At 38.5% G+C, this 57,671-nt stretch carries 58 protein-coding genes, 3 tRNA genes, 2 rRNA genes, 2 pseudogenes and 1 other annotated feature (2 of these 66 cut by a window edge); of the genes and pseudogenes, 46 read left to right on the top strand and 19 right to left on the bottom strand.

Annotation, left to right across the window (positions count from 1 at the left end):
- The 7 genes from DV428_RS08755 to rnd all read left to right on the top strand — a co-directional run.
- Positions 1-232, top strand: a 23S ribosomal RNA gene (locus tag DV428_RS08755) (it extends 2,778 nt beyond the left edge of the window).
- Positions 233-415: 183 nt separating this feature from the next.
- Positions 416-531 (top strand): 5S ribosomal RNA (gene rrf / locus DV428_RS08750).
- A 198-nt stretch (positions 532-729) separates the two neighbouring features.
- Positions 730-2,652, top strand: coding sequence for a DNA repair helicase YoaA (gene yoaA / locus DV428_RS08745; protein WP_114909440.1), 1,923 nt, complete (start codon positions 730-732; stop codon positions 2,650-2,652).
- A gap of 12 nt (positions 2,653-2,664) precedes the next feature.
- A complete protein-coding gene (tsaB, locus tag DV428_RS08740) occupies positions 2,665-3,375 on the top strand; it encodes a tRNA (adenosine(37)-N6)-threonylcarbamoyltransferase complex dimerization subunit type 1 TsaB (protein WP_114909439.1) in 711 nt (236 codons plus the stop codon).
- A gap of 24 nt (positions 3,376-3,399) precedes the next feature.
- A complete protein-coding gene (locus tag DV428_RS08735) occupies positions 3,400-3,951 on the top strand; it encodes a Slp family lipoprotein (RefSeq protein ID WP_114909438.1) in 552 nt (183 codons plus the stop codon).
- 42 nt (positions 3,952-3,993) lie between these two features.
- The gene (gene fadD / locus DV428_RS08730; RefSeq protein WP_114909437.1) at positions 3,994-5,682 is read left to right on the top strand and encodes a long-chain-fatty-acid--CoA ligase FadD; all 1,689 of its coding nucleotides are present in this window, start codon (positions 3,994-3,996) and stop codon (positions 5,680-5,682) included.
- A 55-nt stretch (positions 5,683-5,737) separates the two neighbouring features.
- Positions 5,738-6,880, top strand: coding sequence for a ribonuclease D (gene rnd, locus DV428_RS08725; RefSeq protein WP_114909436.1), 1,143 nt, complete (start codon positions 5,738-5,740; stop codon positions 6,878-6,880).
- Between the two features lie 50 nt (positions 6,881-6,930).
- Here the strand turns inward: rnd and ychF are convergent, their stop codons facing one another.
- Both ychF and pth read right to left on the bottom strand, forming a co-directional pair.
- On the bottom strand, positions 6,931-8,022 hold the full coding sequence (gene ychF, locus DV428_RS08720; RefSeq protein ID WP_009766680.1) for a redox-regulated ATPase YchF: 1,092 nt from the start codon (positions 8,020-8,022) through the stop codon (positions 6,931-6,933).
- A gap of 47 nt (positions 8,023-8,069) precedes the next feature.
- Positions 8,070-8,654, bottom strand: coding sequence for an aminoacyl-tRNA hydrolase (pth, locus tag DV428_RS08715; protein WP_114909435.1), 585 nt, complete (start codon positions 8,652-8,654; stop codon positions 8,070-8,072).
- A gap of 177 nt (positions 8,655-8,831) precedes the next feature.
- Here pth and DV428_RS08710 point away from each other — a divergent pair, with 177 nt between their 5' ends.
- From DV428_RS08710 to cpdA, 5 genes are all read left to right on the top strand, one after another.
- Positions 8,832-9,140 (top strand): RnfH family protein, encoded by a 309-nt coding sequence (locus DV428_RS08710; protein ID WP_114909434.1) that lies wholly within the window; start codon positions 8,832-8,834, stop codon positions 9,138-9,140.
- 2 nt (positions 9,141-9,142) lie between these two features.
- On the top strand, positions 9,143-10,357 hold the full coding sequence (locus tag DV428_RS08705; protein WP_114909433.1) for a ribosomal protein uL16 3-hydroxylase: 1,215 nt from the start codon (positions 9,143-9,145) through the stop codon (positions 10,355-10,357).
- 1 nt (position 10,358) lies between these two features.
- Positions 10,359-11,678 (top strand): exodeoxyribonuclease VII large subunit, encoded by a 1,320-nt coding sequence (gene xseA / locus DV428_RS08700; protein ID WP_114909432.1) that lies wholly within the window; start codon positions 10,359-10,361, stop codon positions 11,676-11,678.
- 192 nt (positions 11,679-11,870) lie between these two features.
- The gene (nudF, locus tag DV428_RS08695; RefSeq protein WP_114909431.1) at positions 11,871-12,503 is read left to right on the top strand and encodes an ADP-ribose diphosphatase; all 633 of its coding nucleotides are present in this window, start codon (positions 11,871-11,873) and stop codon (positions 12,501-12,503) included.
- Between the two features lie 9 nt (positions 12,504-12,512).
- Positions 12,513-13,337: a 3',5'-cyclic-AMP phosphodiesterase gene (cpdA, locus tag DV428_RS08690; RefSeq protein ID WP_114909430.1), complete on the top strand. Its 825-nt coding sequence runs from the start codon at positions 12,513-12,515 to the stop codon at positions 13,335-13,337.
- 91 nt (positions 13,338-13,428) lie between these two features.
- On the opposite strand, the gene purM is transcribed toward cpdA, so the two are convergent.
- Positions 13,429-14,466 (bottom strand): phosphoribosylformylglycinamidine cyclo-ligase, encoded by a 1,038-nt coding sequence (gene purM, locus DV428_RS08685; protein ID WP_114909429.1) that lies wholly within the window; start codon positions 14,464-14,466, stop codon positions 13,429-13,431.
- Positions 14,467-14,604: 138 nt separating this feature from the next.
- The gene (locus DV428_RS08680; protein WP_114909428.1) at positions 14,605-14,892 is read right to left on the bottom strand and encodes a YfcZ/YiiS family protein; all 288 of its coding nucleotides are present in this window, start codon (positions 14,890-14,892) and stop codon (positions 14,605-14,607) included.
- Between the two features lie 207 nt (positions 14,893-15,099).
- On the opposite strand from DV428_RS08680, the gene DV428_RS08675 reads away from it, so the two are divergent.
- The 3 genes from DV428_RS08675 (at position 15,100) to mutH (ending at position 17,746) form a co-directional block, all read left to right on the top strand.
- A complete protein-coding gene (locus tag DV428_RS08675) occupies positions 15,100-16,461 on the top strand; it encodes an outer membrane protein transport protein (protein WP_114909427.1) in 1,362 nt (453 codons plus the stop codon).
- Between the two features lie 77 nt (positions 16,462-16,538).
- Positions 16,539-17,078 carry a methylated-DNA--[protein]-cysteine S-methyltransferase gene (locus DV428_RS08670; RefSeq protein ID WP_114909426.1) on the top strand — a complete coding sequence of 180 codons (540 nt, stop codon included), beginning with the start codon at positions 16,539-16,541 and terminating at the stop codon, positions 17,076-17,078.
- Positions 17,075-17,746, top strand: coding sequence for a DNA mismatch repair endonuclease MutH (mutH, locus tag DV428_RS08665; RefSeq protein WP_114909425.1), 672 nt, complete (start codon positions 17,075-17,077; stop codon positions 17,744-17,746). The genes DV428_RS08670 and mutH overlap by 4 nt, the downstream gene beginning before the upstream one ends.
- Here mutH and tilS read toward each other — a convergent pair.
- From tilS to znuC, 5 genes are all read right to left on the bottom strand, one after another.
- A complete protein-coding gene (gene tilS / locus DV428_RS08660) occupies positions 17,743-19,035 on the bottom strand; it encodes a tRNA lysidine(34) synthetase TilS (protein ID WP_114909424.1) in 1,293 nt (430 codons plus the stop codon). The two genes, mutH and tilS, sit on opposite strands and share 4 nt — an antisense overlap.
- Positions 19,035-19,901 carry a pyridoxal kinase gene (gene pdxY, locus DV428_RS08655; protein ID WP_042593327.1) on the bottom strand — a complete coding sequence of 289 codons (867 nt, stop codon included), beginning with the start codon at positions 19,899-19,901 and terminating at the stop codon, positions 19,035-19,037. The genes tilS and pdxY overlap by 1 nt, the downstream gene beginning before the upstream one ends.
- Before the next feature lie 72 nt (positions 19,902-19,973).
- Entirely contained in the window at positions 19,974-20,921 is a 948-nt protein-coding gene (gene accA, locus DV428_RS08650; protein ID WP_114909423.1) for an acetyl-CoA carboxylase carboxyl transferase subunit alpha, read from the bottom strand.
- Positions 20,922-21,009: 88 nt separating this feature from the next.
- Positions 21,010-21,795: a zinc ABC transporter permease subunit ZnuB gene (gene znuB / locus DV428_RS08645; RefSeq protein WP_114909422.1), complete on the bottom strand. Its 786-nt coding sequence runs from the start codon at positions 21,793-21,795 to the stop codon at positions 21,010-21,012.
- Entirely contained in the window at positions 21,795-22,601 is an 807-nt protein-coding gene (znuC, locus tag DV428_RS08640) for a zinc ABC transporter ATP-binding protein ZnuC (protein ID WP_114909600.1), read from the bottom strand. Before znuC ends, znuB begins: the two co-directional genes overlap by 1 nt.
- A 176-nt stretch (positions 22,602-22,777) precedes the next feature.
- Here znuC and mepM point away from each other — a divergent pair, with 176 nt between their 5' ends.
- Together mepM and DV428_RS08630 are read left to right on the top strand one after the other, a co-directional pair.
- Positions 22,778-24,208: a murein DD-endopeptidase MepM gene (gene mepM / locus DV428_RS08635; protein WP_167403162.1), complete on the top strand. Its 1,431-nt coding sequence runs from the start codon at positions 22,778-22,780 to the stop codon at positions 24,206-24,208.
- Between the two features lie 115 nt (positions 24,209-24,323).
- Positions 24,324-25,280: a sigma 54-interacting transcriptional regulator gene (locus tag DV428_RS08630; protein WP_114909420.1), complete on the top strand. Its 957-nt coding sequence runs from the start codon at positions 24,324-24,326 to the stop codon at positions 25,278-25,280.
- An 11-nt stretch (positions 25,281-25,291) separates the two neighbouring features.
- Here DV428_RS08630 and hflX read toward each other — a convergent pair whose 3' ends face one another.
- The 3 genes from hflX to rluC form a co-directional block, all read right to left on the bottom strand.
- Entirely contained in the window at positions 25,292-26,653 is a 1,362-nt protein-coding gene (gene hflX / locus DV428_RS08625) for a ribosome rescue GTPase HflX (RefSeq protein ID WP_114909419.1), read from the bottom strand.
- 14 nt (positions 26,654-26,667) lie between these two features.
- Entirely contained in the window at positions 26,668-26,943 is a 276-nt protein-coding gene (gene hfq / locus DV428_RS08620; RefSeq protein WP_114909418.1) for an RNA chaperone Hfq, read from the bottom strand.
- 91 nt (positions 26,944-27,034) lie between these two features.
- Positions 27,035-28,003 carry a 23S rRNA pseudouridine(955/2504/2580) synthase RluC gene (gene rluC / locus DV428_RS08615; protein ID WP_114909417.1) on the bottom strand — a complete coding sequence of 323 codons (969 nt, stop codon included), beginning with the start codon at positions 28,001-28,003 and terminating at the stop codon, positions 27,035-27,037.
- 409 nt (positions 28,004-28,412) lie between these two features.
- On the opposite strand from rluC, the gene rne reads away from it, so the two are divergent.
- Positions 28,413-31,229: a ribonuclease E gene (gene rne / locus DV428_RS08610; RefSeq protein WP_114909416.1), complete on the top strand. Its 2,817-nt coding sequence runs from the start codon at positions 28,413-28,415 to the stop codon at positions 31,227-31,229.
- Between the two features lie 152 nt (positions 31,230-31,381).
- Positions 31,382-31,471: transfer RNA gene (locus DV428_RS08605), tRNA-Ser, on the top strand.
- A 51-nt stretch (positions 31,472-31,522) separates the two neighbouring features.
- Here the strand turns inward: DV428_RS08605 and priC are convergent.
- The 5 genes from priC to cmoA form a co-directional block, all read right to left on the bottom strand.
- A complete protein-coding gene (gene priC, locus DV428_RS08600; protein WP_114909415.1) occupies positions 31,523-32,110 on the bottom strand; it encodes a primosomal replication protein PriC in 588 nt (195 codons plus the stop codon).
- 33 nt (positions 32,111-32,143) lie between these two features.
- Positions 32,144-33,496, bottom strand: coding sequence for a Na+/H+ antiporter family protein (locus DV428_RS08595; RefSeq protein WP_114909414.1), 1,353 nt, complete (start codon positions 33,494-33,496; stop codon positions 32,144-32,146).
- 109 nt (positions 33,497-33,605) lie between these two features.
- Positions 33,606-33,727: a sequence feature (His leader region), on the bottom strand.
- Between the two features lie 93 nt (positions 33,728-33,820).
- Positions 33,821-34,510 (bottom strand): ribonuclease T, encoded by a 690-nt coding sequence (gene rnt, locus DV428_RS08590; protein WP_105875818.1) that lies wholly within the window; start codon positions 34,508-34,510, stop codon positions 33,821-33,823.
- Positions 34,511-34,583: 73 nt separating this feature from the next.
- Entirely contained in the window at positions 34,584-34,991 is a 408-nt protein-coding gene (gloA, locus tag DV428_RS08585; RefSeq protein WP_005628548.1) for a lactoylglutathione lyase, read from the bottom strand.
- 75 nt (positions 34,992-35,066) lie between these two features.
- Positions 35,067-35,789 carry a carboxy-S-adenosyl-L-methionine synthase CmoA gene (cmoA, locus tag DV428_RS08580; protein WP_114909413.1) on the bottom strand — a complete coding sequence of 241 codons (723 nt, stop codon included), beginning with the start codon at positions 35,787-35,789 and terminating at the stop codon, positions 35,067-35,069.
- Positions 35,790-35,986: 197 nt separating this feature from the next.
- On the opposite strand from cmoA, the gene aspS reads away from it, so the two are divergent.
- Entirely contained in the window at positions 35,987-37,753 is a 1,767-nt protein-coding gene (gene aspS, locus DV428_RS08575) for an aspartate--tRNA ligase (protein WP_114909412.1), read from the top strand.
- A gap of 58 nt (positions 37,754-37,811) precedes the next feature.
- Positions 37,812-38,684, top strand: a complete 873-nt coding sequence (locus DV428_RS08570) for a hypothetical protein (RefSeq protein ID WP_114909411.1) — start codon at positions 37,812-37,814, stop codon at positions 38,682-38,684.
- A gap of 202 nt (positions 38,685-38,886) precedes the next feature.
- Here the strand turns inward: DV428_RS08570 and DV428_RS09755 are convergent.
- Positions 38,887-39,168: pseudogene (locus tag DV428_RS09755) on the bottom strand (hypothetical protein); the annotation flags it as partial.
- Here DV428_RS09755 and DV428_RS08560 point away from each other — a divergent pair.
- The 7 genes and pseudogenes from DV428_RS08560 to ruvB form a co-directional block, all read left to right on the top strand.
- Positions 39,161-39,445, top strand: a pseudogene (locus tag DV428_RS08560) (S24 family peptidase); the annotation flags it as partial. The pseudogenes DV428_RS09755 and DV428_RS08560 overlap by 8 nt on opposite strands.
- A gap of 267 nt (positions 39,446-39,712) precedes the next feature.
- Positions 39,713-40,981 (top strand): NRAMP family divalent metal transporter, encoded by a 1,269-nt coding sequence (locus tag DV428_RS08555; protein WP_114909409.1) that lies wholly within the window; start codon positions 39,713-39,715, stop codon positions 40,979-40,981.
- A 101-nt stretch (positions 40,982-41,082) separates the two neighbouring features.
- Positions 41,083-41,535 (top strand): dihydroneopterin triphosphate diphosphatase, encoded by a 453-nt coding sequence (gene nudB, locus DV428_RS08550; RefSeq protein WP_114909408.1) that lies wholly within the window; start codon positions 41,083-41,085, stop codon positions 41,533-41,535.
- Between the two features lie 12 nt (positions 41,536-41,547).
- The gene (locus tag DV428_RS08545; RefSeq protein WP_005637404.1) at positions 41,548-42,288 is read left to right on the top strand and encodes a YebC/PmpR family DNA-binding transcriptional regulator; all 741 of its coding nucleotides are present in this window, start codon (positions 41,548-41,550) and stop codon (positions 42,286-42,288) included.
- A gap of 46 nt (positions 42,289-42,334) precedes the next feature.
- Positions 42,335-42,907, top strand: coding sequence for a crossover junction endodeoxyribonuclease RuvC (gene ruvC, locus DV428_RS08540; RefSeq protein ID WP_114909407.1), 573 nt, complete (start codon positions 42,335-42,337; stop codon positions 42,905-42,907).
- A 62-nt stretch (positions 42,908-42,969) separates the two neighbouring features.
- Positions 42,970-43,584, top strand: a complete 615-nt coding sequence (gene ruvA, locus DV428_RS08535; RefSeq protein ID WP_114909406.1) for a Holliday junction branch migration protein RuvA — start codon at positions 42,970-42,972, stop codon at positions 43,582-43,584.
- 7 nt (positions 43,585-43,591) lie between these two features.
- Complete coding sequence (ruvB, locus tag DV428_RS08530; protein ID WP_114909405.1) at positions 43,592-44,599, top strand: Holliday junction branch migration DNA helicase RuvB; 1,008 nt, start codon at positions 43,592-43,594, stop codon at positions 44,597-44,599.
- Positions 44,600-44,650: 51 nt separating this feature from the next.
- On the opposite strand, the gene DV428_RS08525 is transcribed toward ruvB, so the two are convergent.
- A complete protein-coding gene (locus DV428_RS08525) occupies positions 44,651-44,935 on the bottom strand; it encodes a DUF5339 domain-containing protein (RefSeq protein ID WP_005630076.1) in 285 nt (94 codons plus the stop codon).
- Positions 44,936-45,387: 452 nt separating this feature from the next.
- Between DV428_RS08525 and DV428_RS08520 the strand changes: the two genes are divergently transcribed.
- From DV428_RS08520 to DV428_RS08435, 18 genes are all read left to right on the top strand, one after another.
- On the top strand, positions 45,388-46,953 hold the full coding sequence (locus DV428_RS08520) for a cytochrome ubiquinol oxidase subunit I (protein WP_114909404.1): 1,566 nt from the start codon (positions 45,388-45,390) through the stop codon (positions 46,951-46,953).
- Positions 46,954-46,967: 14 nt separating this feature from the next.
- Entirely contained in the window at positions 46,968-48,104 is a 1,137-nt protein-coding gene (gene cydB, locus DV428_RS08515; protein ID WP_114909403.1) for a cytochrome d ubiquinol oxidase subunit II, read from the top strand.
- A gap of 110 nt (positions 48,105-48,214) precedes the next feature.
- Positions 48,215-48,508 (top strand): cyd operon protein YbgE, encoded by a 294-nt coding sequence (ybgE, locus tag DV428_RS08510; RefSeq protein WP_114909402.1) that lies wholly within the window; start codon positions 48,215-48,217, stop codon positions 48,506-48,508.
- A 78-nt stretch (positions 48,509-48,586) separates the two neighbouring features.
- Positions 48,587-48,997, top strand: coding sequence for a tol-pal system-associated acyl-CoA thioesterase (gene ybgC, locus DV428_RS08505; RefSeq protein WP_114909401.1), 411 nt, complete (start codon positions 48,587-48,589; stop codon positions 48,995-48,997).
- Positions 48,998-49,014: 17 nt separating this feature from the next.
- On the top strand, positions 49,015-49,701 hold the full coding sequence (gene tolQ / locus DV428_RS08500; protein ID WP_005626973.1) for a protein TolQ: 687 nt from the start codon (positions 49,015-49,017) through the stop codon (positions 49,699-49,701).
- Positions 49,702-49,765: 64 nt separating this feature from the next.
- Positions 49,766-50,185 carry a colicin uptake protein TolR gene (gene tolR, locus DV428_RS08495; RefSeq protein WP_005634116.1) on the top strand — a complete coding sequence of 140 codons (420 nt, stop codon included), beginning with the start codon at positions 49,766-49,768 and terminating at the stop codon, positions 50,183-50,185.
- A 14-nt stretch (positions 50,186-50,199) separates the two neighbouring features.
- Positions 50,200-51,357, top strand: coding sequence for a cell envelope integrity protein TolA (gene tolA / locus DV428_RS08490; RefSeq protein ID WP_114909400.1), 1,158 nt, complete (start codon positions 50,200-50,202; stop codon positions 51,355-51,357).
- Positions 51,358-51,398: 41 nt separating this feature from the next.
- Positions 51,399-52,682: a Tol-Pal system beta propeller repeat protein TolB gene (gene tolB / locus DV428_RS08485; RefSeq protein ID WP_114909399.1), complete on the top strand. Its 1,284-nt coding sequence runs from the start codon at positions 51,399-51,401 to the stop codon at positions 52,680-52,682.
- Between the two features lie 25 nt (positions 52,683-52,707).
- Positions 52,708-53,169, top strand: a complete 462-nt coding sequence (gene pal / locus DV428_RS08480; RefSeq protein WP_005626966.1) for a peptidoglycan-associated lipoprotein Pal — start codon at positions 52,708-52,710, stop codon at positions 53,167-53,169.
- 152 nt (positions 53,170-53,321) lie between these two features.
- Positions 53,322-53,397: transfer RNA gene (locus DV428_RS08475), tRNA-Lys, on the top strand.
- 23 nt (positions 53,398-53,420) lie between these two features.
- Positions 53,421-53,496: transfer RNA gene (locus DV428_RS08470), tRNA-Lys, on the top strand.
- A gap of 116 nt (positions 53,497-53,612) precedes the next feature.
- Positions 53,613-54,332 carry a tRNA (cytosine(32)/uridine(32)-2'-O)-methyltransferase TrmJ gene (gene trmJ / locus DV428_RS08465; protein WP_114909398.1) on the top strand — a complete coding sequence of 240 codons (720 nt, stop codon included), beginning with the start codon at positions 53,613-53,615 and terminating at the stop codon, positions 54,330-54,332.
- 56 nt (positions 54,333-54,388) lie between these two features.
- Positions 54,389-54,844 carry a Fe-S cluster assembly transcriptional regulator IscR gene (gene iscR, locus DV428_RS08460; protein ID WP_005630093.1) on the top strand — a complete coding sequence of 152 codons (456 nt, stop codon included), beginning with the start codon at positions 54,389-54,391 and terminating at the stop codon, positions 54,842-54,844.
- A gap of 70 nt (positions 54,845-54,914) precedes the next feature.
- Entirely contained in the window at positions 54,915-56,129 is a 1,215-nt protein-coding gene (locus DV428_RS08455; protein ID WP_005634106.1) for an IscS subfamily cysteine desulfurase, read from the top strand.
- Between the two features lie 57 nt (positions 56,130-56,186).
- Positions 56,187-56,570, top strand: a complete 384-nt coding sequence (iscU, locus tag DV428_RS08450) for a Fe-S cluster assembly scaffold IscU (protein ID WP_005626962.1) — start codon at positions 56,187-56,189, stop codon at positions 56,568-56,570.
- Positions 56,571-56,623: 53 nt separating this feature from the next.
- On the top strand, positions 56,624-56,947 hold the full coding sequence (gene iscA / locus DV428_RS08445; protein ID WP_005626961.1) for an iron-sulfur cluster assembly protein IscA: 324 nt from the start codon (positions 56,624-56,626) through the stop codon (positions 56,945-56,947).
- Between the two features lie 12 nt (positions 56,948-56,959).
- A complete protein-coding gene (gene hscB / locus DV428_RS08440; RefSeq protein ID WP_114909397.1) occupies positions 56,960-57,481 on the top strand; it encodes a Fe-S protein assembly co-chaperone HscB in 522 nt (173 codons plus the stop codon).
- A 30-nt stretch (positions 57,482-57,511) separates the two neighbouring features.
- A protein-coding gene (locus DV428_RS08435) for a DUF2625 domain-containing protein (protein WP_114909396.1) crosses the window boundary here: on the top strand, positions 57,512-57,671 show its 5' portion. Its footprint extends 527 nt past the window's final position; the window shows 160 of its 687 coding nt (coding positions 1-160); the start codon lies at positions 57,512-57,514; its stop codon lies beyond the right edge, outside the window.

The following is a 57,671-nucleotide window of genomic DNA, read 5'->3' as shown; positions in this document are numbered from 1 at the left end:
GAGTGGACGCACCACTGGTGTTCCGGTTGTGTCGCCAGACGCATTGCCGGGTAGCTAAGTGCGGAAGAGATAAGTGCTGAAAGCATCTAAGCACGAAACTTGCCAAGAGATGAGTTCTCCCACACATCAAGTGTGTAAGGGTTGTTTAAGACTAAGACGTAGATAGGCAGGGTGTGTAAGTGATGTGAGTCATTGAGCTAACCTGTACTAATTGCCCGAGAGGCTTAACTATACAACGCTCAAGTGTTTTTGGAAAAGAGCGTAAGAGAAGACTAGACAAACAAATCAAATAAGAAGACTCAATAGAACGAAAATCGAGCTTAGCTTGTAGCCAATAAGAACGAGTGAAAGGTCGAGTAAGAGCTGACTGAGTAGCGAGAGATAGAAGAGAAAAGACAAGTTATCAAAGAATTATCCTGGCGGCGATAGTGCGGTGGAACCACCTGACACCATACCGAACTCAGAAGTGAAACGCTGTAATGCCGATGGTAGTGTGGGGCATCCCCATGTGAGAGTAGGGCACCGCCAGGTTACCAAATACTTATCTAAGTTAAATTAAATAAAAACAGAAGAACCCCGTGTCGAAAGATATGGGGTTTTTGTTTTTTGGAATTTGCTCATTATTTAATCAAATAAGAGTCTAATTTTAGTTTTAATAAAACTGCTATCTTCATATACGATTTTTTATAAGTTTGTTAAACTAATAAAAATTTATATTTTTCTAATTTAATGAATTATCAAGATCGCATTTCTAATATTTTCTCTGTTAATGGCGAATTAAGTCAGAGTATCAAAGGTTTTAGACCTCGAACTGAGCAGACTGAAATGGCGCATGCTGTTGGCGAGTCAATCCAAAATAAATCTTCCCTTATCATTGAAGCTGGAACGGGTACAGGAAAGACCTTCGCATATCTAGCTCCAGCTTTAGTATTTGCTAAAAAAACAATTATTTCAACGGGTTCTAAAAATCTTCAAGATCAGCTTTTTAATAGAGATCTTCCTGCTATTAAAAAAGCCCTTAATTTCACGGGAAAAATTGCGTTGCTAAAAGGTCGGGCAAACTATCTTTGTTTAGAGCGTTTAGATCAAGTTATTGCTCAAGGTGTGCTTGGAGATAAGTCTGTTTTAGCCGAATTAAGTAAAGTACGTACATGGAACAATAGTACTAAAACAGGCGATTTCACAGAATGTATTGAGCTTGCAGAAGATAGCCCAATTATTCCTCAACTGACGAGTACAGCGGAAAGCTGTTTAGGTACAGATTGCCCTAATTATTCAGAATGTTATGTAGCAAGTGCGCGTAAAAAAGCATTAAATGCTGATTTGGTTGTAGTTAATCATCATTTATTTTTTGCTGATATGGCTGTAAAAGAAAGTGGTTTTGGCGAACTTATTCCGAATGCAGAAGTGATTATTTTTGACGAAGCTCATCAGTTACCAGATATTGCTAGTCAATATTTTGGTCAATCTTTAACATCACGCCAGCTTTTTGATTTGTGTAAGGATATTAATATTGTCTATCGCACAGAACTTAAAGATATGCAGCAGCTTGGCACAACATCTGATACCTTACTGAAGGTTGTACAAGATTTTCGTTTATTACTGGGTAATGGGAGTAATGTTCGAGGAAATTGGCGTGAGCTTTACACGCAAAGTGCGGTGAAAAAATCCTTTGAATTATTACAGGAGAAAATAGATTTTTTAGCTGAGGTAATTAAATTAGTGCTTGGTCGCTCCCAAACTTTGGATAGTATTTTTGAGCGTGTTGAATCCATTAAGATTAAGCTCAAGCGTTTATCTGAAACAAATATTGTGGGTTATTGTTATTGGTATGAAGGAAATAGTCGCCAGTTTGGTTTACATATTACACCATTGACGGTGGCCGATAAATTTGGTGCTCAGCTCGAAGCTAAAGAAGCTGCTTGGATATTCACATCAGCGACATTAGAAGTGGGGGGAACTTTTAATCATTTCTGCCAACGTTTAGGCATTGAAGATGCTACACAAAAAATTTTACCGAGTCCCTTTAATTATTCTGAACAATCTATGCTTTGTGTGCCTCGATATTTGCCGAATACGAATCAGGAGAATACATTAAGTTCACTAGGCGAAATGTTATTGCCTGTGATTGAAGCAAATAAGGGGCGTTGTTTTGTTCTGTGTACCTCTTATTCAATGATGCGCGGTTTAGCAGAATACTTCCGTGAAAAAAGTAACCTTTCTATTTTATTACAAGGTGAAACCTCAAAAGGAAAATTACTCGAGCAATTTATAAAAGAAACCCACAGCGTTTTGGTGGCAACCTCTAGCTTTTGGGAAGGTGTAGATGTGCGCGGAGATGCACTTTCTTTAGTCATTATTGATAAACTTCCTTTTACTGCGCCAGATGAGCCTTTGTTAAAAGCCCGTATTGAGGATTGTCGCTTGCAAGGTGGCGATCCATTCAATGACATTCAAATTCCTGAAGCGGTGATTACGTTGAAACAAGGCGTAGGACGTTTAATTCGTGATATTACAGATTGTGGCGTTGTGATTATTTGTGATAATCGATTGGTGATGCGCAATTATGGTGAAACATTTTTGAAAAGTTTACCTAACTCAAGTCGTACCCGTGATCTCAACAAAGTGATACAATTCTTACAAAATAAATAAACGAGAATAATAATGCAAAATTTAACTTTATTGGCGCTAGATACTTCAACTGAAGCTTGTTCTGTCGCTTTATTGTATCGTGGTGAGAAAACTCATATTAATGAACTTGCTCAACGCACTCACACCAAACGAATTTTACCCATGATTGATGAAATTTTGGCAAATTCTGGTTTACGTTTAAACGAAGTTGATGCCCTTGCCTTTGGGCGTGGTCCGGGGAGTTTTACTGGCGTTCGTGTTGGTGCTGGGATTGCACAAGGTTTGGCGTTTGGTGCGGATTTGCCTGTCATTCCTATTTCAAATTTAACCGCAATGGCACAGGCGGCATTTGAATTACATCAAGCAGAAAATGTCGTTGCAGCGATTGATGCGAGAATGAACGAAGTTTATTTTTCTCAATTAGTGAGAGAAAAAGTGCGGTCTGATTTTGGAGAGTTTTTTCAATGGCGAGAAATCATAACTGAACAAGTTTGTTCCCCTGAACAAGCAATTAAACAGCTTCGAGATGATAATGCATTTAGAGTCGGGACTGGTTGGGTTGCGTATTCTCAATTTACTGAAAAAAATCTAACAAGCTCAGATATTGTGTTACCTAATGCCTTATATATGCTGGAGCTCGCACGAGTAGAATACTTGCAAAAACGCACAATTTCAGCTTTAGAGATTGAACCGATTTATTTGCGAAACGAGGTTACTTGGAAAAAATTACCAGGACGCGAATAAGTTTAAATAACTGGAGGATAGAAAATGAAAGGCAAAATCACCTTATTTTTTACCGCACTTTGCTTGGGATTGACTGGCTGTATGGCACCGCCGAAAGGGTTAGAAGAAGAGCGATTCTCTATTAATTCCTATCGCGAGATTTCCCCTCAAGATTTAACCTGTCATTGTAAAACTGTTCGGCTTGGCGGGAAAATTGTTCAGGCGACTGTTTTACCAAATCAAACAAAAATTGAAGTATTAAGTTTACCGGTGTCATCAATTTCAGGTAAACCATTTGTTGAATTTCAATCAGATGGCCGCTTTATCGTCTATTTTAATGGCTTTGTGGACCCTGAAAATTTAAAAGAACGTTATATTACTGTGGGCGGGCAATTAGTTGGAACAGAAAAAGGCAAGATCGAACAAGCTGATTATACTTATCCTGTTATTCAACCTGACAAATACCGTATTTGGACACTCAGTACTACTTATGAGTATCCAACAGATGATTGGGATGAAGATGATGATTGGGGATTTTTTAGATGGAGACATCACCCTTGGTATGTCCAGCCTGAAATTCGCTATTATTTGAATTAAATGATAGAATCTTAAAGATTTTCCAACAAATTAGGATAAAAAATGGAAAAAATTTGGTTTCAAAATTATCCAGAAGGTTCTGAAAAATTTCTGGATACCTCAAAATATGAATCTATTTTGGATATGTTCGACAAAGCTGTGCGCGAACATCCAGATCGTCCCGCTTACATTAATATGGGTCAAGTACTTACTTTTCGTAAATTAGAAGAGCGCAGTCGTGCATTTGCCGCGTATTTGCAAAATGAATTTAAACTTCAGCGTGGTGATCGCGTGGCATTAATGATGCCCAATTTATTGCAATATCCCATCGCACTTTTTGGTATTTTGCGTGCTGGCTTAATTGCAGTAAATGTCAATCCTCTTTACACACCGAGAGAATTAGAACATCAGTTGCAAGATAGTGGTGCGGTAGCGATTGTCGTGGTATCAAATTTTGCTTCTACCTTGGAAAAAGTCGTTTTCAATACCAATGTTAAACACGTTATTCTTACCCGAATGGGCGATCAACTTTCATTTGGTAAACGTACTTTAGTCAATTTTGTCGTGAAATATGTGAAAAAACTCGTGCCGAAATATAAATTACCGCACGCAGTGACGTTCCGCGAAGTATTGAGTATTGGTAAATATCGCCAATATGTTCGCCCTGAAATGGAACGCGAAGATTTAGCCTTTTTACAATATACCGGCGGCACAACAGGTGTAGCGAAAGGTGCGATGCTGACGCACGGAAATATTATAACCAATGTCTTCCAAGCAAAATGGATTGCAGAGCCATTTATCGGTGATCATTCTCGCACTCGCTCAGCTATTTTAGCTTTGCCTCTTTATCACGTATTTGCCTTAACGGTAAACTGCTTATTATTTTTAGAGTTAGGTGTAACTGCGATCTTAATCACCAATCCGAGGGATATTGAAGGATTTGTGAAAGAGTTGAAAAAATACCGTTTTGAAGCAATCACTGGTGTGAATACCTTATTTAATGCGTTGTTAAATAATGAAAATTTCAAAGAAGTTGATTTTTCAGCTTTAAAACTTTCTGTTGGTGGTGGTATGGCTATTCAACAGTCTGTAGCAACACGTTGGCACGAATTGACGGGCTGTAACATCATTGAAGGTTATGGAATGACGGAATGTTCGCCATTAATCGCCGCTTGTCCGATTAATGTTGTGAAACATAATGGTACTATTGGTGTACCAGTGCCAAATACAGATATAAAAATCATTAAAGATGATGGCTCTGATGCAAAAATTGGCGAAGCTGGCGAATTATGGGTAAAAGGCGATCAAGTAATGCGAGGTTATTGGCAACGACCTGAAGCAACGAGTGAAGTGTTAAAAGACGGTTGGATGGCAACAGGCGATATTGTCATTATGGATGAATCATATAGCTTACGCATTGTGGATCGTAAAAAAGATATGATTTTGGTTTCTGGCTTTAATGTCTATCCAAATGAAATTGAAGATGTCGTTATGCTGAATTACAAAGTGTCTGAGGCTGTGGCAATTGGCGTTCCTCACGCAGTTTCTGGCGAAACGATAAAAATCTTTGTCGTGAAAAAAGACGATAGTTTAACTCGTGATGAACTTCGAAATCATTGTCGCCAATATCTCACTGGCTATAAAGTACCAAAAGAAATTGAGTTTCGAGACGAACTGCCAAAAACCAATGTAGGTAAGATTTTACGTCGGGTTTTACGCGATGAAGAGATCGCAAAACGTTCAAAACATTAATGTCAAAATGGGATAGCAATATCCCATTTTTGTTCTTTTTAAATAAAAAATTACTATGATAAAAGAATGTCAAAATCCACCGCACTTTAGAGTCATTTCGGATAATACTGCGCTATTGGAAATTTGCAATTTGGCTCAGCAGCAAAGTGCAGTTGCCCTAGATACAGAATTTATGCGTGTTTCCACTTATTTTCCTAAGCTGGGATTAATCCAACTTTATGATGGTGAGCGCGTTTCTTTAATTGATCCTTTAGCGATTACGGATTTTTCGCCTTTTGTTGCATTGTTATCCAATCCTAAAGTATTAAAAGTCTTACATTCTTGTAGTGAGGATTTATTGGTTTTCTTACAAGAATTTGATCAGCTTCCACGCCCAATGATTGATACGCAAATTATGGCTCGCTTTCTTGGGCTTGGCACATCAGCAGGATTGGCAAAATTAGCACAACAATACTTAAATGTAGAAATCGATAAAGGTGCAACACGAACGAATTGGATCAAACGCCCCCTTTCTGATATTCAACTTCAATATGCAGCAGGTGATGTTTGGTATTTATTACCGCTTTATCATATTCTTGAAAAAGAGTTAGCTAAAACACCTTGGGAACAAACTGTAAGAGATGATTGCGAACTTGCTCTTTCTAAGACACATAAATTACAAGAACGAGATTCAGAAAAAGCTTATTTAGATATTCCAAATGCTTGGAAATTAAATCCATTAGAATTGTCTCGTTTAAGAATTTTGGCGCAGTGGCGACAAAACGTCGCAATAGAGCGTGATTTAGCACTTTCTTATATTGTGAAATCAGATAATCTTTGGAAAGTGGCAAAGAATAATCCACGTAATACATCTGAAATGTTAGAAATGGGATTAACTGAAAATGAAGTGCGTGTGCGTGGTAAAAAGATTTTGCAATTACTTGCTCAAGCTAGACGTGTTTCTTCTAATGACTATCCAAAACCTATTGAACGTATTTCTGAAGATCCTCGTTATAAAAAAACAATTCGATTGTTACAAGAAAAAGTGAATAGCTTAACACCAGAAGGTTTAACCCCTGAAATCGTTGCAAGTAAACGCACTTTGGAAGAATTGATTAAATGGGTTTGGAAATATAATTGTTCTCAAGACAAGCTACCAGAGTTGCTGATTGGATGGCGCAAATCTATTGGTGAAAAGTTAGTTGATGTCATCAAGTAAACATAACAAATAACCGCACTTAAAAAGTGCGGTTATTTTTTTGTATGTTTTTATACGTTGAATCGGAAGTGCATTACATCGCCATCTTGTACGATGTAATCTTTGCCTTCTAAACGCCATTTACCCGCTTCTTTTGCACCATTTTCACCGTTGAATTGGATAAAGTCTTCGTAAGCGATAACTTCTGCTCGGATAAAGCCTTTTTCAAAGTCGGTGTGGATTACAGCTGCTGCTTTTGGTGCGGTTGCGCCGACTGAAACTGTCCAAGCTCGTACTTCTTTTACGCCTGCGGTAAAGTAAGTTTGAAGGTTTAAAAGTGCGTAGCCCGCACGAATTACGCGATTCAATCCCGGTTCTTCAATACCTAAATCTTGTAAAAACTCGACTTTTTCTTCATCATCAAGTTCCGCAATTTCAGATTCAATTGCCGCACATACAGGAACAACAACTGCTCCTTCTTTTGCTGCAATTTCACGAACGCGATCTAAATATGGGTTATTTTCAAAACCATCTTCATTCACGTTTGCGATATACATTGTTGGTTTTAAAGTTAAGAAGTTGTAACTCTTAATTGCTTGTAATTCTTCTTTATCTAACCCAACAGAGCGAATCATTCCCGCATTTTCAAGTACAGGAAGAATTTTTTCCATAACGGAAAGTTCAAATTTAGCCTCTTTGTCGTCACCTTTGGCACGTTTTTGTAAACGTTGGATCGCTCGTTCACAGCTGTCTAAGTCTGCTAAGGCTAATTCGGTATTGATGGTGTCAATGTCATCTTGTGGGTCAATTTTCCCCGCAACGTGCACGATATCGTCATTTTCAAAGCACCGAACGACGTGACCGATCGCATCCGTTTCACGAATATTAGCGAGGAATTTGTTACCTAAGCCTTCACCTTTACTTGCTCCCGCAACTAAGCCTGCGATGTCCACGAATTCCATCGTGGTAGGTAATACGCGTTCAGGTTTAACGATTTCTGCCAATGCATCTAAACGCGGATCTGGCATTGGTACGACACCCGTATTTGGTTCTATAGTACAGAATGGATAGTTTGCGGCTTCAATACCAGCTTTAGTTAGCGCGTTAAAAAGAGTAGATTTGCCTACATTTGGCAATCCCACAATACCACATTTGAATCCCATAATTTTTCCTTATTTTGAGTAAAACGGTTGTAAAGCTAACCGCACTTTTAAATTTTGAAACTGTTTAAACGGTTGGTCGCTTTGACCATTCCATCTTTGAAAATCATTTCTACACAATCAGTTGCCTCATCTAGCACTTTTTCAAGTGCATCGCGATCTGTTGGTGAGGGTTTATTTAAGACGTAACCCGCAACTAAATCACGATGGCCAGGATGCCCAATGCCAATACGTAAACGATAGAAATTATTGTTATTGCCTAGTTGAGCCACAATATCTTTTAAGCCGTTATGTCCGCCATGCCCGCCGCCTTGTTTGAGTTTCGCTGTGCCTGGCGGTAAATCTAATTCATCATGAATCACTAAAATTTCTTCAGGTTTAATACGATAAAAACTTGCCAATGCCCCAACCGCTTTACCGCTTAAATTCATAAAAGTTGTCGGTACTAAAAGGCGCACTTCTTTTCCATTCACTAAACTGCGGGCAGTTTTTCCGAAGAATTTACTTTCTGGATTTAGCGAAACGTTAAAACGACGTGCTAAGCGTTCAATAAGCCATTGGCCTGCATTGTGGCGTGTATCGGTATATTTATCGCCAGGATTACCTAAACCAACAATGAGTTTTATTTCTGACATTTTTATTTGATGATGTAAAAAATAGTGGCGTATTGTAGCGAAAAAGCCTTAAATTCTCAATCTATAACGCTAAAACAAGCGGCTATAATTGAGTGACGTTATTGCTCGTGATTTATCATTAAAAGTCACCGCACTTTTCCGTTATAATGGTTAAAATTTTTTAACAAAGAAGTAAAAATGAATCAGATTAACATTGAAATCGCTTATGCTTTGCCAGAACGTTATTATTTGAAATCTTTTCAAGTTGATGAAGGCATTTCCGTGCAAACTGCGATTACGCAATCAGGGATTTTAAGCCAATTTCCAGAGATTGATTTGAGCACAAATAAAATTGGGATTTTCAGTCGTCCAATAAAATTGACTGATGTATTAAAAGAGGGCGATCGTATTGAAATTTATCGTCTATTACTTGCTGATCCGAAAGAAATTCGCCGTAAACGTGCAGCAGAGCAAGCTGCAGCCAAAGACAAAGAAAAAGGAGCTTAAAAATGACCGCACTTTCATCTGTTGATTTTTGTTTACCTGAACATATCACGCCAGAAATTTTTCTACGTGATTATTGGCAGAAAAAGCCACTAGTGATTCGTAACGGTTTACCTGAAATCATTGGACAGTTTGAGCCACAAGATATTATTGAACTCGCTCAAAATGAAGATGTCACCGCTCGTTTAGTGAAGACATTTTCTGATGATGATTGGAAAGTTTTTTTTAGTCCTTTGAGCGAAAAGGATTTCCAAAAATTGCCAGAAAAATGGTCGGTGTTGGTTCAAAATTTGGAGCAATGGTCGCCTGAATTAGGACAACTTTGGAATAAATTTGGCTTTATTCCTCAATGGCAACGAGACGATATTATGGTGTCTTACGCGCCGAAAGGTGGTTCTGTTGGTAAGCATTATGATGAGTATGATGTATTCTTGGTGCAAGGATATGGTCATCGTCGTTGGCAGTTAGGAAAATGGTGTGATCCAAGTACCGAATTTAAACCCAATCAGCCAATCCGAATTTTTGACGATATGGGCGAATTAGTGATTGATGACGTGATGAATCCAGGCGACATCCTATATATTCCAGCGCGTATGGCACATTATGGCGTAGCTGAAGATGATTGTTTAACCTTTTCTTTTGGCTTGCGTTATCCAAATTTAAGCAATTTGATTGATGGGATAAGCAAAGGTTTTTGTCATCAAGATCCTGATTTGAATTTAAGTGAGTTTGATTTGCCGCTACGTTTAAGCCAGTCTGAACAATGTACAGGTAAACTTGCGGATGAAAATATTCAAGCGATGAAACAGCTTTTATTGGATAAATTGGCTCATTCAGAAGCTTTTGATGCGTTGTTTAAGCAAGCCGTAGCAAGTGCGGTGAGTTCTCGTCGTTACGAGTTATTAGTCTCTGATGAAATGTGTGATCCTGATGAAGTGCGGTCAATTTTAGAAGAAGATGGCGCATTCCTTTCTCAAGACAACAATTGTAAATTGCTTTACACCGAAAATCCGTTGCGAATTTATGCGAACGGCGAATGGTTAGATGAACTTAATGTCATTGAGAGCGAAGTATTAAAACGCTTGTCTGACGGCGAAAGTTTGGATTGGGCATTTCTATCTAATTTAGTGAATGAAACTGAAGATCCTGAAACCTCAATGGATTTGCTGTTGGATTCCATTTGTAACTGGGTTGATGATGGTTGGGCGTTAATTGAATAATATGTCAGACAATATTTATTCCGTCTCTCAACTGAATTCTGCCGCACGTCAGATGCTTGAGGGTAATTTTTCCCAAATTTGGCTAACGGGTGAAATTTCCAATTTTACCCAACCTGTGTCTGGGCATTGGTATTTAACGCTGAAAGATGAAAATGCGCAGGTGCGTTGCGCGATGTTTCGCATGAAAAATTTGCGTGTAGCTTTTCGTCCACAAAATGGAATGCAAGTGCTTGTGCGTGCCAATGTGAGTTTATATGAGCCTCGCGGTGATTATCAGCTTATTATTGATTCGATGCACCCAGCTGGCGAGGGATTATTGCAACAGCAATTTGAAGCGTTAAAAATGAAGTTGGCTGCGGAAGGATTGTTTGCTCAAAATCTTAAGAAAAATCTACCGCACTTTAGTAAAGCAGTGGGGATTATTACGTCTTCTACAGGTGCGGCATTACAGGATATTTTGCATATTTTGGCACGTCGTGATCCAAGTTTAAAAGTCGTCATTTATCCCACTGCGGTTCAAGGCAAAGAGGCGACAGCAGAAATTGTGCAGATGATTGAACTTGCCAATCTGCGACAAGAAGTGGATGTATTAATTGTGGGGCGTGGTGGAGGTTCATTAGAAGATCTTTGGTGCTTTAATGAAGAAGAAGTGGTGCGAGCGATTTTTCGTTCAACCTTACCTATTATCAGTGCGGTAGGTCATGAAACAGATGTGACGATTGCCGATTTTGTTGCAGATCTTCGTGCGCCGACCCCTTCTGCTGCGGCTGAGCTAGTTAGTCGTAATCAAGATGAATTATTGCAACAACTGCGCCATCAACAGCAACGTTTAGATATGGCATTTGATCGCTTATTTACGCGAAAAAGCCAGCGTTTGAAACAGCTAATTTTACGATTGCAAAATCAACATCCACAAAATCAGTTACGCGCTCAACAGGCGAAAAATGAACAGCTTACGCATCGCTTGCAACTTGCTATGTGGCGTCAGTTTGAAAATACACAACAAAAATTCACCGCACTTTCTTCTCGCTTGAAACAAAATCCATTGCCATATCGAGTGCAACGTCACCAACAACGCTTAGAGCAGTTACAAGTGCGGTTAAATTTCAGCATAAATCGCCAAGTGACGGAACGTCAACATAAACTGGCAACGTTATGCGGAAAATTGGATGGCTTAAGTCCCTTGAAGGTATTGGCAAGAGGTTATTCGATTGCAGAGAACCCGCAAGGTAAAGCCATTGTTAGCGTGAAAGATGTCAATCAAGGGGACTTCATTACAACTCAAGTGGCTGATGGAAAAATTGTGAGTAAGGTTTTGTAGGATGCTTATTTTGTAAAATGGAGTAAAATATTATCTTACATACTTCTGAAAAAGAATACCGTGATTATTGATAAATTATCACGGTATTTTATTTTGTGACTCACTTCAAACTTTCAACAAAAAGTGGAAACCTTCTATTTTTTTTGTAGTCTTTTAAGCGTATGATTTTGCGCGCAGTTTTGGAGAAAACAGATGTCAGAAATTCAACATTTTAGCCAACAAGATATAGAAATATTGGGTGAACAAACTTTATATCAAGGTTTTTTCACACTCAAACGAATTCAATTTAAACATAAGCTTTTTGCAGGTGGTGAAAGCGGTGTGGTAACGCGTGAATTACTTATTAAAGGTGCTGCCTCTGCCGTTATCGCTTATGATCCAAAAGAAGATTCGGTGATTTTAGTTGAACAAGTTCGTATTGGCGCAGCTTATCATTCTGAATCTAATCGTTCGCCTTGGTTACTCGAATTAATTGCAGGTATGGTGGAACAAGGTGAAAAGCCAGAAGAGGTTGCTTTGCGTGAGAGTGAAGAAGAAGCGGGAATTCAAGTAAAAAATTTAACGCATTGCTTAAGTGTGTGGGATAGCCCAGGTGGAACGGTGGAGCGAATTCATTTATTTGTTGGTGAGGTTGATAGTTCACAAGCAAAAGGTATTCACGGTTTGGCTGAAGAAAATGAAGACATTCGAGTACACGTAGTAAAACGTGAACAGGCGTATCAATGGATGTGCGAGGGGAAAATTGATAATGGCATTGCAGTGATTGGATTGCAGTGGCTTCAATTAAATTATGCTCAGTTACAACAGCGTTGGAAGTGTAGTTAGGGGGCATTAATGAAAAATACGTTTGTTTATCAGACGGAAAAGCCTGTTATTAAATTATTACAAATTACGGATCCCCATTTATTTAAAGATGAAAGCGCTGAATTATTGGGGGTAAATACACAAGCAAGTTTTGCTCAAGTATTAAAGGAAATTCAGCAAGAAAATAACCAATTTGATGTGATTCTTGCTACAGGCGATCTGGTGCAGGATAGTAGTGATGAAGGTTACATTCGCTTTGTAGAAATGATGAAACCTTTTAATAAACCCGTATTTTGGATTCCGGGAAATCACGATTTTCAGCCTAAAATGGCAGAATTTTTAAATCAACCACCAATGAACTCGGCAAAACATCTTCTATTGGGCGAGAATTGGCAAGCCTTATTGTTGGATAGCCAAGTTTACGGTGTACCACATGGGCAACTAAGCCAGCATCAACTCGATTTATTAAAAGAAACCTTAGAAAAAAATCCTGAACGCTATACGTTGGTTGTATTACACCATCATTTATTACCTACTAATTCTGCATGGCTTGATCAACATAACCTTCGTAATTCTCATGAATTGGCAGAAGTGCTTGCGCCTTTTTCCAATGTGAAGGCTATTTTGTATGGGCATATTCATCAAGAAGTAAACAGTGAATGGAATGGTTATCAAGTGATGGCAACGCCAGCAACTTGTATTCAATTTAAACCTGATTGCCAATATTTTTCTCTTGATACGTTACAGCCTGGTTGGCGTGAAATTGAGCTACATTCAGATGGTTCAATTAGTACGGAAGTAAAGCGCATTCAGCAAGAGGAATTTTTGCCGAATATGCAAGAAGAAGGGTATTAATCAAACTAAAGCGTGGTGAAAATTCACCACACTTTTTTCCAGTTAGAAATGGTACACATCAGTAAATGTGTACCATTTTTTTATGATTTTATTATGCAATCAGAACTTGTTCTGCATCATCTTCAGCATGTTCAATATGCCCGATTAACCATGCATTCTCACCCGCTTGTTTTAAGATCGCTAATGCAGTTTCGACTTGCTCCTGAGGAAGCGCAATTACCATGCCCACACCACAATTGAAGGTTCGGTACATTTCATATGTGTCAATATTGCCTTTTTCTTGTAACCAATTAAACACGGAAGGCCATTTCCAGCTTTTTTCATCAATTACTGCTTTGGTGTTTTTAGGCAATACGCGCGGAATGTTTTCCCAGAACCCGCCGCCTGTTAAATGCGCAATCGCATGTACATCGGCTTGCTTAATAAGTGCTAACACGGATTTGACATAGATTTTTGTTGGCGCAAGTACATGTTCGCTTAATGGTTTATTATCAAGCAGTTCTGTTGCAGGATTAACGCCCGAGACATCAATCACTTTACGAACTAAAGAATAACCGTTTGAATGTGGGCCACTGGAACCTAAGGCAATTAATGCATCGCCATTCTTTACACGGCTACCATCAATAATTTCAGATTTCTCTACAACGCCTACACAGAATCCGGCTAAATCATAATCGCCTGCATGGTACATGCCTGGCATTTCTGCTGTTTCGCCCCCCACTAATGCACAACCCGATTGCACACAACCATCAGCAATTCCTTTTACAACGTCAGCAGCCACATCAACATCTAGTTTTCCTGTTGCATAATAATCTAAGAAAAACAGTGGTTCAGCACCTTGAACGACTAAATCATTGACACACATGGCGACTAAATCAATGCCAATGGTGTCATGTTTTTTTAAATCAATGGCTAAGCGTAATTTCGTGCCAACTCCATCGGTACCTGATACTAAAATAGGTTCTTTGTATTTGCTGGGTATCGCACATAAGGCGCCAAATCCACCTAATCCCCCGATAACTTCTGCACGAGTGGTTCGTTTTACTTCAGGTTTAATTCGTTCAACCAAGGCATTGCCTGCATTAATGTCAACTCCGGCATCTTTATAGCTTAATGATTGTTTGCTCACAGTGTTTTCCTATATCGATAAGTATTGAAAAATAAATTGCGATTTATTTTAACAGTTTAAGCAAACGTTTGCGATTTAAATTTTGAGATAAAAAAAGACCGCACTTTAGAAAAAGTGCGGTCTAGTTTGACATTGTTTTTAACGATTTGCGAGTTCAAAAATCATCGCTTCTGCTTGGCAACTAAAAGTGAAAGAGGCATTTAATTGAACACCGTTTTCAACCGCCATGATTTCGCTTTTAATTTCGCAAGGATCACTTTCTGTATCGCGCGCTTTCTTCATTAATCGCTCAAGCGCTGCATTGGCATCAGCTTCTGTGCTATAAACTTGATGCACTTCTACGCTACAGTCAGAGCCGTCAATAATAGTGCCTACATCAACACAGCTGCAAGTTAAGGATTCTTCTGCTTTGCATTTTACGGTCATTTTCTTTTCCTTATATGAATATTTTTGCGCATTTTATCATTTTTCTTTTTCTCCATAAATGACAAAAATTGAACAAAATAGCCCATTAAATGCAAAAAGTTCCCGCTAACTGGTCGGAACTCTAATAAAAACAAGGAAATAAATTTGCACTCAATAGTATCGGGTTTTAGAATCACCTAGATTTTTATTTATAACAAAGGTTTCCAAATGAAAAAATTTAATCAATCTGTATTAGCAACGGCAATGTTATTGGCTGCAGGTGGCGCAAATGCGGCTGCGTTCCAATTGGCAGAAGTATCGACTTCAGGTTTAGGTCGTGCCTATGCTGGTGAAGCTGCGATTGCGGATAATGCCTCTGTCGTGGCAACTAACCCGGCTTTGATGAGTTTATTTAAAACTGCACAGTTTTCCACAGGTGGCGTTTATGTTGATTCTAGAATTAATATGAATGGTGATGTAGCTACTTCTGTGAAAAATCTTTCAGTAGCAAATAAGAAAGGTTCAGCTTCAGAGCGTAGAGTTGTTCCTGGTGCTTTTGTGCCAAATCTTTATTTCGTTGCTCCAGTGAATGATAAATTAGCTGTGGGCGCAGGAATGAATGTAAATTTCGGTCTAAAAAGTGAATATGGCGATAGTTATGATGCTGGTGTATTTGGTGGAAAAACTGACTTGACTGCTATCAACTTAAATTTAAGTGGTGCTTATCGAGTAACAGAAGGCTTGAGCGTAGGTTTAGGGGTAAATGCGGTTTATGCTAAAGCCCAAGTTGAACGGAATGCTGGTATTATTGCGGATAGTGTTACGACTGCAAGAAACGGAGGTGTATTCTCAGTACTGCCAGATAAACAAAAAGCAATTGGTAACTATTTGACCTCTAAAGACAAATCTGTTGTGTCATTACAAGATAAAGCAGCTTGGGGATTTGGCTGGAATGCAGGTGTAATGTATCAATTTAATGAAAGTAACCGAATTGGTTTAGCCTATCATTCTAAAGTGGACATTGATTTTACTGACCGCACTGCCACTAGTTTAGAAGCAGGGGTTATTGGGGCGGGGAAAAAAGGTAATTTAACCCTTAAATTGCCAGATTACTTAGAACTTTCTGGTTTTCATCAATTAACTGACAAATTTGCAGTGCATTATAGTTATAAATATACTCATTGGAGTCGTTTAACAAAATTACATGCTAGCTATGAAAATGGTGAGAAAGCTTTTGATAAAGAATTACAATATAGTAATAACTCTCGTATTGCATTAGGAGCAAGTTATAACCTTGATGAAAAATTGACCTTACGTGCGGGTATTGCTTACGATCAAGCTGCATCTCGTCATCACCGTAGTGCTGCAATTCCAGATACCAATCGCACTTGGTATAGTTTAGGGGCAACCTATAAATTCACACCGAATTTATCTGTTGATCTTGGCTATGCTTACTTAAAAGGTAAGAAAGTTCACTTTAAAGAAGTAGAAACAGTAGGTAAAGCTCCATTAATATTGAATGAAACTGCAAATTATACTTCTCAAGCACACGCAAACCTTTACGGGTTAAACTTAAATTATAGTTTCTAATCCGTTAAAAAATTTAGCATAATAAAGCACACTTCCACACCAAGTGTGCTTTTCTTTTTATAAAAATAAGGCGAAAAATGACCGCACTTTATTACACTTATTACCCCTCGCCAGTCGGACAGCTTTTGATTTTATCTGACGGCGAAAGCATTACACATATTGATTTTGAAAAAGAGCAATATGCGCCTAATCCAAAATGGCACAAGCAAGATGAATTGCCTATTTTTCAAAAAGTGCGGTTGGCTTTTGAACGATATTTTAATGGAGAAGTTGAGCGTTTTTCAGACATTCCCTTAAAACCAGAAGGCACAGCGTTTCAACAAGCCATTTGGCAAGCCTTACGAGAAATTGATTATGGCGAACTTTCAACTTATGGAGAACTGGCGTTACGGATTAATAATCCTAAAGCTGTTCGTGCCGTGGGCGGCGCGGTAGGGAGTAATCCGATTAGTATTATTATTCCTTGCCATCGTATTTTAGGCAAAGATCGTACTTTAACTGGTTTTGGTGGTGGCTTAGAGGCAAAACGTTTTTTATTACAGTTAGAGAAAATTCCCTATATTGATAAAGGCACTGAAAACACTAAGCCTCGCTTTTTTAAGAAATATCACGAATGATTCCACAAACCCTTGAACAATTACTTTCCCAAGCGCAATCAATTGCAGGCTTAACTTTTGGGGAGTTAGCTGATGAACTGCATATTCCTGTCCCGCCTGATTTAAAACGTGATAAAGGCTGGGTAGGCATGTTATTAGAGTGTGCTTTAGGTGCAACAGCAGGGAGTAAAGCTGAACAGGATTTTTCTCATTTAGGTGTTGAACTTAAAACATTGCCGATTAATGCTGAGGGTTATCCTCTTGAAACCACCTTTGTGAGCCTTGCACCATTGGTACAAAATTCAGGGGTTAAATGGGAAAATTCTCACGTTCGTCATAAACTTTCTTGTGTACTTTGGATGCCGATTGAAGGCAGCCGCCATATTCCATTACGTGAACGCCATATCGGCGCGCCAATTTTATGGAAGCCAACTGCTGAGCAAGAACGTCAATTAAAACAAGATTGGGAAGAATTGATGGATTTAATTGTACTTGGCAAATTGGATCAGATTACCGCTCGAATTGGTGAAGTTATGCAACTTCGTCCTAAGGGGGCAAATAGCCGTGCTGTGACAAAAGGGATAGGAAAAAATGGCGAAATTATAGATACCTTGCCTTTAGGTTTTTATCTAAGAAAAGAATTCACCGCTCAAATTCTGAACGCATTTTTAGAAACAAAGTCGCTTTAACTTGATTTTAAAACACGAAAAAAACCGACCGCACTTTTTAGCTCGTTGCCATAAAAAATTAAGGGGATTCGATTTCGTTCCCAAGGTGGTACGCTTAATTCTTGCCAGATTTTTTTTATATCTTCTCTTGGGCGTTTCGGATGATGTTTCACTTTGCCTGAATAGCCAAAACGAATAGAAATAGGCAAGTTCGTTTTTTCCAGCGTAACAGAGTAATCCTGCCAGTAGAAAATCAGATTATGTTCATTTTCTTGAACAGTGAGATTGCCTAAATTATCAGGTAAATTTAGCGTATTTTGTTCTAATTTTAGGCAGTATTTGGTTAGATCAGAAAACGGCTTAGTTAAATATAAACTATCTTGATAACGTCGAATGATTTTATTTACAAGCTGAAATTGAGGATTTGCCTCTTCTTTTGCAAAAATGACATCATTAATAAGCTGTGTAAGCTGGCGTTTACTTGGCATTTCAAGTTGGTTTTCGGCAAGCCACATACGCAAAAGTGCGGTTTGTTTTGCGAGAGAATATTGGCGGAACTGGCACAGTTTAAATTGGTTTTTTATTTGACAATGTTCTGCAAAGGTTTCACTCAATAAATCATTGATTAATTGTTGCTGTTCAAAACAATGTTGTGCTGAACGTTGCACGGCTAAATCAAAATGAGCCCAGCGCTCACGTAATTTTGGTAAAATTTCATTGCGCAAGAAATTACGATCGTATCGGTTATCCTCATTACTTTCATCTGTAATCCAGTTGAGATTTTCTTTTTGCGCATAATCTTCTAACTGTGGGCGAGTAAAGCCTAACAAAGGACGTAAAATTGGCATGCCGAATAATACACTTTGTTGTTGCATGGCGCCTAAGCCTTGTAGCCCACTGCCACGTTTTAGGGCTAAGAAAAAGGTTTCAGTTTGATCGTTTAGATGATGCGCTGTAACCAGCATTTCTTGTGTTTGAAGATGTTTTTTTATAGCTTGATAGCGTGCTTCACGTGCGCCAGCCTCAATGCCATTGGTTTTATCTACTTGTACTCGCTCGATAATCAACGGAATTTGTAATTGATCGCAGAAGTCTTGGCAATGTTTAGCCCAACTGTCTGCATTGGGGATTAATCCGTGATGAATGTGGATTGCTCGTACTGATAAAGGCGGTAAGTGCGGTTGTTTTTGACGAAGTTTTGCAAATAAAGAAAGAAGTACAGTGGAATCCAAACCACCACTCAAGGCGATAAGAAATGCTTGAGCGGTGGTTTGTTTGAGTTGTTTCTCAATGTCTGAAAATAAGTCCATTAGGCAACTTTTTGTGCTTTATAATTGCTGCTTGGGTTGAGAATTTCAAAACGTGCAGCAATGGTTTGTAATTCGTAAGAACCCAGTTCAAAGGTGGTTTTCATTACGCCCGCTACTTCATTATTCATCGCTTCAAAAGCTTCAACATCAGATTTGCCATTGAGTAAATTTGCTAAGAATGTACCCGCAATTAAATCGCCCACGCCCACTGGTTCAAAATTGAATTGATAAAGTGGACGGCTTAAATGCCAAACACCCTCTGGGGTAGCCATAATAATTTCAAATGTATCAGGATCGTTAATTTTACCCGCACTGCCTAAATGTTTAACGAGGACTTTCTTCACACCTTTTGCAATCAGCGCATTCACTGCTTTTAACACATCATCAAAGGTATTAATTGGAAATTCAGTGAGCTGACGCAATTCATGCAAGTTTGGTGTCATAATATCCGCCACTGGAATCGCTTTTTCAATAAGAGCCTCGCGAACACCATTGGCAACAACGCAGATTTTTTTCGGATGTGGCATTACAGGGTCGCATAAATAAAGCGCATTTGGATTACGCAGTTTGATTTGTTCTAAGGCAAAAAGAATTTGATCGACTTGTTCCGCAGAACCTAAATAACCAGATAACAAGGCATCACATTCTTGTAGTTTTTCAATGTTATCGAGTCCGGTCACAATTTCTCGGATTTGTTCTTGTGGAATGACCATGCCTGTCCATTTTCCGTATTGGGTGTGATTAGAAAATTGAACGGTATTTAATGCCCATACATCGACGCCTAATAACTGCATTGGAAAAGTCGCGGATTTGTTACCCGCAAAACCATAGACTACGTGGGATTGGATTGAAAGTACGTTTTTCATTGTGTTTTCTCCTTTGTTGTATATTTAGATCAAAAAAGAGCGGAAAAAATCACCGCTCTTTTAGAATGTCACTTAGCAATAACCGTAAGACATTAAACGTTCATAGCGTCTATTTAATAATTCTTCTTTGCTTAGTCCATCGAGCTCTGCTAAATCTTCTTTTAAACGAAGTTTTAAGTTTTCAGCTATTTTTGCATAATTGCGATGTGCGCCACCCAAAGGTTCTTGCACAATGCTATCGATGAGATTTAATTCTTTTAAACGGCTTGCGGTTAATCCCATTACTTCTGCTGCTGTTGATGCTTTTTCTGCACTTTTCCAAAGAATAGAAGCACAGCCTTCTGGAGAAATAACAGAATAGGTCGAATACTGTAACATATTCACTTTATCGCCCACGCCAATAGCTAATGCACCGCCAGAACCGCCTTCACCGATAACGGTACAAATAACGGGAACGGTAAGTTGCGCCATTTCGCGTAAGTTGCGAGCAATAGCTTCCGCTTGACCGCGTTCTTCTGCGCCGATACCTGGATAAGCCCCCGGCGTGTCAATAAATGTGATAATTGGCAATTTAAAACGTTCAGCCATTTCCATTAAACGTAACGCTTTACGATAGCCTTCAGGTGCTGGCATGCCAAAATTACGTTGTACTTTTTCTTTTACAGAACGACCTTTTTGATGACCAATCACTATCACTGGACGACCATCTAAACGCGCTAAGCCACCAACAATCGCTTTATCATCAGCAAAAGCGCGATCGCCTGCAAGTTCTTCAAATTCAGTAAAAATATGTTCGATATAATCTAATGTATAAGGGCGGTTTGGATGACGCGCCATACGTGAAACTTGCCAAGCATCGAGGTTAGCAAAGGTTTTTTTAGTGAGTTCGTTACTTTTCTTTTGTAAGCGTTTGATTTCATCAGTTAAATCAACTTTATCATCCGATGCTGCGCGTAATGCTTCAATTTTTGCTTCTAATTCAGCAATCGGCAATTCAAAATCTAAATATTCTTGGCTCATTTTCTTATCCTAAAAAGACCGTAAAAATTGACCGCACTTTATCAAGAATTAAACTGTGGCGCAAATGGTTTTCACTGGTTGGGCAAGCTTATAATCGCTCTTTTTTGAAGAGTGATAAGACAAATAAAAACGCTGAACAAATGACAACAGAAGGTCCAGCAGCGGTATCATAAAAGGCTGATAATATTAGCCCAGTTATAATCGATAACATACTGACTACAATTGCCCAGCCCACCATAGATTCTGGTGTTCTCGCAAAGCGGCGAGCAGTTGCAGCAGGGATTATTAATAACGATGTGATTATTAATGCACCGACAAATTTCATGCTCAAGGCAATAGTTAACGCTGTTAATATCATCAAAATAAAACGCATTTTTTTGATATTAATGCCTTCAACTTGCGCGAGTTCTGGCGATACGGTGGTGGAAAGTAAGGATTGCCAAAAGTAAATTAGTGTTGAAAGCACTATTATCACGCCAATCCCAATATAAATTAAATCGGTATAATTAATTGCGAGCAAATCCCCAAATAAGTAACTCATCAAATCTACGCGTACATTTTGTAGTAATCCCACTGTCACCACTCCGAGAGATAAGCAGCTATGGGCGATAATGCCAAGTAAGGTATCAATAGAAAATTGCGTGTTGCTTTCTAACCACACCATTGCGATAGCAAGAATTAAGGTCAGCACGACAATTGCAATGTAAGGATTGATTTGTAAGAAAATACCTAACGCTACGCCGAGCAAGGCAGAATGAGAAAGGGTGTCGCCAAAATAAGCCATTTTCCGCCACACCACAAATACGCCAAGTGGCGCAGTAATAAGCGAAAGCAAAATGCCTGTTAAAAGGGCAGGAAATAAAATTTCAAACATTATTTATCCTTATTTTGACAATGTACAGCTGATGAATTACAACCGCACACATCACCGTGTAAGGTGTGGTGATGATTATGATGATGAGTATAAAAGCCGACATTTTGTGCGAGCTGATTTCCCCATAAACGCATAAATGTTGGATCATTTGAGAGAACATCGGGTGTGCCAGCACAGCAAATATGTTGGTTAATACACAATACTTCTTTACTATCCGCCATCACAATGTGTAAATCGTGTGATACCATCAATACAGCACAATTTAGTTTTTGTTGGGTCTGATGAATGAGCTGATAAAGCTCTGCCTGACCAGTAATGTCTACGCCTTGGGTGGGTTCGTCTAGCACAAGTAAATTTGGTTTATTTAAAATTGCACGCGCCAATAATACGCGTTGCATTTCACCGCCAGAAAGTTTTTGCATATTACTTTTGCGTAAATGTGAAATCGAAAGTTGCTCAAGTGCGGTGGATATTTCTTGTGTTTTAAGGCCTTTTTTTAGTGAAAGAAATCGCTCAACCGTAATAGGCAAACTATGATCCAAATGGATTTTTTGTGGCACATAACCAATGCGAACATTTTTACTATAAATGACTTCGCCAGAAGTGGGCGTTTGTAATTTTAATAAGGTTTTTAATAACGTTGATTTGCCACCACCATTTGGCCCAACAATAGTGATAATAGAATTAGGATAAATATTTAAATTAATATTTTGTAGTGCAGTTTTTTGTGCGAAAACCACATTGATATTTTTTAATTGAATGAGCGGTTGTTGGTTTTGCTCGCGATGAATACCTGTGATGTTCATTAAATCACCTCTTATCAAAAGTGGTGGGGGAAAATAGCGCATTTTGGCAGATTTCTCAAGATTTTCTCTCTTATGTCGAATATTTAAGCATTTGAATAATGCTTTTTCCATAGGAATGAATTTTCTTTATAATCTGTAGTCTGAATGCTGAAAACTTTTTTATTTTAGGGATGCCAGTGCAACACGTAAAATTAGCTCGAGATAGACGAAAAAAACGCGCATATATAAAAGTAGGCGTGTTTTTTGTTGCTATTCTGCTTATTTTGACAGGCATTTTACTTACAATAAAAGACAAATCTGAAGAAAATCCCGTTTTCTCCACCGCAGATAATATGGAATATCACGCGTTAAATACATCGCCAAGTAAAACGCCACAAAATTCTACCGCACTCCAATCTGATGAAAACGCCACCTCTTATGATGATGAGCTACAAGCAAAAGATGACGAAGTTGATGAAATAAACCCACCTGAGGATGACTTCGATACTTTGCCCCAACACGCACAAGATGCACTCAATGGCGTATTGGATGCAGCCGATCAAGCTATAAGAATTACTGATCAATTTAGCTATACGGTGACCGAGGGGGATACCTTAAAAGATGTTTTGGCTCAGTCTGGCTTGGATGATTTAACAGTACAACAGTTGCTCGCGCTAGATCCTGATTTATCCCACTTAAAAGCAGGTCAGCAGTTTTATTGGGTTTTAGATAAAAGTGACAACTTAGAATATTTGAATTGGCTGGTATCTGAAAAAGAAGAACGGGTTTATGAACGTGTTGAAGATGGGCAGTTTAAACGCCAAGTCATTGAAAAGAAAAGTATTTGGAGAAAAGAAGTATTAAAAGGCGAAATTAATGGTTCTTTTTCTGCGAGTTTAAAAGCACAGGGTTTAGATAATCGCCAAATTAGCCAATTAACCACCGCTCTTCAATGGCAGATAAGCATACAGAAATTGAAAAAAGGAACTCAATTTGCCATTTTAGTTTCTCGTGAATATTTAGGCGATAAACTCACTGGTCAGGGTAATGTTGAGGCGTTACGTATTTCATCTAGTGGTAAAAACTATTATGCTGTGCAAGCTGTAAATGGTCGTTATTATAATCAGCAAGGAGAAACCTTAGGCAAAGGTTTTGCTCGTTATCCATTGCAACGCCAAGCACGCGTTTCTTCACCATTTAATCCAAATCGTCGTCATCCAGTAACTGGGCGTGTACGACCACATAAAGGTGTGGATTTCTCTGTTTCTCAAGGTACACCGATTATCGCTCCAGCAGATGGCGTAGTTGAAAAAGTCGCTTATCAGGCTGGTGGTGCAGGGCGTTATGTTGTATTGCGTCACGGGCGTGAATATCAAACTGTTTATATGCATTTGAGCAAACCCTTAGTAAAAGCAGGGCAAACAGTTAAAAAAGGCGAACGTATTGCGCTTTCTGGTAACACGGGCATTTCTACGGGGCCGCATTTACATTATGAATTTCATATTAACGGTCGAGCTGTTAATCCTCTTACTGTAAAATTACCGGGTACTAGCAGCGGTATGACTTCAGCTGAACGTAAACAATTCCTTGTTCGTGTTCGTGAAGCTGAAAGAATGTTAAAACCCTAACTAATGTAAAGTGCGGTCAAAAATGGTCGCATTTTTACCTTATGTAAAATAATGTTTACACTTCGCTGTAAAAAAATTATCATAGCCATATCTTAATTATCCCCATTCTCTGAATATGACGATTTCTAAATTTGATCCTAAAAAACCTTTCGATTGTTTTATTGTGCAAAGTGAAGCTATGAAAAGTGCGGTAGAAAACGCGAAACGTTTTGCTATGTTTGATGTGCCTTTGTTAATTCAAGGCGAAACGGGGACAGGAAAAGATTTGTTAGCGAAAGCCTGCCATTATCAGAGTTTACGTCGCGATAAAAAATTTATCGCAGTAAACTGTGCGGGTTTGCCTGATGAAGATGCGGAAAGTGAAATGTTTGGTCGAAAAGTCGGAGACAGTGAAACCATTGGTTTTTTTGAGTACGCAAATGAGGGAACTGTATTACTAGATGGCATCGCAGAACTTTCATTGGGTTTACAGGCTAAATTATTACGTTTTTTAACGGATGGATCTTTCCGTCGAGTAGGTGAAGAGAAGGAACATCATGCAAACGTACGAGTGATTTGCACATCACAGGTTCCGCTTCATTTGCTTGTTGAGCAAGGTAAAGTTCGTGCTGATTTGTTTCATCGCTTAAATGTTCTTACTATTAATGTGCCAGCATTACGCGAACGCATGGCTGATATTGAGCCACTGGCACAAGGTTTTTTACAGGAAATCAGTGAAGAATTAAAAATTGCAAAACCAACTTTTGATAAAGATTTTCTTCTTTATTTGCTGAAATATGATTGGAAAGGGAATGTTCGTGAGCTTTATAACACTCTTTATCGTGCCTGCTCTCTGGTACAAGATAATCATTTAACTATCGAAAGTTTAAATCTTGCTCCGCCACAAAGTGCGGTGATTTCTTTGGATGAATTTGAGAATAAAACCTTAGATGAAATCATTGGTTCTTATGAGTCGCAAGTCCTAAAATTATTTTATGCAGAATATCCAAGCACGAGAAAATTAGCTCAACGTTTAGGTGTTTCGCATACTGCGATTGCGAATAAATTGAAGCAATATGGGATTGGAAAATAATTTTCTATAAATTAGGCATTGTCAGATTGTATTTTAATATCCGATAATCTAGAAAATTGCTTACATAACTTTAACCACATAATTTTATCAATCTGTACGTCTAACAAGAATTCGCCTTGTTCCGAAATTTGTTCATGGCGTACACAATCAAGTTGATAAAAAGCATGGCGAAGTTTGCCTTCGTGTGGTTGTAAAATTAAAGAAAGAGAAAGTATCTCGTTTTTTAACCGCACTTTAATAGCTTCAAACAATAAATGAATACCCAGCTCATCTTGCGCGGAGAGATAGACTGCAACAGGCTGGTTTTCATCATTGTATTCGATATGCGGTGCAACATTTTCCAACAAATCAATTTTGTTATATACCAATAGAACAGGCACTTGTCCTGCACCAATTTCTTCTAGCACATCATTGACCGCATCAATATTTTCTTGTTTTCGCGAGTCAGCTGCATCAATCACATGGAGTAATAAACTGGCTTCTACCGTTTCTTGTAAAGTCGATTTAAAGGCTGAAACCAGATCATGCGGAAGCTGTCGAACAAATCCTACCGTATCCGCTAAAATTGCCGTACCCACATCTTGAATCTGTAATTTTCGTAAAGTGGGATCTAATGTTGCAAAAAGCTGATCTGCGGCATAAACCTCTGCATTGGTTAAACGATTAAATAAGGTTGATTTCCCTGCATTGGTATAGCCAACAAGTGAAATGGTCGGGATATCTGCCTTTTGGCGTGTTTGGCGATTTTGATTACGCTGTTTCTCCACTTTTGCCAATCGATTTTGTAATTGAGAAATGCGCACTTTAATCAATCGACGATCTGTTTCTAACTGGGTTTCACCCGGCCCACGTAATCCTACCGCCCCTTTTTGTTGATCTAAGCCTGTTTTGCGACGAACTAATCGAGTCGATAAGTGTTTTAGTTGCGCAAGCTCAACCTGTAATTTTCCCTCATGAGAACGTGCTCGTTGGGCAAAAATATCTAAAATGACGCCAGTGCGATCGACCACTCGACAATGACATAAACTTTCTAAGTTACGTGTTTGTGCTGGGGTTAATTGATGGTTAAAAAGCACAACATCAGCATTATGTGATTGCACCGCATCTGCAATTTCTTGAGCTTTTCCCTCGCCTACAAAATATTTGGCTTGAGGAGTGCTACGGCTTGTGGTGATTGTATCCAATACATCTACATTGGCAGAATCAGCGAGTAGCAAAAACTCTTGTAGATCATCAGTGTTTTTATCTTGCGCAAAGAAAACGTGAACCACGATGGCGGTATCACGCGTTTTTTCAGATTGTTGGGATGAAGAAAGTGCGGTTGAAATTTCCTGATAATTTTCAACCGCACTTAATAAATATTGATTATCCATTGATGGAGCTGTGATTATTCTGCTTGAGTTTCCACGCTTTCAACGGCTTCAGTTATTGCTACATGATGGCTGCTATTGTGATGAGAAACAGCGCGCGCAGGCACAACGGTTGAAATTGCGTGTTTATATACCATTTGGTTCACAGTGTTTTTTAATAAAATCACGAATTGATCGAATGATTCAATTTGACCTTGAAGTTTGATTCCGTTTACAAGGTAGATTGATACAGGAATGCGTTCGCGACGAAGTGCATTTAAATAAGGATCTTGTAAAGATTGTCCTTTTGCCATTTTGCTATCCTTTGTTGTCGTTATTATGAAATTTTGGTGATAGAAACGAGTTGTCTCCGCGCGCAAGTGTAGCAATAAACACAAATGTTGTCTATTTGCTTTCCCGCAACTTTTGTAAAATTGCTTTCATTTTATGATCTAGTGGTGCATTGAAGCGTAGTGTTTCACCATTTTTAGGATGCTCAAACCGAATTGAAAAGGCATGCAAGAACAAACGATTCAATCCCAATTCGCTCATTTGTTTATCAAAATCTTTATCACCATATTTATCATCTAATGCAATGGGATGTCCGGCATATTGTGTATGTACACGAATTTGATGGGTTCGCCCAGTTACTGGCGAGGCTTTCACGAGCGTAGCATTTGTATAGCGTTCTTCAATGCTGAAGCGGGTTTCAGATGGTTTGCCTTGCTCGCTGACACGTGCAATGCGCTCTCCGCTGGATAATTCATTTTTCAAAAGCGGTGCTTGAACAACTTTTACATGGGATTGCCATTGCCCACGTACTAACGCTAAATAATCTTTCTGAACAGTTTTGACGCGAAGTTGTTCATGTAAATTACGCAATGCAGAACGTTTTTTCGCAATTAATAAAATGCCTGATGTATCGCGATCCAAACGATGAACCAGTTCTAAAAAGCGTGCTTCGGGACGCAGTGCGCGTAAGGCTTCAATCACACCAAAATTTAAACCACTCCCGCCATGCACAGCGATTCCTGAAGGTTTATTTAAAACAATCAAACAATCATCTTCAAATAAAATTTGGTTTTCAAGTGCGGCGACTTTGTTGAGATTTTTTGAAACCGAAGTGTCGTTTTTTTCAGCCACACGCACTGGCGGAACGCGAACAATATCACCTGTTTGCAGTTTATATTCTGGCTTAATCCGGCCTTTATTTACCCGCACTTCACCTTTACGCACAATGCGATAAATTAAACTTTTGGGCACGCCTTTGAGTTTTGCTAATAAATAATTATCGATACGTTGGCCACTTTCATCTTCACTAATTGTCAGCATTTTTACTGACGAATTAATGATTTTTTCGTTTTGTTCAGTCATCTTTTTTCCTTTTGAAAATTGGCGCGAATCATATCACAAAGGCACTCTTAACGTAACTCTATGAACGTAATATTCGCCTTGCTAATTAATCGTTTTCTATGGATAATAGAGCGTCTTTTTGCGCCTAAGAATTTGCGTAAAAAAGGATAAGTTTTGTTGGTAAAACTCAATGCAGCAATCGGCATAAGACATTGATAATCAACATTTTTCTTAAAATAAATTAGCCGCTTGCAACGCGTGCGGAATATCGCGTTGTTTTATAAAGCAAATGTTTATGCTTAATAACGTTATCAATGCACCCAGCAACATACAGTCGTGAGATTGACTGGCGCGAGAAACACGAGGTCGATAACGAAGCAAAGTGCGGTTTATTTTGAGGTCTTTTAAAAATTTAATAAGAGAATTGACAATGAAAAGAATGTTAATTAATGCGACTCAAAAAGAAGAGTTGCGTGTAGCGCTTGTTGACGGACAGCGTTTATTTGACCTGGATATTGAAAGCCCAGGACATGAGCAAAAAAAAGCGAATATCTACAAAGGGAAAATTACTCGCGTTGAGCCAAGCTTAGAAGCGGCTTTTGTGGATTATGGTGCAGAACGTCATGGTTTTTTACCATTAAAAGAAATTGCTCGTGAATATTTTCCCGATGATTATGTTTTCCAAGGTCGTCCGAATATTCGCGATATCTTGAGCGAAGGCCAAGAAGTTATCGTTCAAGTTAATAAAGAAGAACGCGGAAACAAAGGCGCAGCCTTAACCACTTTCGTTTCTCTTGCGGGTAGTTATTTGGTCATTATGCCAAATAATCCACGTGCCGGTGGGATCTCTCGTCGTATCGAAGGGGATGAGCGCACTGAATTAAAAGAGGCATTAAGTTCATTAGATGTGCCTGAAGGCGTGGGGTTGATTGTTCGTACTGCTGGTGTGGGGAAATCTCCAGAAGAGTTGCAGTGGGACTTAAAAGTTTTACTTCACCATTGGGAAGCGATTAAACAAGCATCTCAAAATCGTCCAGCGCCTTTCTTGATTCACCAAGAAAGTGATGTGATTGTACGTGCTATTCGTGATTATTTGCGCCGTGATATTGGTGAGATCCTTATTGATAGTCCGAAAGTGTTTGAAAAAGCAAAAGAGCATATCAAACTGGTTCGCCCAGATTTCATTAATCGTGTGAAACTTTATCAAGGCGAAGTGCCTCTTTTCAGCCACTATCAGATCGAATCTCAAATCGAGTCAGCATTCCAACGTGAAGTGCGTTTACCTTCTGGCGGTTCAATCGTTATTGATGTAACTGAAGCCTTAACTGCTATTGATATTAACTCCGCTCGTTCTACTCGTGGTGGTGATATTGAAGAAACGGCATTGAATACTAACCTTGAAGCGGCAGATGAAATTGCTCGTCAATTACGCTTGCGTGACTTAGGTGGTTTGGTTGTTATCGATTTCATTGATATGACGCCAGTTCGTCACCAACGTGAAGTGGAAAATCGTATTCGTGATGCCGTTCGCCAAGATCGTGCTCGTATTCAAATTAGCCGCATTTCTCGTTTCGGTTTGTTAGAAATGTCGCGCCAGCGTTTAAGTCCTTCATTAGGTGAGTCTTCGCATCATATTTGTCCTCGTTGTCAAGGAACAGGTAAAGTACGTGATAACGAATCTCTTTCCTTGTCTATCTTGCGTTTAATCGAGGAAGAAGCGTTAAAAGAAAACACCAAGCAAGTGCATACGATTGTGCCAGTACAAATTGCTTCTTATCTTCTTAACGAAAAACGTAAAGCAATTAGCAATATTGAAAAACGTCACAATGTAGATGTCATTGTTGCGCCAAATGAAGCAATGGAAACACCGCACTTTAGCGTTTTCCGCTTACGTGATGGCGAAGAGGTGAATGAATTGAGCTATAACTTAGCTAAAATTCACTGTGAGAAAGATGAAAGTACCGAGGAATCTCTTGTTTCCCGTAATGTGGAAACAACTGTTGTTGCTGAACAACCCGCAGTTGAAAGTGCGGCAGTGGCGCTTTCTATTTCTGAAGCGGCCCCAACTCCAGTTGAGCGTAAATCGAATGAACCGTCTTTATTAGCAAAAATTATTGCGAAAATTAAAGGTTTATTTGCTTCTGAATCCGAAGAAAATAAACCAAAAAATAACCGCACTTCGCGCAATTCTAATCGTAATCAACGTCGTCCACAGGATCGTCGTACTCCTCGTCGTCCACGTTCTGAAAATAACGAAACGGAAAGAACCGAAGAACAAATTCGTAATGTCCGTGAGCGTAATCAACGCCGTCCTCGCCGTAACTTAGTGGAAGAAAGCATCGCTGAAAGTGCGGTAAATTCTACACCGGTTTTTGAGGCTCAAGATGAAAAAACTGAGCAAGTGACTCAACGCCGTCAACGTCGTGATTTACGTAAACGCGTGCGCGTTGAAGATAATGAGATGGCTGTTGAAAATAACGCAAACATTGTTGAACAAATGCCAGAGGTGGATGTTGTCGAAGTTCAAACCGTTCAAGATGATGAAAAACCAGTTCGTCAAAACCAAGAGCGTTCTGAACGTCAAGATCGTCAACGTCGCACTCCACGTCATTTACGTGCAGCGAATAATCAACGTCGTCGCCGTAATCAAGAGCCAAAATCGCCAATGCCATTATTTGCTGCAGTGGCTTCACCTGAATTGGCAAGTGGAAAAGCTTGGGTGGACTATTCAACAGTGAACACTCCGAAAGAAAATAATTTCTTATCGGTGGATGAATTGCTCGAGCAAGAGAAAACTAAAAAAGGTTTTATCACGCCAGCAATGGGGATTGTGGTTGAAGAAAAATCGCTTGAAGTAAAACCAGCATTAGATTTTATTACTCAGCCCGCTAATGAATCTGTACAGAAAAAAGTACAAGAATCTCTAGAGCGTTTAAATTCTCATAAATCTCAAGAGATTGTTGAGTCTATTGATCCCGCGATTAATGTAGATGAATCTGAAACTGTCGAAAAAGTATCGAAATTTATCCGCACTTATGAGTTTAATGGACGTTTAGGTACTATTTCTTCAGTGACTCATACAAAAGCAGAGATGACTTTGGCGAAAGCGAGTGATGAAATGCCAGAAGCTTTCCCAATTATTGAATGGCAAGATTCTCGCTATTATTTTTACGGTAAAGGGGCGGCAGGGCATCATTGTGCGATTAGCCATGTATATTCTGAGCCTACTCGAGCAAAATCAGAGTAATCTAAAATAAAAAATTAGAATTGGCGTGATTTTTATTACGTCAATTCTTTTTATTTTGAGGTTGCAGTAAAAATAATCACTTGATAAAAACGAGATAATTTTTGCTTGACGGTTTTTCTCAAAAAACGTATTATGCGTGCGCATTAAATCACGGAGGAATGGTTGAGTGGTTGAAGGCACCGGTCTTGAAAACCGGCGAGGGTTTACGCCCTCCTAGGGTTCGAATCCCTATTCCTCCGCCATCAACTTTTAAAAGTTAACTAATTCGAGAGAATTAGTTTTTTTATTTCTCATCATCTATTTTCCGTATTTTCACGGTTTCCTAATTCTTCTTTAAATACCAAATATTCTTCTAAAAGATCTATTGCCTCTTGGCATTTTTGCTGGCGTTTTTTATAACCTTCTGCAAGTTGAGCATAACGTATTTTTTCATCATTATTTTTTTCTGCCTGCGCCAAATCTTTATGTTGTTGATAAAGTTTATTCAAGCGTTCTAATGCTTCATAGTATTTTTCCAATCGTTCTCTTGGCGGTAATTTATGAATGCTATGTTGAGATTTTTTAATGGTTTGTTTCGTTGTTGTTTGGGGGGCTGTTAGGTGAGTATTCTTGTGAGTTAGGGCTTCTGAAAGAACGGAACATTGGGCGAGTAAACGCTCTGTCAGAAAATTATAGTGATTAAGATCGTTAGATTTTAATGCCTTTATTCTATCTAGCGTTTGATTAATTTCCTTTAGATAAAAGGAAACATTCTGTCCATTTTCACTGAACAAAGTGCGGTCAAATTTGGCGAAGATTTTTTCTTCTTGTTTGGATAAATGAGCTTGATAAAGTTGCTGAACTTTTTGATCTAAGATCTGGATAAGTTGTTGAACAGTCATAAAAAAATCCCCCAAGTCGGGGGATTATAATCGTTAAAGGTACATTGCTGCAATCCAGCCAAACGCTAATAATGGAATATTGTAGTGTAGGAAGGTTGGTACAACAGAGTCCCAAATGTGGTCGTGTTTACCATCCATATTTAAACCTGATGTTGGACCTAAGGTGGAGTCAGAGGCTGGAGAGCCTGCGTCCCCTAAGGCAGCCGCAACACCAACGATAGAAACGGTGGCTAATGGTGAGAAACCAAAAGATAAACAAAGCGGTACGTAGATAGAAGCAATGATTGGCACCGTTGAGAATGATGAACCAATTCCCATTGTAATCAACAATCCGACCAGTAACATTAAGAATGCGGCCAAACCTTTACTTTGAATCGCACCATTACTTAAGCTTTGAACTAAATCTGTTACGCCAGTGGTGGCATTAATCACATTTGCAAAACCTGAAGCAGCAATCATTACAAAGCCAATCATTGCCATTAAGCGTAAGCCTTGTTGAAAAATATCGTTGCTTTCTTTTAGTTTGAAAATGCCACATAGTGCGAAAATAATTAAGCCAATTAAACCGCCAATAATAGTTGAACTTGTGACTAATTGTGTTGCGAAGGTCGCGACAATCGCGATTAAACTTGCAGTGATTTGTTTTGGTTTTATGTTTGCGATGTGCGCTTCAATTTCTTTTGTGGTTGGCTCTTGAATAGTTACATCATATTCTCTTGGTTTGCGATAAGTGATGAATATTGCGGTGAGCAACCCTAAAATCATACCAATTACAGGCAATAACATCGCGAGGGATACTTGAGCCACATTTGTTTGTAAACCAAGAGCCGCGCCTGCTTGATTGATGTTTTTTACCAAAATACTTTCGATAAAGATTTTACCAAAGCCGACAGGAAGTAACATATAAGTTGCGGTTAAGCCAAATGTGAGGACACAGGTTACAGCACGACGGTCTATTTTTAGACGATTAAAAATAGAAAGTAACGGTGGTACGACGATTGGAATAAAAGCAATATGTACAGGAAGTAAGTTCTGTGAAGAAATGGCGAATAATACCAATACACCAAAAATTAAATATTTAAACCAAGTTAAATTGCTGGAACTTGGTGTTTTATTCATTTTAGTGATGATCTTATAGGCAATTAAATCGGTAATACCTGATTTAGAAATCGCAATCGCGAATGCACCAAGCATCGCATAGTTCATTGCGACTTCTGCGCCGCCACCTAAACCTCCAGTGAAGGTTTCAATTGTTTTGCTTAAGCCTAGACCGCCACAGAGTCCAGCAGTGAGTGCGGCAATAACTAATGCAATAATTACGTTAATACGTAGCAAACTTAGTGCGAGTAAAACAATAATCGAAATAACAACGGGATTTGTTAACATTGTATTTTTCCTTATGAATTATTAAATGGTGAATACTTTACTTTAAAATTTTTGATTGTCGAATAAATAATGATGATGTCGTTGCAGTGATGACTCCTGTGTTGTAATAAAACAAAACCCCTCGAAAGTTGCCTTCCGAGGGGTAAGATTTTTATTATCCTGTCAGCTCGGAAGAAATCTTCCAAGCACACCAAAAACCTGAAAGATTATTCAGTTGAATGGTGATGATGGTGACGACGGATAATGTTCATTTTTTATCTCCAAATAAGAATTGCTTTTAAACTACTGGAAAAATAAAACTATTGCAACCACTTTTTTAGTTTTTTAAAGTGCGGTCTGATTTTCTACTGTTTTTTCTGTTTCATCTATTTGAGAAATATGTGGGAAACCACCTAAATCTTTTAAATGATTGACCATATAACAGAATAATTCCGCTGTACGTTCGGTGTCGTATAGCGCTGAGTGCGCTTGCTTCCCATCAAACGGGATTTTAGCGGCAAGACAGGCCTTAACGAGAACAGTCTGACCAAACATCAATCCTGCTAAACTTGCGGTATCAAACATTCCAAAAGGGTGGAAGGGATTACGCTTTACGCCGGTACGTTCAGCGGCTGCCATCACAAAACTTTGGTCAAAAGCAGCATTGTGCGCCACAATGATAGAACGTTGGCAATCTGCATCTTTTTGTCCTCTGCGCACCATTTGAAATAATCCCGTGATTGCATCGAGTTCAGACACCGCACCACGTAATGGATTATGAATATCAATGCCATTAAATTTCAAGGACTCCGGATTAATATTTGCTCCTTCAAAAGGCTCGATATGAAAATGGCATTTCTGATCAGGATGCAAATAACCGTTTTCATCCATTTTTAATGTGATGGCGGCCAGTTCGAGTAGCGCATCTTTTTTGGCATCAAAACCTGCAGTTTCAACATCAATAATGACAGGGAAATAGCCACGAAAGCGATTTTTTAATTGGTTGTGATAAGGGATTTCTTGAGAATCGGACATAATCTATCTCTTAAAAATAAAATAACGTAGGAATCCCTACGTTATTAAAAATACAATAAAAATTGACCGCACTTTAGTTGCCTAAACCAGATTTAGTGCTTTTGTTTTCGATAAATTCAATTTTATAACCATCTGGATCTTCAACAAAAGCAATGACGGTTGAGCCACCTTTAACTGGCCCTGCTTCGCGAGTAACGTTACCACCGCTTGCACGAACAGCTTCACAAGTCGCATAAATATCATCCACTCCGATAGCAATATGTCCATATGCAGTGCCGTGTTCATATTTATCTACGCCCCAGTTGTATGTTAATTCAATTTCTGCCGCACTTTCGCCATCTTCGTAACCTAAAAAAGCCAGCGTATATTTGTATTCTGGGTTTTCACTGGTGCGTAATAAGCGCATACCTAAAACATCTTGATAAAATTTGATTGAACGATCTAAATCGCCCACGCGTAACATAGTGTGTAAAATTCGCATTGGTTTAATCCTTTTGTGATAAAAAGTGCGGGCATTATGCCACAAAAAAGTTGAATTAAATAAATTTGTTATGAATTATTTAACTGCAATCATCGAGCCAAAATTAAAGCATTGGAACCAAAGTTCTACCTGTGAAAATCCTACGTTTTTTAACCGCATTTTGTGTGTTTCGATAGAATCAGTACGCATCACATTTTCAAGCGCGGTGCGTTTCTGACTCACTTCAAGTTCGCTATAACCATTGGCACGTTTGAATTGGTGGTGCAAGTCAATGAGTAAATGATCAACTTTAGTGTCTTCAAAACGGAATTTTTCTGATAACACGAGCACGCCGTTTGGATTTAAGCCTTCATAGATTTTGGTAAGCAATGCGATGCGATCTTCAGGCGGTAAGAATTGCAAGGTGAAGTTGAGAATGACCATTGAGGCATTTTTAATCTCAACGTGACGAATATCGTCATAGAGAATTTCTACAGGTACTTCACTATGATACGCCGCAATATGTTGGCGACAACGTTCAACCATAGGTTGAGAATTATCGATACCAATAATTTTTACGTTTGGTTGATGAATATTTCGACGTGCTGAAAGTGTAGCTGCACCTCGTGAGCAACCAAGATCATAAACATGACTATCAGCAGTGACGAAACGTTCTGCCAACATACCGATTGCAGTAATAATGTTGGAATAGCCAGGTACGGAGCGTTGAATCATATCTGGAAAAACTTCGGCAACGTTTTCATCAAAGGTAAAATCGCCGAGTTTTTCAATGGGAGCGGAAAAAATAGTATCTTTCATGGTTTACATTGTGTGCGGGATGTGTGTTTTTTCAACTTTCCACACCCTACGAATTAGAAAATATTTAAAAAGTGCGGTCATTTTAAGGAAAGTTTTCAAGGGGTCAAATAAATTTCCGTTTAAGATTTAAAAGACGCGCCTTTTTCCGTATAATTCTGCGGTATTTTCCATTTTTATAGAGAGTTAAGGAATTGAATATGATGCGTACACATTATTGCGGAGCATTAAACCGTAACAATATCGGACAAGATGTAACATTAAGCGGTTGGGTTCACCGCCGTCGTGATTTAGGTGGCTTGATTTTTATTGATATGCGAGATCGTGATGGCATTGTGCAAGTTTGTTTTGATCCGAAATATCAAGATGCATTGACAGCGGCTGCTGGGTTACGTAATGAATTCTGTATTCAAATTAAAGGCGAAGTGATTGCGCGTCCTGAAAACCAAATTAATAAAAATATGGCAACAGGCGAAGTGGAAGTGTTAGCGAAAGAATTGCATGTTTACAATGCGTCTGATGTGTTGCCTCTCGACTTTAACCAAAACAATACTGAAGAGCAACGTTTAAAATATCGTTATTTAGATTTACGTCGTCCAGAAATGGCTCAACGTTTGAAAACCCGTGCAAAAATCACCAGCTTTGTGCGTCGTTTTATGGATGACAATGGTTTCCTTGATATTGAAACCCCAATGCTTACCAAAGCAACGCCAGAAGGTGCGCGTGACTATTTAGTGCCAAGCCGTGTGCATAAAGGCAAATTCTATGCATTGCCGCAATCACCACAGCTTTTCAAACAGCTTTTAATGATGTCTGGTTTTGATCGTTATTATCAAATTGTGAAATGTTTCCGTGATGAAGACTTACGTGCAGATCGTCAGCCTGAATTTACCCAAATCGATGTGGAAACTTCTTTCTTAACTGCGCCAGAAGTACGTGAGATCATGGAACGCATGGTACACGGTTTATGGCAAAACATCATTGGTGTGGATTTAGGCAAATTCCCACAAATGACCTGGCAAGAAGCAATGATTCGTTTTGGTTCAGATAAACCAGATTTGCGTAACCCATTAGAAATGGTCGATGTGGCAGATATCGTTAAAGATGTTGAATTTAAAGTATTTAATGAGCCTGCAAACAATCCAAACGGCCGTGTGGCAGTGATTCGTGTACCAAATGGTACTGAAATCACCCGTAAACAAATTGATGAATACACACAATTTGTTGGTATTTACGGTGCAAAAGGTTTGGCTTGGGCGAAAGTAAATGACATTAATGCTGGTCTTGAAGGCGTACAAAGCCCGATTGCGAAATTCTTAAATGAAGAGGTATGGAAAGCCTTAGCTGAACGCGTGAAAGCTCAAACCGGCGATATCTTATTCTTTGGTGCAGATAAATGGCAAACCACCACTGATGCAATGGGCGCATTACGTTTGAAATTAGGACGTGATCTTGGCTTAACTCGTTTAGACGAATGGCAACCGCTTTGGGTGATTGATTTCCCAATGTTTGAACGTGATGAAGAGGGTAATCTTGCAGCAATGCATCACCCATTCACGTCACCAAAAGATTTTAGTCCTGAGCAATTAGAAGCCGATCCGACAAGTGCAGTAGCAAATGCTTACGATATGGTGATCAATGGCTACGAAGTGGGCGGTGGTTCTGTCCGTATTTTCGATCCGAAAATGCAACAAACCGTATTCCGCATTCTTGGTATCAATGAACAAGAACAACGTGAAAAATTTGGCTTCTTGTTAGATGCATTAAAATTCGGTACACCGCCACATGCAGGTTTAGCATTTGGTTTAGACCGTTTAACCATGCTTTTAACTGGCACTGAAAATATCCGTGATGTGATTGCATTCCCGAAAACAACGGCTGCAGCGTGCTTAATGACAGAAGCACCAAGTTTTGCGAATCCGCAGGCATTGGAAGAGTTAGCGATTCAAGTTACTAAGTCTGAATAATGCAAGGGGGATTATTCCCCTTTTGTTTTATCTATAATTAGCGATTAAGGAATTTACTATGAAAAGTATTCTTAAATTTTTATTATTTTTCGGAGTTTCTATTAATACATATGCTCAGAATATTCAGCTTTGTACCGATACAGATGTGAAAACTGATGCTGAGTACATACCAAAAGGAAGTGAGATTCCTGTTTACATAAAACCAAGCGATAAGAGCGAGAAAGTCATTAATGAAACACTCAGTAAAGCTATAAATGAAATTTCTTATATTGAATTTAGCAATGAATATGTTGTGAGAGAATTATGCCATACTCCTAATCACTCTTGGTCTTTAGTTAAAGTTGTATCCCCTTCCTATTTATCTGACTCTCATGTTGGCTGGATTAAAAGCTCATTTTTAAAAGAAGCTAAATTCGATGAAAAAGGATTTAGAATTATTGAAGAAGAAGATGTTAATTGGAATGATATAACAAAGCCTTATAAGAAATTAATAACAGCAGAACTTAATAAAATTCATAGAGAAAATGCTAACTGTAAAAAAATCGATCCTGCAGTATTAGATGTCTCATCAACCAAGGGAACTAAAAGCAATCCTGTATTCTATGTTACTTGCGGAGAAGGATTATCGTCATTTAATGTATTTTTTTCTTTAGATGATATGAATTCTGGGAAATCGCAATCAATAGAATACATTTCTCAACAAAAAGCTATTCTACTATGTGAAAAAGATGTAGAACGTAGATTTTCTAAACAAAAATTAGTTAATTTTTCTAAATTTTTAGATGTATCTTACCTTCAACACCCTAACGGAAGAGTTAGTTTAATTTCTAGTATAACTTTAAAAAATTCTCATGGAGAAAAAGATAAGTACTCTATTAAATGTTTATTTGAAAAAAATAATTTATTAGAAACAGTTATTAATAAAATGTAAATAAAAAATGCTGGAATATTCCAGCATTTTTATTACCCAATAATTGAGAATTTATCAAACACTTTATCTTCAAAATAATTGTAAGCTTGCAAAATTTTTTGCATAGTTTTGCAAATTATTTTGCATAGCTAATCTCCAAAGCCCTATGCAAAATAAGCCACAAAAAAAACCTCTTTAAATCGACTTTAAAGAGGGTTTAAATTTAGAACTTATAAATCATATTATCCTCATAAACCCCATCTTTGAAGATTGATGTCTTCACCACAATTCGCTCGTAATTCTCAAACGCTTGCCAGTTATCGGTTTTACATTCCTGCATATAGTCCAAATAACGGATAAATTCACTTTTTGTGCTACTGAAGAAAATATAAGGAGGCTTGGTTAGATTGATTAGGCGTAAAAAATCAATCAAATCAAAGTAAGTGGCTTGCTTGTAGCTCTCTTGGCGAGTGCATAAGTAAGGCGGGTCAAGCAATAAAACAACGACAGAAAAACCGACAGGAAGCCTTGTCAGCCGTGCGTTTGAGAGAATGCAAGAGTTACTAGATGAGGGCGTGAGTATGGTGGACTGTTATAGCTCTATCAACGTTTCAGCAGGCTTTGGCAGCTTTAACGAAGGGGCAACAGAAGCCGACGGGCAAGAGCCTTATTCAGATAGCCTATTATGCAGTTTAGGCGTAAAAGCGGAAAAATGTGCCGTATTTTGGGCAAACGGCAATTCTATGCTACCCACCATCAACGATGGAGACCAGATGTTGGTTTGTTGAGTCCAACTTTTGGGGTGCAGATCATTTTAACCGCACTTTCTTTTTGTTGAAAAAATTTTATTCACTTAAAGGCATCCGTTTTTTGGTATGAATACTGGGAGAATTTATTTGCTTTAGAGTTATATTCTGAAATTCAAAAATAATTAGATTTTTATTTTTTACTAGTGCTTTTAAGTGGATTTTATTTACTTTACTCAAGGATAAAATTCTATTATAAATAAGGCCTTTTCAGTTTATGGTCAATTTATAAGAGAACATTTTATGCGTGAAGTTTCAACTCCAGTAGAAAAATCAACATGGGCGAGTAAATTCTCTGCCTTAGGCCCTGGCATCGTGATGGCATCGGCAGCTGTTGGTGGGTCGCATATTATTGCATCTACCCAAGCTGGTGCGATCTATGGTTGGGAATTAGTGAGCATTGTGATTCTTGCTAACTTATTTAAATATCCTTTCTTCCGTTTCGGTGTTCAATATACCCTAGATACCGGTAATACGTTGTTAGAAGGTTACCGTCAAAAAGGGAAATTCTATCTTTGGTTATTCTTAGCTTTAAACATTTTTGCGACAGTGATTAATACTGCGGCAGTGGGATTATTAACGGCAGCAATTTTAACCTTCATTACGCCAATTCCTCTACCAATGCCAGTATTAAGCTCATTAGTGATTCTTGTGACAACCGGTATTTTATTGTTAGGGAAGTACCGTTTATTAGATAGTTTATCGAAAATCATCATGATTGCTTTAACGGTAACAACCGTGAGCGCTGTCGTGATTGCTTTTATGCGTAATGGTATCAATGGCGTAGCCGCACCTGATTTTGTACCTCCTTCTCCATGGGAATTAAGTAAATTGGCCTTTTTGGTGGCGTTAATGGGGTGGATGCCGGCGCCGATTGAGATTTCTGCTATTAATTCCATGTGGGTGGTAGCAAAACGTCGCTTGACCAAAGTGTCTTATCAAGACGGTTTATTTGACTTTAACGTGGGTTACATTGGTACAGCCATTTTAGCTGTCGTTTTCTTAGCGCTTGGTGCATTGGTGCAATATGGTTCTCCTGAAACCGTAGAGATGGTTGGCGGAAAATATATCGCACAACTTATCAATATGTATGCAAGTACTATCGGTGAATGGTCTCGCTTATTAATTGCAGTCATTGCGTTCATGTGTATGTTTGGTACAACAATTACAGTAATTGATGGTTACTCTCGTACCAATGTTGAATCTTTGCGTATCTTATTCGGTAAACAAGAAAGCTCTGTGAGAATTCTTAATATCGGTATGATTTTTGCGGCGTTATCTGGTTTAGCGATTATTTTCTACTTTAATAATGCAGTAGGCCCAATGCTGAAATTCGCGATGATTGCTTCATTTGTTTCTGCACCAATCTTTGCTTGGTTGAATTTATCTCTGACTAAGCACGCGAAACACAGTGTAAAAGGCGGCTTATTGTGGTTATCTCTTATCGGTTTATTCTACTTAACAGCCTTTGCAGGGTTATTTATAGCTCAACAAGCTGGCTGGTTAAACTAAAATAATTAAGATAATTACCGCACTTTAGTTTTAAAGTGCGGTAATTTTTTTGAAAGTTTTTAGTAGAAAAGGTATGATGCTGCTCATTCTCAATTATGTAGATGACGAGCTTGAAATATAAAAATAATCAATCTGTTCTCGTTGTAATTTACGCTAAAGATACAAACCGAGTTTTAATGCTCCAACGCCAAGATGATCCTGATTTTTGGCAGTCTGTTACGGGCACTATTGAAAGTGGTGAAACACCAAAAAAAACAGCAATTCGTGAGCTTTGGGAAGAAGTGCGGTTAGAAATTTCAGAAAATTCCACCGGACTTTTTGATTGCAAAGAGAGCATAGAATTTGAAATTTTTCCATATTTCCGATATAAATACGCACCGAATGTGACGCATTGCCGTGAGCATTGGTTTTTATTGGCAATGGAGCAAGAATTCGAACCAATATTAAGTGAGCATTTGGCATATCAATGGGTTTCTCCTGAAAAAGCAATCCAAATGACAAAATCTTCCAATAATGCGGAAGCAATTAGAAAATATATTCTTAAAGATAAATAGAAGGAAAACAACATGGCAGGCCATAGTAAGTGGGCTAATATTAAACACCGCAAAGCAGCACAAGATGCACAACGCGGTAAAATTTTTACTAAATTAATTCGTGAGCTTGTTACTGCAGCTAAAATTGGTGGTGGCGATGTGAGTGCTAATCCGCGTTTACGTGCAGCAGTAGATAAAGCACTTAGCAACAATATGACGCGCGATACTATCAACCGCGCTATTGATCGTGGTGTAGGCGGTGGCGATGATACCAATATGGAAACCAAAATCTATGAAGGTTATGGCCCAGGCGGTACAGCGGTTATGGTGGAGTGTTTGAGTGATAATGCAAACCGCACCATTTCACAGGTTCGCCCAAGTTTTACCAAATGTGGTGGTAACTTGGGAACAGAAGGTTCTGTTGGTTATTTATTTAGCAAAAAAGGTTTAATTTTAATTGAACAAGCAGATGAAGATGCATTAACTGAAGCGGCTATCGAAGCGGGTGCTGATGATATTCAACCACAAGATGATGGTTCATTTGAAATCTATACTGCTTGGGAAGATTTAGGTTCAGTGCGTGATGGCATTGAAGCGGCTGGCTTTAAAGTTCAAGAAGCTGAAGTAACGATGATTCCATCAACAACGGTTGATCTTGATATTGAAACTGCACCAAAATTACTTCGTTTAATTGATATGTTGGAAGATTGTGATGATGTACAAAACGTATATCACAATGGTGAAATTAGTGACGAAGTGGCATCTCAACTTTAATAATGCAATAAATGGGTAATGTAATTACCCATTTTTTATAGAAATTATGAGCATTATTTTAGGTATTGACCCAGGTTCTCGCGTAACTGGTTATGGTGTGATTCGCCAAACAGGGAGACATTTAGAATATCTCGGCAGTGGCGCAATTCGTACTCAAGTTGAAGATTTACCAACCCGTTTGAAACGCATTTATGCTGGAATAACTGAAATCATCACGCAGTTTCAACCTGATATGTTTGCAATTGAGCAAGTATTTATGGCGAAGAATGCAGATTCGGCTTTGAAACTCGGGCAGGCACGTGGTACGGCGATTGTTGCTGCGGTAAATCATGATTTACCTGTTTTTGAATATGCCGCACGTTTAGTAAAACAAACGGTTGTGGGTATTGGTTCTGCAGATAAGGTGCAAGTGCAAGAAATGGTGACTCGTATTTTGAAGTTGTCAGATAAACCTCAAGCTGATGCAGCGGATGCGTTGGCTATCGCAATTACGCACGCTCATTCTATTCAACATTCTTTACATATTGCCAATTCTGTTAAAATGACAGAAACGCAAGAAAAAATGACCGCACTTTTAAAGACCAGATATAGCCGAGGACGCTTTAGATTAAAAATTTAACTGGATGTTCGTCCAGTTTTATTTTATTCTATGCGTTAAGTTTTTTATCATTCGGAAGAATTATGATCGGTCGCTTACAAGGCATTCTTTTAGAAAAACAACCTCCAGAAATTTTACTTAATGTTCAAGGTGTAGGCTATGAATTGCTTTTGCCTATGACGAGTTTCTATGATTTACCAGAAATTGGTCAAGAAACTACTTTATTCACCCATCTTGTTGTTCGGGAAGATGCTCATTTACTTTTTGGATTTGCCCAGAAAACAGACCGCACTTTATTTCGTGAATTAATTAAAACAAATGGGGTGGGGCCTAAATTAGCCTTAGCGATTTTATCTGCCATGTCGGTCGAACAATTTGCTTATGCGATAGAGAGAGAAGAGCTATCTAAACTCACTAAAATTCCAGGAGTTGGCAAAAAAACAGCTGAACGTTTGTTAGTAGAGCTCAAAGGTAAATTTAAGGGCGTAAAACAAAGCGATTTCTTTGTAGAAAGTACTCATATTCCGTCAGTTCCATCCATTGAATCCCACTCAGAAAATTCATCTGATGAAGCTATTTCAGCCTTGATTGCTTTAGGTTATAAACCTTCAGAAGCAGAAAAAATGGTGAAACGAGTTGCTAAGCCAGAATTAACCAGTGAACAAGTTATTCGCGAAGCTTTAAAAGCCGCACTGTAGGTGAGACATGATTGAAGCAGATAGAATTATTAGCGGGCAAGCTAAGCTTGATGAAGATGTTATCGACCGCGCTATTCGTCCGAAATTATTATCGGATTATGTTGGACAGCCGCAAGTGCGCGAGCAAATGGATATTTTCATCAAGGCAGCCAAACTACGTCAAGATGCCTTGGATCATTTATTGATTTTTGGCCCTCCAGGTTTGGGAAAAACAACGCTTGCTAATATTGTGGCAAATGAAATGGGCGTGAATATTCGTACGACATCAGGACCTGTATTGGAAAAAGCGGGAGATTTAGCCGCAATGCTAACCAATCTTGAACCGCATGATGTATTATTTATTGATGAAATCCATCGACTTTCCCCTGCTATTGAAGAAGTTCTTTATCCAGCAATGGAAGACTATCAATTGGATATTATGATTGGTGAGGGGCCAGCCGCTCGTTCTATTAAATTAGATTTGCCACCTTTTACTTTGGTTGGCGCAACGACTAGAGCTGGCTCGTTGACTTCACCATTGCGTGATCGTTTTGGTATTGTGCAACGTTTGGAATTCTATTCTGTAGAAGATTTAACATCTATCGTTGCAAGAAGTGCGGGGTGTTTGAATCTTGAATTAGAACAGCAAGCCGCTTTCGAGGTAGCTCGTCGTTCACGAGGTACGCCTCGAATTGCAAACCGTTTATTACGACGCGTGCGTGATTATGCAGATGTACGTAATGGGGGAGTAATTTCGGTAGATGTGGCAAAACAAGCGCTTTCAATGTTGGATGTAGATGATGCCGGATTTGATTATTTAGATAGAAAATTATTGTCTGCAGTTATTGAACGTTTTGACGGCGGGCCAGTAGGACTGGATAATCTTGCTGCTGCAATCGGTGAAGAACGCGATACCATTGAAGATGTGTTAGAGCCTTATTTGATTCAACAGGGGTTTCTACAAAGAACGCCGCGTGGCCGTATCGCAACATCGCAAACTTATCGCCATTTCGGTCTGCAGAAATTATCAGACTAGATAAATTTAACCACTAAAAAAGCCTTATTGTACTCAATAAGGCTTTTTTAATTACTCACTATAACTTTTCAAGTTACTTAATTTTGCTAAACCTACTTCACAACTTTTTAACTGAGTCGCTAATTCCATTTGAAGAATTTGTTGTTTACTTTGGTTTAACTTATTTTTAATTTTTCCTACCTGTGTATGTGTGCCAGGTTGTTTTTCTGCTTGCGCAATCAAATTCTCTGTTTCTTTAAATAGTTGTTCACATTGTTGTGGCAGAATATTTGATGCAAAAGTAGAGGTTGATACAGTAGAGAAAAGTGCGGTTAAAATAAGGAATGTTTTTTTCATTTTAAGTCCTTGTTTCTCTTTATTATGAAATCTAAAAATTAAACTAGGCGGGAAAATAGCAAAATATACTTAGTATGTCTAGCTTTTGAAGTCATTTATTGTTGTAAATTGTGATAAGGATCACGTGTAACGTATATTTTTGTACAAAAAATAGCAAAATTGATTTATATCAATTAAATTATCTTTAATAAATAATAGGTATTTTATGTCTTATGTCAAAAATGTGATCTAGATATCGTTTTTACTGTTTTTTATCCTTGTATTTAGTAGTAGAATACCCGCCAATTTGGCTTATCTCTATAATAATTGGTGTTTTTTAACTATTTGAGAATGATTATGTAGATAAACCAATTTAAGCTTAGCTGATTGGAGTTGAGTGATTAGGGATTATTTAAGGCTTTGCCTTTTTAATCATCATTGGAACTAATGTTGTTTATACAGAGGAGTTGAGAATGTTGGACGTTGTTGACCTTTCTCGCTTGCAGTTTGCTTTAACTGCGTTGTATCACTTCATTTTCGTGCCGCTGACATTAGGTTTGTCATTCGTCCTTGTGATTATGGAAACCATTTATGTGGCGACAGGCAAAGAAGTTTATAAAGATATGACAAGATTCTGGGGTAAGTTATTTGGTATTAACTTCGCCCTTGGGGTGACCACAGGTATCATTATGGAATTCCAATTCGGTACTAACTGGTCTTATTATTCTCATTATGTAGGTGATATTTTTGGTGCGCCATTAGCGATTGAAGCGTTACTAGCCTTTTTCTTAGAATCAACTTTTGTGGGGTTATTCTTCTTTGGTTGGGATCGTTTAACTAAAGGTAAACACTTACTTGCTACATATTGTGTAGCTTTCGGTTCGAACTTATCTGCAATGTGGATTTTAGTTGCTAATGGTTGGATGCAGTCTCCAGCTGGCTCAGAATTTAATTTTGAGACAGTACGTATGGAAATGACGAGCTTCTTAGATCTTTGGTTAAATCCAGTTGCGCAAAGTAAATTCTTACACACATTAACAGCAGGTTATACAACCGGTGCAATGTTTGTATTAGGTATCAGCGCATTCTATTTATTAAAAGGTCGCGATATTGGTTTTGCTAAACGTTCATTCTCTGTCGCGGCAACATTTGGTTTTATTGCTGCATCAGCTGTATTAATTATGGGTGATGAATCAGGTTATGACATCGGTAAAGCACAACCTGTGAAATTGGCTGCAATGGAAGCTGAGTTTGATACTCATGCAGCTCCAGCACCATTCCATCCAGTCGCAATCCCTAATTCGACAGAAATGAAAAATGATTTTGCGATTGAAATTCCTTATCTTGGTGGTTTAATTGCTACTCGCTCTGTAGATAAAGAAATTACTGGCTTGAAAGATCTTCAATTATTAAATGAAAATCGTGTACGTAACGGTATTCATGCTTATGAATTGTTTACTCAATTAAAGGCTGAGAAAAAAGCAAATGGCCAAGTAAATGAAGAAACAAAAGCACAATTTAATGAAGTTAAAAAAGATCTTGGTTTCGGTTTATTGTTAAAACGCTACACAAATAATATTGTTGATGCGACTGAGGAACAAATTAAACAAGCTGCGCGTGATACTATTCCAAATGTAGGTCCTAACTTCTGGGCTTTCCGTGGTATGTTAGCGGCTGGTGGTTTAATTATCTTATTAGCTTTCGGTGCATTTGTTCAGAATTTACGTAACAAAGTGACTTCTTCTCGCTTATTACTTAAAGCATTGCTTTGGAGTATTCCATTGCCATTCTTAGCGATTGAATTTGGTTGGTTCTTAGCTGAATTTGGTCGTCAACCATGGGCAATTTATGAAGTTTTACCTGTTGGGGTATCGGCGTCTCAGTTAAGTACTGGCGATTTATGGTTCTCTATTGGTTTAATTTGTGCGCTTTATCTTGCGTTCATTATTGTTGAGATGTATTTGATGTTTAAATATGCGCGTTTGGGTCCTAGTGCGTTAAAAACCGGCAAATACTACTTTGAACAATCATCTAAATAAGCAGGAGATGAATTATGATTGATTATGAATTTCTACGTTTTATTTGGTGGGTGTTAGTCGTTGTATTATTGATCGGTTTCTCTGTAACTGATGGATTTGATATGGGCGTGACTGCACTTTTACCTGTAACAGGTAAAAAAGAAGTGGAACGCCGTATTATGATCAACTCTATTGCCCCACATTGGGATGGTAACCAAGTTTGGTTGTTAACTGCAGGCGGCGCAGTATTTGCGGCATGGCCAATTGTATATGCAGTTTCATTCTCAGGTTTCTACATCGCTTTAGTATTGGTTTTAGCTGCGTTATTCTTACGCCCATTGGGTTTTGAATATCGTGCAAAAATTGATAACCCGACTTGGCGTTCTGTTTGGGATTGGGGACTATTCGCAGGTGGTTTTGTTCCAGCATTAGTATTTGGTGTGGCTTTTGGTAATTTATTACAAGGTGTTCCATTCCATTTCAACGAATTGACTCAAGTAACTTATACCGGTTCATTCTTTGAATTATTAAATCCATTTGCATTATTGTGTGGTGTTATTAGCTTATCAATGCTTGTAACTCACGGTGCGAACTGGTTACAAATGAAAACAACCGAAGAATTGCGTGATCGCGCTCGCTCAGTGAGCCAAATCGGTGCGATTGTCACTTTAATTGCGTTTGTATTAGCTGGAGCATGGTTATACTTTAAAGAGGGTTATGTAGTAACGAGTGTAGTGGATCATTACGCTCCATCTTCTCCAATGAATAAAGAAGTTGCTGTCGAAACTGGTGCATGGTTTAGAAATTTCAATGAAATGCCAATTCTTTGGATTTTCCCTGCATTAGCAGTAGTTGCTGCGCTATTAAATGCGGCATTTTCTAAAGCTAATCGTTGTGGTTTCGCATTCTTTTTCTCTGCATTAACAATGGCCGGTGTAATTATTACTGCTGCAGTATCTATGTTCCCATTTGTTATGCCTTCAAGCTCACACCCTGAACAGAGTTTGTTAATGTGGGATGCAACTTCAAGTGAATTAACATTAACGTTAATGTTGATTTTTGCACTTATCTTTGTGGCTATTTCTTTAGCTTATACTATTTGGTCTTATGCGAAGATGTTTGGCCGCTTAGATGCGAATTTCATTGATGAAAATAAACACTCATTATACTAAGGAGATTAATATGTTATATGTAATTTGGGTAGTGGGTGTGTTATTAGCTATATTTGCCAGTGCAAAATTAACCATTGGCAAAGAAAAAGCAGGAAAATTTGACGAGTAATATGATTCATTCACTCTATCAATTAATTAATAAGGGTTCGTTTCGAACCCTTTCATTTATTTTAGCGCTAGGACTAACAGCCGTATTTTTCCTTAATATTGATAATTTTTCAACGTTGTTACGAAATGATTCTCCTTGGTGGATTTTGATGATCTTTTGGGGATTGATTACGGTTTGGATTCATGGAATCGGATTTGAAATTAAAAGCGTAATTTGGAAACTAATTTTCTTACCTTATATCGCTTATATCATTATATTGATTAGTGCTGTAGAGCATTTTTATTTACGAGGATGATTTTTTTCTTCGGCGTATTGCTTATCTAAAAAACAGGTTCTAAAATATCCGACCTATTGCGGTGGGCAAAGCTTAATAATGTCAGAAAAAACCTTCCATCTTCCCGTTCGAGTATATTATGAAGATACTGATGCTGGTGGCGTTGTGTATCATGCTCGTTATTTGCATTTTTTTGAGCGGGCTAGAACAGAATATTTGCGAGCGTTAAATTTTACGCAGCAAACTTTATTACAAGAACAACAACTTGCGTTTGTTGTCAAATCGCTCGCTATTGATTATTGCGTTGCGGCAAAATTGGATGATTTACTCACGGTAGAAACAGATGTCATAGAGATAAAAGGTGCAACAATCCTTTTTGAGCAACGACTTATGCGTGATACGGTGATGTTATCAAAGGCTACAGTCAAGGTAGCCAGTGTTTATCTTGGCAATATGAAACCCGTGGCTCTTCCTAAAGAAGTAAAAGCTGCGTTTTACAACCTAAAATAAACTTTTCGGAGTATGCAATGACTGCAGAATTGAATTTTTTAGATCTTTTTCTAAAAGCAAGTATTGTTGTTCAACTTGTAATTGTGATTTTGATTTCATTCTCAATTATTTCTTGGGCAATTATTATTCAACGTAGCCGAGTTTTAACGGCTGCTTTAAAAGAAGCGAATACTTTTGAAGACCGTTTCTGGTCTGGTGAAGATTTGAATAAGCTATATGAAGGATTATCAAATCGTCGTGATATTTTAACTGGTAGTGAGCAAATTTTCTTTGTTGGTTTCAAAGAGTTTTCTCGCTTGAAACAAGTGAATCCTGATGCGCCTGAGGCGATTATTAAAGGAACCACGCGAGCAATGAATCTTACAATGAATCGTGAAGTTGAAAGCCTTGAAAGCCGCGTACCATTTTTGGCTACAGTAGCTTCTGTTAGCCCTTATATTGGTTTATTCGGAACTGTTTGGGGTATCATGCACGCTTTTATGGCATTAAGTGGTGCCAAGCAAGCAACTTTACAAATGGTTGCTCCTGGTATCGCCGAGGCATTGATTGCTACTGCAATCGGTTTATTTGCTGCGATTCCAGCTGTAATGGCTTATAACCGTTTAAGTTTACGCGTGAATGCTATCGAACAGAATTACGGTAACTTTATTGATGAATTTACGACGATTTTACATCGCCAAGCTTTCGGCAAAGCACCACACTAAAATATAGAAAAAATACACCGCACTCTTTCGTTAAGTGCGGTGAAAAATAAGAGAGATTTGAATTATGGCTCGTCGTCAGCGTAAAGATATTAAATCTGAAATTAATATTGTCCCGTTTTTGGATGTATTGTTAGTGCTTGTGTTGATCTTTATGGCAACAGCACCAATTATTAGCCAAAGCGTACAAGTGGAATTGCCGGATTCAGTACAAAGTCAAAATGTATCTAATGAAGATAAAGTGCCGGTAATTCTTGAAGTTTCAGGAATTGGACAATATGCGATTTCTATTGGCGGAGAACGTCAAGAAGGGTTAACGGAAGAAATGGTGACACAGTTATCTCGACAAGAATTTGATAAAGATAATAACACACTATTTTTAGTAGGTGGAGCTAAGGAAGTTCCCTATGAAGAAGTGATTAAAGCACTTAATCTACTCCACCTTGCTGGAATTAAATCTGTTGGTTTAATGACAAACCCAATTTAACTAAGTAGGTAACCGTGCAAAATAATCGACAAAAAAAAGGCGCAAATGCATTTGTTATTTCTATAGTGATGCACCTTGTTTTGTTTGGATTGTTGATTGTCAGCTCTTTCTACCATACAGTTGAAATTATGGGTGGTGGTGAAGGTGATGGTGATGCAATGGGGGCAGTAATGGTCGATACTGGCTCTGCAGCGCAAGAATGGGGTAGGATTCAACAACAGAAAAAAGGGAAAGCGGATAAACAAAAACGCCCAGAACCCGTTGTTGAAGAAAAACCGCCACAACCTAATCAAGAAGAGATTAAGCGTCAACAGGAAGTTCAACGACAAGAAGAGTTAAAACGTCAGCAAGAACAGCAACGTCAGCAAGAAATAAAAAAACAACAAGAGCAAGCTCGTCAAGAAGCGTTGGAAAAACAGAAGCAAGTTGAAGAGGCTAAAGCTAAACAGGCGGCTGAAGCTGCAAAATTAAAAGCAGATGCAGAGGCTAAACGTTTAGCTGCAGCAGCAAAACAAGCTGAAGAGGAGGCTAAAGCTAAAGCGGCAGAACTTGCAGCACAAAAAGCAAAACAAGAAGCAGAAGCCAAGGCAAAAGCTGAAGCCGCTGCTAAAGCAAAAGCTGAGGCTAAAGCGAAAGCAGAAGCTGATGCAAAAGCTAAAGCCGCTGCTGATGCTAAAGCAAAAGCTGATGCAGAAGCTAAAGCTGCGGCAGAGTCGAAAGCTAAGGCTGCTGCAGATGCTAAAGCTAAAGCGAATGCAGCAAAACGAAAAGCGGACCAAGCCAGTTTAGATGATTTCTTAAATGGCGGAGATATTGGTGGCGGTAGTGCATCTAAAGGCGGAAATGCAAATAAAGGTGGAACTCAAGGTAGCGGCGCAGCGCTTGGTTCTGGCGATGGTGGCAAAGTAGGAGATCAATACGCAGGAGTGATTAAGAAAGAGATTCAACGTCGTTTCTTAAAAGATCCAAGTTTTGCAGGAAAAGTTTGTCGTATTAAAATTCAATTGAGTCGAGATGGAACAATCTTGGGATATCAAAAAATTTCAGGTCCTGATGATATTTGTACAGCAGCATTAAGTGCGGTGGCTAGAACGAAAAAAGTTCCAGCAGCTCCATCGGATGATATCTATGAGAAATATAAATCGCCAATTATTGACTTTGATATTCGATAATTCTTTAGAAAAATTTATTGTTAAATTTTAAAGGTAACAAAATGAAATTATTAAAACGTTTAGTGAGCGTATTAGCGATTGTACTTGCTGTTGCAAGCTATGCATTCGCAGATGATGAAGTTCGCATTGTAATTGATGAAGGGGTTGATGGTGCACGTCCTATAGCTGTTGTGCCGTTTGCCGGATCTGCACCGGAAGATATTAGCAAAATTGTTGCTGATGATTTACGTAACAGTGGTAAATTTAATCCTATTGCGGTGTCTCAGATGCCCCAACGTCCAACTTCAGCAGCTGAAGTAAATCCTGAAGCTTGGTCTAATATTGGCATTGACGCAATTGTGGTCGGACAAGTTGTTCCATCTGGTAATGGTTATAGTATTACTTATCAATTAATTGATACCGTTGGTGCATCAGGTACGCCAGGGGCTGTATTAATGCAAAATAGCTATACAGTGACAAATAAATGGTTACGCTATGGTGCTCATACTGTTAGTGATGAAGTGTTTGAAAAATTAACTGCGATCCGTGGTGCCTTTAGAACTCGTATCGCTTATGTTGTGCAAAAAAATGGCGGTTCACAACCCTATGAAGTGCGTGTTGCAGACTACGATGGCTATAATCAATTTATCGTAAATCGTAGCTCTCAACCAATCATGTCACCAGCTTGGTCTCCAGATGGTCAACGTTTAGCGTATGTATCTTTTGAAAATAAAAAATCACAACTTGTTGTACAAGATTTAAATTCTGGTGCTCGCAAAGTGGTGGCTTCTTTCCCTGGACATAATGGTGCTCCTGCATTCTCTCCAGATGGTTCACGTTTAGCCTTCGCCTCTTCACAGGATGGCTCATTAAATATTTACGTGATGAGTTCTCACGGCGGTGCTCCGGCTCAATTAACTCGTGGTGCAGGTAATAATACAGAACCATCTTGGTCTCCGGACGGTAGCTCAATTTTATTTACATCCGATAGAAGTGGTTCACCACAAGTTTATCGTATGAGTGCAAACGGTGGTGGTGCAACACCGGTTGGTGGTCGCGGTAGTGCACAAATTAGCGCTGATGGCAAAACCCTTGTGATGATTAATGGAAACAATAATGTTGTTAAACAAGATCTCACATCTGGTGCATCAGAAGTACTTAGTACGTCTTTCTTAGGCGAAAGTCCAAGTCTTTCACCAAATGGAATTATGATTATTTATAGCTCTACACAAGGCTTAGGAAAGGTGCTACAATTAGTTTCTGCAGATGGTCGCTTCAAAGCGAGCCTTCCAGGAAGTAATGGCCAAGTGAAATTTCCTGCTTGGTCGCCATACTTAACTAAATAAATAAAACTCATTGAGGAGAAATCTAATGAACAAATTTGTTAAATCATTATTAGTTGCAGGTTCTGTAGCTGCATTAGCTGCTTGTAGTTCATCTAACAACGATGCTGCAGGCAATGGTGCAGGCCAAACTTTTGGCGGTTACTCTGTTTCTGATCTTCAACAACGTTACAACACCGTATATTTCGGTTTTGACAAATACAACATCGAAGGTGAATACGTTCAAATCTTAGATGCACACGCAGCATATTTAAATGCAACTCCAGCTGCTAAAGTATTAGTAGAAGGTAACACTGACGAACGCGGTACACCAGAATACAACATCGCGTTAGGTCAACGTCGTGCAGATGCAGTTAAAGGTTATTTAGCTGGTAAAGGTGTTGATGCTGGTAAATTAGGCACAGTATCTTACGGTGAAGAAAAACCTGCAGTATTAGGTCACGATGAAGCTGCATATTCTAAAAACCGTCGTGCAGTGTTAGCATACTAATTCTTAGTATTTCTAATACTTGAAAAACAGGATCCATTTTATTGGATCCTGTTTTGTTTTCATCGTTTGTAATTTAATCAATTAGTTTGAAAGAATGAATTTATTCTTTTGATTCTAAAATAAATGCGCTATCATTAATTCATCAACACAGTGGGTCGTTAGCTCAGTCGGTAGAGCAGCGGACTTTTAATCCGTTGGTCGAAGGTTCGAATCCTTCACGACCCACCACTCTCTGATTTAGTTGTCCAGTTGGGTTGTTAGCTCAGTTGGTAGAGCAGCGGACTCTTAATCCGTCGGTCGAGAGTTCGAGCCTCTCACAACCCACCATTTTTATTTTTATTATTCATCTCTAATATTTTAAATTTCTTTAATTTGCTTAAATTCTTGACTATTTTTAGCGGTTATTGTGGTAGAATATCCTTAAATTTTAGTCGGACATCATTATGTTGGAAAATATTCGTATTGTTTTAATTGAGACTTCGCATAGCGGTAATATTGGTTCTGCTGCTAGAGCAATGAAAACAATGGGATTGACCCAGCTTTGTCTTGTTTCACCAAAATCCGTTGATGAACAATCTTATGCTCTTTCAGCTGGCGCAGAAGATATTGTAAAAAATGCTAGAGTTGTCGATAGTTTTGATGAAGCTGTCAATGATTGCTCTTTAGTGATTGGAACAAGTGCTCGTTTACGTCATTTGCAAAGTACCTTGATCGAGCCTCGAGAATGCGCGGAGAAAGTTGTAGCGCATGAAGGCAAGATAGCTATTGTGTTTGGTCGTGAACGCATTGGATTAACGAATGAAGAATTGTTGAAATGTCATTACCATTTGAATATCCCAGCTAATCCTGATTATTCTTCTTTAAATTTGGCAATGGCGGTACAGTTGGTAAGCTATGAATTGCGCATGGCATTTTTAGCTAAAGATAAGAAGGAAAATTCACTTTCTTTAATAGAACAAAACTATCCAACAGCAGAACAACTCGCTTATTTTTTTGAGCACACGGAACGTGTATATCAATCACTCGGATTCATTCAAAATCAAGGTGTTATGCAAAAATTAAAGCGTTTATATTATCGCGCTCAACTTGAAAAAAATGAATTAAATATTTTAAATGGCATGCTAAGTGCGGTCGAAAAACGGATTGATCTTGATTTAGATTAATTGACTGATTTAGTAGGATATGTAAATATTGCAACATCACTTTTTAGGAACACTTTATGAAACTTACATCGAAAGGTCGTTATGCAGTCACTGCGGTTTTAGATATCGCTTTAAATGCAGAAAAAGGTCCTGTGAGCCTTGCAGATATTTCTGAACGTCAACATATTTCGTTATCTTATTTAGAACAACTTTTTGCTAAATTACGTCGTGATGGATTAGTAAAAAGTGTTCGTGGACCTGGTGGTGGGTATCAGCTAGGTTTACCAAGTGATCAAATTTCAGTGGGAATGATTATTTCAGCGGTAAATGAAAATATTCATGTGACAAAATGTCTTGGTCGTGGAAATTGTCAAAATGGCGTAGAATGTTTAACTCATACATTGTGGGAAGATCTGAGTAATCGCATTGAAAGTTTTCTCAATGAAATTACTTTGGCTGAATTGGTGAGTAAACGTGAGTCAAAACGCCAAACTCATAGCGATTTTGAGAATTTATTAATTGTTAATCAATAAAGGAAAGTAGTCCGTACAGTGCAAAATGCATTAAAGTGCGGTCAAATTTAGAATGATTTAGGAGTGAAAAATGAAATTACCTATTTATTTAGATTATGCAGCAACTTGTCCTGTGGACGAGCGTGTTGCGAAAAAAATGATGGAATTTTTAACCATTGACGGTACATTCGGTAACCCAGCTTCTCGCTCGCATAAATTTGGTTGGCAAGCAGAAGAAGCGGTTGATGTGGCTCGTAATCAAATTGCGGATCTTATTGGTGCTGATTCTCGTGAAATTGTGTTTACTTCTGGTGCGACAGAATCAGATAACCTTGCAATTAAAGGTGCTGCGCATTTTTACCAAACTAAAGGTAAGCATATCATCACTTGCAAAACTGAGCATAAAGCCGTATTAGATACTTGTCGTCAATTAGAACGTGAAGGTTTTGAAGTGACTTATTTATCACCCGAGTCTGATGGTTTAATTGATTTAGAGAAATTTAAAGCCGCACTTCGTCCCGATACTATTTTAGTTTCAATTATGCATGCCAATAATGAAATTGGCGTGTTGCAAGATATTAAAGCTATTGGTGAGCTTTGTCGTGCAAATAAAACGATTTTCCACGTGGATGCAACTCAAAGTGTGGGCAAAGTTGCGATTAACTTGGAAGAGCTGCCAGTTGATTTATTATCTATGTCTAGCCATAAACTTTATGGGCCTAAAGGTATTGGTGCGTTATACGTTCGTCGTAAACCACGTATTCGTTTAGAAGCGATTATTCATGGCGGCGGTCATGAGCGCGGAATGCGTTCAGGTACATTGCCTGTCCACCAAATCGTGGGAATGGGCGAGGCTTATCGAATTGCAAAAGAAGAAATGGCATCAGAAATGCCACGTTTAAAAGCTCTTCGTGATCGTTTATATAATGGCTTAAAAGATATTGAAGAAACCTACGTAAATGGCTCAATGGAGCACCGTTTAGATAGTAATTTAAATATTAGCTTTAACTATGTTGAAGGTGAATCTTTAATGATGGCATTGCGTGATATTGCTGTATCTTCTGGTTCTGCTTGTACATCAGCTAGCTTAGAGCCATCTTATGTGTTACGCGCACTTGGTTTAAATGATGAATTGGCACACAGTTCAATTCGTTTTACACTTGGCCGTTACACCACTGAAGAAGAAATTGATTACACTATTAATTTAGTAAAAGGTGCGGTAGAAAAACTTCGTGCATTATCGCCATTATGGGATATGTTTAAAGAAGGTATTGACCTTAGTACGATTGAGTGGTCAGCTCACTAGGATTTAACTGCTATTATTAAATGGCGTTTCTCAAGGATTTAAAAAAGGAAAGTTAAAATGGCTTATAGCGAAAAAGTAATCGATCATTATGAAAATCCGCGCAATGTGGGTTCTATGGATAAAAAAGATAGCAATGTTGGTACTGGCATGGTGGGGGCGCCAGCTTGTGGAGATGTAATGCAGTTACAAATTAAAGTAAATGATAACGGCATTATTGAAGATGCAAAATTCAAGACTTATGGTTGTGGTTCTGCTATTGCATCTAGCTCATTAATTACCGAGTGGGTGAAAGGTAAATCCTTAGAAGAAGCAGGCGCTATCAAAAATAGCCAAATTGCAGAAGAGTTAGAATTGCCACCAGTGAAAGTACACTGTTCTATTTTAGCAGAAGATGCAATTAAAGCGGCAATTGCTGATTATAAATCCAAAAAAGGCGAATAATATGAAAAAGTGCGGTCGGTTTTGACCGCACTTTTAGTGGTTTTGGGGGATATATGAGTATTACATTAACAGAAAAAGCCGCTCAACGAGTGAAAGCTTTTTTGGATAATCGTGGTAAAGGTATTGGTCTACGTTTAGGTGTGAAAACATCAGGCTGTTCTGGCTTAGCTTATGTGCTTGAGTTTGTTGATGTCTTAAATGAAGAAGATCAAGTTTTTGAACAGCACGGTGTGAATATTATTGTTGATCCAAAAAGCTTAGTTTATCTCAATGGTATTGAATTGGATTATGTGAAAGAAGGCTTGAATGAAGGCTTTAAATACAATAATCCAAATGTAAAAGAATCTTGTGGCTGTGGCGAAAGTTTCCATGTTTAAGGTAATAATCTAATGTTAAATCCTTTTCAAATTTTTGATTTACCCGTTGATTTTCAGTTAGATGAGAAGGCGCTAAATATACGTTATTTAGAATTACAAAAGGCGCTGCATCCAGATAATTTTGTATCAAGCAGTGCGTTAGAACAACGCGTTGCGATGCAAAAATCTACCGAAGTGAATGATGCCTTAAAAACGTTAAAAGACCCAATTTTGCGAGCAGAAGCTATCATTGCGCTTAATACTGGTGAACAGATAGATCTTGAACAAAAAAGTACGCAAGATGTGGCGTTTTTAATGCAACAGTTACAGTGGCGAGAACAATTAGAAGAACTTGAACATCAGAAAGATGAAGAAGCATTAAACGCTTTTGCAAAAGAAATTAAACAAGAAACTCAGTCATTATTAACCGCACTTTCGGAGAGTCTGAAATCCCAACAATGGACGAAAGCATCTCAACAGTGTGATAAATTACGTTTTACTCGTAAGCTTTCTGAAGAAATTGAACGTGTAGAAGAACGCCTTGTTGAACTGTAATAGATCTATATCTCAATATCCCTTGATATTATGCAAACTCTCGAACAACTAATCTCTCCAGAAAATTCTGCTTGGCCTATACTTTCCCAATGGATTGAAAGTGCACGTAATCATTGTTATGTCATTAAAAAAGATCAATCAAGTGCAGAACGTGAACTTTTTACCATGCAAATGCCAACATCATCACCAA

Source organism: Haemophilus haemolyticus (genome assembly GCF_003352385.1).
Classification (GTDB): Bacteria; Pseudomonadota; Gammaproteobacteria; order Enterobacterales; family Pasteurellaceae; genus Haemophilus; species Haemophilus haemolyticus_I.
The sequence above is the reverse complement of the archived record's forward strand: the minus strand, read 5'-3'. Positions and strand labels throughout refer to the sequence as shown.

Excerpts from the sequence above, each read along its gene's own strand:
- yoaA (WP_114909440.1), top strand. The coding sequence starts at position 730 with ATGAATTATCAAGATCGCATTTCTAATATTTTCTCTGTTAATGGCGAA.
- tsaB (WP_114909439.1), top strand. The coding sequence starts at position 2,665 with ATGCAAAATTTAACTTTATTGGCGCTAGATACTTCAACTGAAGCTTGT.
- DV428_RS08735 (WP_114909438.1), top strand. The coding sequence starts at position 3,400 with ATGAAAGGCAAAATCACCTTATTTTTTACCGCACTTTGCTTGGGATTG.
- fadD (WP_114909437.1), top strand. The coding sequence starts at position 3,994 with ATGGAAAAAATTTGGTTTCAAAATTATCCAGAAGGTTCTGAAAAATTT.
- rnd (WP_114909436.1), top strand. The coding sequence starts at position 5,738 with ATGATAAAAGAATGTCAAAATCCACCGCACTTTAGAGTCATTTCGGAT.
- ychF (WP_009766680.1), bottom strand. The coding sequence starts at position 8,022 with ATGGGATTCAAATGTGGTATTGTGGGATTGCCAAATGTAGGCAAATCT.
- pth (WP_114909435.1), bottom strand. The coding sequence starts at position 8,654 with ATGTCAGAAATAAAACTCATTGTTGGTTTAGGTAATCCTGGCGATAAA.
- DV428_RS08710 (WP_114909434.1), top strand. The coding sequence starts at position 8,832 with ATGAATCAGATTAACATTGAAATCGCTTATGCTTTGCCAGAACGTTAT.
- DV428_RS08705 (WP_114909433.1), top strand. The coding sequence starts at position 9,143 with ATGACCGCACTTTCATCTGTTGATTTTTGTTTACCTGAACATATCACG.
- xseA (WP_114909432.1), top strand. The coding sequence starts at position 10,359 with ATGTCAGACAATATTTATTCCGTCTCTCAACTGAATTCTGCCGCACGT.
- nudF (WP_114909431.1), top strand. The coding sequence starts at position 11,871 with ATGTCAGAAATTCAACATTTTAGCCAACAAGATATAGAAATATTGGGT.
- cpdA (WP_114909430.1), top strand. The coding sequence starts at position 12,513 with ATGAAAAATACGTTTGTTTATCAGACGGAAAAGCCTGTTATTAAATTA.
- DV428_RS08680 (WP_114909428.1), bottom strand. The coding sequence starts at position 14,892 with ATGACCGTAAAATGCAAAGCAGAAGAATCCTTAACTTGCAGCTGTGTT.
- DV428_RS08675 (WP_114909427.1), top strand. The coding sequence starts at position 15,100 with ATGAAAAAATTTAATCAATCTGTATTAGCAACGGCAATGTTATTGGCT.
- DV428_RS08670 (WP_114909426.1), top strand. The coding sequence starts at position 16,539 with ATGACCGCACTTTATTACACTTATTACCCCTCGCCAGTCGGACAGCTT.
- mutH (WP_114909425.1), top strand. The coding sequence starts at position 17,075 with ATGATTCCACAAACCCTTGAACAATTACTTTCCCAAGCGCAATCAATT.
- tilS (WP_114909424.1), bottom strand. The coding sequence starts at position 19,035 with ATGGACTTATTTTCAGACATTGAGAAACAACTCAAACAAACCACCGCT.
- pdxY (WP_042593327.1), bottom strand. The coding sequence starts at position 19,901 with ATGAAAAACGTACTTTCAATCCAATCCCACGTAGTCTATGGTTTTGCG.
- accA (WP_114909423.1), bottom strand. The coding sequence starts at position 20,921 with ATGAGCCAAGAATATTTAGATTTTGAATTGCCGATTGCTGAATTAGAA.
- znuB (WP_114909422.1), bottom strand. The coding sequence starts at position 21,795 with ATGTTTGAAATTTTATTTCCTGCCCTTTTAACAGGCATTTTGCTTTCG.
- znuC (WP_114909600.1), bottom strand. The coding sequence starts at position 22,601 with ATGAACATCACAGGTATTCATCGCGAGCAAAACCAACAACCGCTCATT.
- DV428_RS08630 (WP_114909420.1), top strand. The coding sequence starts at position 24,324 with ATGACGATTTCTAAATTTGATCCTAAAAAACCTTTCGATTGTTTTATT.
- hflX (WP_114909419.1), bottom strand. The coding sequence starts at position 26,653 with ATGGATAATCAATATTTATTAAGTGCGGTTGAAAATTATCAGGAAATT.
- hfq (WP_114909418.1), bottom strand. The coding sequence starts at position 26,943 with ATGGCAAAAGGACAATCTTTACAAGATCCTTATTTAAATGCACTTCGT.
- rluC (WP_114909417.1), bottom strand. The coding sequence starts at position 28,003 with ATGACTGAACAAAACGAAAAAATCATTAATTCGTCAGTAAAAATGCTG.
- rne (WP_114909416.1), top strand. The coding sequence starts at position 28,413 with ATGAAAAGAATGTTAATTAATGCGACTCAAAAAGAAGAGTTGCGTGTA.
- priC (WP_114909415.1), bottom strand. The coding sequence starts at position 32,110 with ATGACTGTTCAACAACTTATCCAGATCTTAGATCAAAAAGTTCAGCAA.
- DV428_RS08595 (WP_114909414.1), bottom strand. The coding sequence starts at position 33,496 with ATGTTAACAAATCCCGTTGTTATTTCGATTATTGTTTTACTCGCACTA.
- rnt (WP_105875818.1), bottom strand. The coding sequence starts at position 34,510 with ATGTCCGATTCTCAAGAAATCCCTTATCACAACCAATTAAAAAATCGC.
- gloA (WP_005628548.1), bottom strand. The coding sequence starts at position 34,991 with ATGCGAATTTTACACACTATGTTACGCGTGGGCGATTTAGATCGTTCA.
- cmoA (WP_114909413.1), bottom strand. The coding sequence starts at position 35,789 with ATGAAAGATACTATTTTTTCCGCTCCCATTGAAAAACTCGGCGATTTT.
- aspS (WP_114909412.1), top strand. The coding sequence starts at position 35,987 with ATGATGCGTACACATTATTGCGGAGCATTAAACCGTAACAATATCGGA.
- DV428_RS08570 (WP_114909411.1), top strand. The coding sequence starts at position 37,812 with ATGAAAAGTATTCTTAAATTTTTATTATTTTTCGGAGTTTCTATTAAT.
- DV428_RS08555 (WP_114909409.1), top strand. The coding sequence starts at position 39,713 with ATGCGTGAAGTTTCAACTCCAGTAGAAAAATCAACATGGGCGAGTAAA.
- nudB (WP_114909408.1), top strand. The coding sequence starts at position 41,083 with ATGACGAGCTTGAAATATAAAAATAATCAATCTGTTCTCGTTGTAATT.
- DV428_RS08545 (WP_005637404.1), top strand. The coding sequence starts at position 41,548 with ATGGCAGGCCATAGTAAGTGGGCTAATATTAAACACCGCAAAGCAGCA.
- ruvC (WP_114909407.1), top strand. The coding sequence starts at position 42,335 with ATGAGCATTATTTTAGGTATTGACCCAGGTTCTCGCGTAACTGGTTAT.
- ruvA (WP_114909406.1), top strand. The coding sequence starts at position 42,970 with ATGATCGGTCGCTTACAAGGCATTCTTTTAGAAAAACAACCTCCAGAA.
- ruvB (WP_114909405.1), top strand. The coding sequence starts at position 43,592 with ATGATTGAAGCAGATAGAATTATTAGCGGGCAAGCTAAGCTTGATGAA.
- DV428_RS08525 (WP_005630076.1), bottom strand. The coding sequence starts at position 44,935 with ATGAAAAAAACATTCCTTATTTTAACCGCACTTTTCTCTACTGTATCA.
- DV428_RS08520 (WP_114909404.1), top strand. The coding sequence starts at position 45,388 with ATGTTGGACGTTGTTGACCTTTCTCGCTTGCAGTTTGCTTTAACTGCG.
- cydB (WP_114909403.1), top strand. The coding sequence starts at position 46,968 with ATGATTGATTATGAATTTCTACGTTTTATTTGGTGGGTGTTAGTCGTT.
- ybgE (WP_114909402.1), top strand. The coding sequence starts at position 48,215 with ATGATTCATTCACTCTATCAATTAATTAATAAGGGTTCGTTTCGAACC.
- ybgC (WP_114909401.1), top strand. The coding sequence starts at position 48,587 with ATGTCAGAAAAAACCTTCCATCTTCCCGTTCGAGTATATTATGAAGAT.
- tolQ (WP_005626973.1), top strand. The coding sequence starts at position 49,015 with ATGACTGCAGAATTGAATTTTTTAGATCTTTTTCTAAAAGCAAGTATT.
- tolR (WP_005634116.1), top strand. The coding sequence starts at position 49,766 with ATGGCTCGTCGTCAGCGTAAAGATATTAAATCTGAAATTAATATTGTC.
- tolB (WP_114909399.1), top strand. The coding sequence starts at position 51,399 with ATGAAATTATTAAAACGTTTAGTGAGCGTATTAGCGATTGTACTTGCT.
- pal (WP_005626966.1), top strand. The coding sequence starts at position 52,708 with ATGAACAAATTTGTTAAATCATTATTAGTTGCAGGTTCTGTAGCTGCA.
- trmJ (WP_114909398.1), top strand. The coding sequence starts at position 53,613 with ATGTTGGAAAATATTCGTATTGTTTTAATTGAGACTTCGCATAGCGGT.
- iscR (WP_005630093.1), top strand. The coding sequence starts at position 54,389 with ATGAAACTTACATCGAAAGGTCGTTATGCAGTCACTGCGGTTTTAGAT.
- DV428_RS08455 (WP_005634106.1), top strand. The coding sequence starts at position 54,915 with ATGAAATTACCTATTTATTTAGATTATGCAGCAACTTGTCCTGTGGAC.
- iscU (WP_005626962.1), top strand. The coding sequence starts at position 56,187 with ATGGCTTATAGCGAAAAAGTAATCGATCATTATGAAAATCCGCGCAAT.
- iscA (WP_005626961.1), top strand. The coding sequence starts at position 56,624 with ATGAGTATTACATTAACAGAAAAAGCCGCTCAACGAGTGAAAGCTTTT.
- hscB (WP_114909397.1), top strand. The coding sequence starts at position 56,960 with ATGTTAAATCCTTTTCAAATTTTTGATTTACCCGTTGATTTTCAGTTA.